This is a genomic window from Mesorhizobium sp. M0830, from assembly GCF_040319965.1.
Classification (GTDB): Bacteria; Pseudomonadota; Alphaproteobacteria; order Rhizobiales; family Rhizobiaceae; genus Mesorhizobium.
The window spans coordinates 1-56,747 of the sequence record NZ_JAMYOR010000019.1; the positions used below are offsets into that span (position 1 = coordinate 1).

At 63.2% G+C, this 56,747-nt stretch carries 50 protein-coding genes, 1 tRNA gene and 2 pseudogenes (1 of these 53 running past the window's edge); 21 read left to right on the forward strand and 32 right to left on the reverse strand.

The window, feature by feature from the left end:
• Positions 1 to 167: 167 nt before the first annotated feature.
• Positions 168 to 287 (forward strand): annotated as a pseudogene (locus NKI20_RS13835) (helix-turn-helix domain-containing protein); the annotation flags it as partial.
• A gap of 5 nt (positions 288 to 292) precedes the next feature.
• On the opposite strand, the gene NKI20_RS13840 reads toward NKI20_RS13835, so the two are convergent.
• From NKI20_RS13840 to NKI20_RS13850, 3 genes are read right to left on the reverse strand one after another with little or no spacing between them, the layout of a single operon-like run.
• Positions 293 to 1,066, reverse strand: a complete 774-nt coding sequence (locus tag NKI20_RS13840) for an SDR family NAD(P)-dependent oxidoreductase (RefSeq protein ID WP_352831256.1) — start codon at positions 1,064 to 1,066, stop codon at positions 293 to 295.
• On the reverse strand, positions 1,063 to 1,860 hold the full coding sequence (locus NKI20_RS13845) for an SDR family oxidoreductase (RefSeq protein ID WP_352831258.1): 798 nt from the start codon (positions 1,858 to 1,860) through the stop codon (positions 1,063 to 1,065). Before NKI20_RS13845 ends, NKI20_RS13840 begins: the two co-directional genes overlap by 4 nt.
• Positions 1,861 to 1,863: 3 nt before the next feature.
• Positions 1,864 to 3,255 carry a transaminase gene (locus NKI20_RS13850; RefSeq protein WP_352831259.1) on the reverse strand — a complete coding sequence of 464 codons (1,392 nt, stop codon included), beginning with the start codon at positions 3,253 to 3,255 and terminating at the stop codon, positions 1,864 to 1,866.
• A 159-nt stretch (positions 3,256 to 3,414) separates the two neighbouring features.
• On the opposite strand from NKI20_RS13850, the gene NKI20_RS13855 reads away from it, so the two are divergent.
• From NKI20_RS13855 to NKI20_RS13865, 3 genes and pseudogenes are all read left to right on the forward strand, one after another.
• Positions 3,415 to 4,161 (forward strand): IclR family transcriptional regulator, encoded by a 747-nt coding sequence (locus tag NKI20_RS13855; RefSeq protein WP_352831261.1) that lies wholly within the window; start codon positions 3,415 to 3,417, stop codon positions 4,159 to 4,161.
• 207 nt (positions 4,162 to 4,368) lie between these two features.
• A pseudogene (locus NKI20_RS13860) lies at positions 4,369 to 4,791 on the forward strand (MBL fold metallo-hydrolase); the annotation flags it as partial.
• 396 nt (positions 4,792 to 5,187) lie between these two features.
• A complete protein-coding gene (locus NKI20_RS13865; RefSeq protein ID WP_352831263.1) occupies positions 5,188 to 6,135 on the forward strand; it encodes a helix-turn-helix domain-containing protein in 948 nt (315 codons plus the stop codon).
• Between the two features lie 172 nt (positions 6,136 to 6,307).
• Here NKI20_RS13865 and NKI20_RS13870 read toward each other — a convergent pair whose 3' ends face one another.
• The 10 genes from NKI20_RS13870 to NKI20_RS13915 all read right to left on the reverse strand — a co-directional run bounded on the left by NKI20_RS13870 (position 6,308) and on the right by NKI20_RS13915 (position 14,737).
• On the reverse strand, positions 6,308 to 7,294 hold the full coding sequence (locus tag NKI20_RS13870; RefSeq protein WP_352831265.1) for a branched-chain amino acid ABC transporter permease: 987 nt from the start codon (positions 7,292 to 7,294) through the stop codon (positions 6,308 to 6,310).
• A 5-nt stretch (positions 7,295 to 7,299) separates the two neighbouring features.
• Positions 7,300 to 8,196, reverse strand: coding sequence for a branched-chain amino acid ABC transporter permease (locus tag NKI20_RS13875; RefSeq protein WP_352831267.1), 897 nt, complete (start codon positions 8,194 to 8,196; stop codon positions 7,300 to 7,302).
• A complete protein-coding gene (locus NKI20_RS13880) occupies positions 8,193 to 8,921 on the reverse strand; it encodes an ABC transporter ATP-binding protein (RefSeq protein ID WP_502898101.1) in 729 nt (242 codons plus the stop codon). Before NKI20_RS13880 ends, NKI20_RS13875 begins: the two co-directional genes overlap by 4 nt.
• The gene (locus NKI20_RS13885; protein ID WP_352831269.1) at positions 8,902 to 9,639 is read right to left on the reverse strand and encodes an ABC transporter ATP-binding protein; all 738 of its coding nucleotides are present in this window, start codon (positions 9,637 to 9,639) and stop codon (positions 8,902 to 8,904) included. The genes NKI20_RS13880 and NKI20_RS13885 overlap by 20 nt, the downstream gene beginning before the upstream one ends.
• Positions 9,640 to 9,777: 138 nt before the next feature.
• Complete coding sequence (locus tag NKI20_RS13890) at positions 9,778 to 10,986, reverse strand: amino acid ABC transporter substrate-binding protein (RefSeq protein WP_352831271.1); 1,209 nt, start codon at positions 10,984 to 10,986, stop codon at positions 9,778 to 9,780.
• Between the two features lie 54 nt (positions 10,987 to 11,040).
• Positions 11,041 to 11,430, reverse strand: coding sequence for a nuclear transport factor 2 family protein (locus NKI20_RS13895; RefSeq protein WP_352831273.1), 390 nt, complete (start codon positions 11,428 to 11,430; stop codon positions 11,041 to 11,043).
• A gap of 17 nt (positions 11,431 to 11,447) precedes the next feature.
• Positions 11,448 to 12,242, reverse strand: coding sequence for a MoaF C-terminal domain-containing protein (locus tag NKI20_RS13900; protein ID WP_352831275.1), 795 nt, complete (start codon positions 12,240 to 12,242; stop codon positions 11,448 to 11,450).
• A 14-nt stretch (positions 12,243 to 12,256) separates the two neighbouring features.
• Entirely contained in the window at positions 12,257 to 13,045 is a 789-nt protein-coding gene (locus NKI20_RS13905; RefSeq protein WP_352831277.1) for an SDR family NAD(P)-dependent oxidoreductase, read from the reverse strand.
• 175 nt (positions 13,046 to 13,220) lie between these two features.
• The gene (locus tag NKI20_RS13910) at positions 13,221 to 13,808 is read right to left on the reverse strand and encodes a YceI family protein (RefSeq protein WP_352831279.1); all 588 of its coding nucleotides are present in this window, start codon (positions 13,806 to 13,808) and stop codon (positions 13,221 to 13,223) included.
• A gap of 35 nt (positions 13,809 to 13,843) precedes the next feature.
• Positions 13,844 to 14,737, reverse strand: a complete 894-nt coding sequence (locus tag NKI20_RS13915) for a hypothetical protein (RefSeq protein ID WP_352831281.1) — start codon at positions 14,735 to 14,737, stop codon at positions 13,844 to 13,846.
• 212 nt (positions 14,738 to 14,949) lie between these two features.
• Here NKI20_RS13915 and NKI20_RS13920 point away from each other — a divergent pair, with 212 nt between their 5' ends.
• From NKI20_RS13920 to NKI20_RS13930, 3 genes are read left to right on the forward strand one after another with little or no spacing between them, the layout of a single operon-like run.
• The gene (locus NKI20_RS13920) at positions 14,950 to 16,452 is read left to right on the forward strand and encodes an aldehyde dehydrogenase family protein (RefSeq protein ID WP_352831283.1); all 1,503 of its coding nucleotides are present in this window, start codon (positions 14,950 to 14,952) and stop codon (positions 16,450 to 16,452) included.
• A 4-nt stretch (positions 16,453 to 16,456) separates the two neighbouring features.
• Complete coding sequence (locus NKI20_RS13925) at positions 16,457 to 17,524, forward strand: GMC family oxidoreductase (RefSeq protein ID WP_352831285.1); 1,068 nt, start codon at positions 16,457 to 16,459, stop codon at positions 17,522 to 17,524.
• Positions 17,449 to 18,033 (forward strand): GMC family oxidoreductase, encoded by a 585-nt coding sequence (locus NKI20_RS13930; protein WP_352831287.1) that lies wholly within the window; start codon positions 17,449 to 17,451, stop codon positions 18,031 to 18,033. The genes NKI20_RS13925 and NKI20_RS13930 overlap by 76 nt, the downstream gene beginning before the upstream one ends.
• A 10-nt stretch (positions 18,034 to 18,043) precedes the next feature.
• Here the strand turns inward: NKI20_RS13930 and NKI20_RS13935 are convergent, their stop codons facing one another.
• The 3 genes from NKI20_RS13935 to NKI20_RS13945 are packed head-to-tail and all read right to left on the reverse strand — an operon-like array spanning position 18,044 to position 22,228.
• Positions 18,044 to 19,534, reverse strand: coding sequence for an aldehyde dehydrogenase (locus NKI20_RS13935; RefSeq protein ID WP_352831289.1), 1,491 nt, complete (start codon positions 19,532 to 19,534; stop codon positions 18,044 to 18,046).
• Positions 19,531 to 20,724 (reverse strand): cytochrome P450, encoded by a 1,194-nt coding sequence (locus NKI20_RS13940; protein ID WP_352831291.1) that lies wholly within the window; start codon positions 20,722 to 20,724, stop codon positions 19,531 to 19,533. Before NKI20_RS13940 ends, NKI20_RS13935 begins: the two co-directional genes overlap by 4 nt.
• Before the next feature lie 58 nt (positions 20,725 to 20,782).
• Positions 20,783 to 22,228: an APC family permease gene (locus NKI20_RS13945; protein ID WP_352831293.1), complete on the reverse strand. Its 1,446-nt coding sequence runs from the start codon at positions 22,226 to 22,228 to the stop codon at positions 20,783 to 20,785.
• A gap of 178 nt (positions 22,229 to 22,406) precedes the next feature.
• On the opposite strand from NKI20_RS13945, the gene NKI20_RS13950 reads away from it, so the two are divergent.
• From NKI20_RS13950 to NKI20_RS13965, 4 genes are read left to right on the forward strand one after another with little or no spacing between them, the layout of a single operon-like run.
• Positions 22,407 to 23,177, forward strand: a complete 771-nt coding sequence (locus NKI20_RS13950) for an IclR family transcriptional regulator (protein ID WP_352831294.1) — start codon at positions 22,407 to 22,409, stop codon at positions 23,175 to 23,177.
• Positions 23,174 to 24,469, forward strand: coding sequence for a Tm-1-like ATP-binding domain-containing protein (locus tag NKI20_RS13955; RefSeq protein WP_352831295.1), 1,296 nt, complete (start codon positions 23,174 to 23,176; stop codon positions 24,467 to 24,469). The genes NKI20_RS13950 and NKI20_RS13955 overlap by 4 nt, the downstream gene beginning before the upstream one ends.
• Positions 24,470 to 24,477: 8 nt before the next feature.
• A complete protein-coding gene (locus NKI20_RS13960; protein ID WP_352831396.1) occupies positions 24,478 to 25,128 on the forward strand; it encodes an HAD family hydrolase in 651 nt (216 codons plus the stop codon).
• Between the two features lie 26 nt (positions 25,129 to 25,154).
• Positions 25,155 to 26,507, forward strand: coding sequence for an aminotransferase class III-fold pyridoxal phosphate-dependent enzyme (locus NKI20_RS13965; RefSeq protein ID WP_352831296.1), 1,353 nt, complete (start codon positions 25,155 to 25,157; stop codon positions 26,505 to 26,507).
• A gap of 13 nt (positions 26,508 to 26,520) precedes the next feature.
• Here NKI20_RS13965 and NKI20_RS13970 read toward each other — a convergent pair whose 3' ends face one another.
• On the reverse strand, positions 26,521 to 27,390 hold the full coding sequence (locus NKI20_RS13970; RefSeq protein WP_352831298.1) for a helix-turn-helix domain-containing protein: 870 nt from the start codon (positions 27,388 to 27,390) through the stop codon (positions 26,521 to 26,523).
• A 91-nt stretch (positions 27,391 to 27,481) separates the two neighbouring features.
• Here NKI20_RS13970 and NKI20_RS13975 point away from each other — a divergent pair, with 91 nt between their 5' ends.
• Positions 27,482 to 29,026, forward strand: a complete 1,545-nt coding sequence (locus NKI20_RS13975; protein ID WP_352831398.1) for a 4-hydroxyphenylacetate 3-hydroxylase N-terminal domain-containing protein — start codon at positions 27,482 to 27,484, stop codon at positions 29,024 to 29,026.
• A 10-nt stretch (positions 29,027 to 29,036) separates the two neighbouring features.
• Positions 29,037 to 29,546 carry a flavin reductase gene (locus NKI20_RS13980; RefSeq protein ID WP_027027471.1) on the forward strand — a complete coding sequence of 170 codons (510 nt, stop codon included), beginning with the start codon at positions 29,037 to 29,039 and terminating at the stop codon, positions 29,544 to 29,546.
• Between the two features lie 6 nt (positions 29,547 to 29,552).
• Here the strand turns inward: NKI20_RS13980 and hpaR are convergent, their stop codons facing one another.
• Entirely contained in the window at positions 29,553 to 29,963 is a 411-nt protein-coding gene (gene hpaR, locus NKI20_RS13985; protein ID WP_352831300.1) for a homoprotocatechuate degradation operon regulator HpaR, read from the reverse strand.
• Between the two features lie 240 nt (positions 29,964 to 30,203).
• On the opposite strand from hpaR, the gene NKI20_RS13990 reads away from it, so the two are divergent.
• From NKI20_RS13990 to hpaH, 5 genes are read left to right on the forward strand one after another with little or no spacing between them, the layout of a single operon-like run.
• The gene (locus NKI20_RS13990; RefSeq protein WP_352831302.1) at positions 30,204 to 30,590 is read left to right on the forward strand and encodes a 5-carboxymethyl-2-hydroxymuconate Delta-isomerase; all 387 of its coding nucleotides are present in this window, start codon (positions 30,204 to 30,206) and stop codon (positions 30,588 to 30,590) included.
• A 14-nt stretch (positions 30,591 to 30,604) separates the two neighbouring features.
• Positions 30,605 to 32,122, forward strand: a complete 1,518-nt coding sequence (gene hpaE, locus NKI20_RS13995) for a 5-carboxymethyl-2-hydroxymuconate semialdehyde dehydrogenase (RefSeq protein ID WP_352831304.1) — start codon at positions 30,605 to 30,607, stop codon at positions 32,120 to 32,122.
• 15 nt (positions 32,123 to 32,137) lie between these two features.
• The gene (gene hpaD / locus NKI20_RS14000; protein ID WP_352831306.1) at positions 32,138 to 33,118 is read left to right on the forward strand and encodes a 3,4-dihydroxyphenylacetate 2,3-dioxygenase; all 981 of its coding nucleotides are present in this window, start codon (positions 32,138 to 32,140) and stop codon (positions 33,116 to 33,118) included.
• Between the two features lie 25 nt (positions 33,119 to 33,143).
• The gene (locus NKI20_RS14005) at positions 33,144 to 34,019 is read left to right on the forward strand and encodes a fumarylacetoacetate hydrolase family protein (RefSeq protein ID WP_352831308.1); all 876 of its coding nucleotides are present in this window, start codon (positions 33,144 to 33,146) and stop codon (positions 34,017 to 34,019) included.
• Positions 34,016 to 34,822, forward strand: a complete 807-nt coding sequence (hpaH, locus tag NKI20_RS14010) for a 2-oxo-hept-4-ene-1,7-dioate hydratase (protein WP_352831310.1) — start codon at positions 34,016 to 34,018, stop codon at positions 34,820 to 34,822. The genes NKI20_RS14005 and hpaH overlap by 4 nt, the downstream gene beginning before the upstream one ends.
• Here the strand turns inward: hpaH and NKI20_RS14015 are convergent.
• Together NKI20_RS14015 and NKI20_RS14020 are read right to left on the reverse strand one after the other, a co-directional pair.
• Positions 34,819 to 35,004 (reverse strand): hypothetical protein, encoded by a 186-nt coding sequence (locus tag NKI20_RS14015; RefSeq protein WP_352831312.1) that lies wholly within the window; start codon positions 35,002 to 35,004, stop codon positions 34,819 to 34,821. The genes hpaH and NKI20_RS14015 overlap by 4 nt on opposite strands.
• A 178-nt stretch (positions 35,005 to 35,182) precedes the next feature.
• Positions 35,183 to 36,640: an LVIVD repeat-containing protein gene (locus tag NKI20_RS14020; protein ID WP_352831314.1), complete on the reverse strand. Its 1,458-nt coding sequence runs from the start codon at positions 36,638 to 36,640 to the stop codon at positions 35,183 to 35,185.
• A 102-nt stretch (positions 36,641 to 36,742) separates the two neighbouring features.
• Between NKI20_RS14020 and NKI20_RS14025 the strand changes: the two genes are divergently transcribed.
• Entirely contained in the window at positions 36,743 to 37,642 is a 900-nt protein-coding gene (locus NKI20_RS14025) for a LysR family transcriptional regulator (protein WP_352831316.1), read from the forward strand.
• Between the two features lie 9 nt (positions 37,643 to 37,651).
• Here NKI20_RS14025 and NKI20_RS14030 read toward each other — a convergent pair whose 3' ends face one another.
• The 5 genes from NKI20_RS14030 to NKI20_RS14050 form a co-directional block, all read right to left on the reverse strand.
• The gene (locus NKI20_RS14030; RefSeq protein WP_352831318.1) at positions 37,652 to 38,164 is read right to left on the reverse strand and encodes a nuclear transport factor 2 family protein; all 513 of its coding nucleotides are present in this window, start codon (positions 38,162 to 38,164) and stop codon (positions 37,652 to 37,654) included.
• A gap of 189 nt (positions 38,165 to 38,353) precedes the next feature.
• On the reverse strand, positions 38,354 to 39,322 hold the full coding sequence (locus NKI20_RS14035; protein WP_352731693.1) for an alpha/beta hydrolase: 969 nt from the start codon (positions 39,320 to 39,322) through the stop codon (positions 38,354 to 38,356).
• 98 nt (positions 39,323 to 39,420) lie between these two features.
• On the reverse strand, positions 39,421 to 40,230 hold the full coding sequence (locus NKI20_RS14040) for an AraC family transcriptional regulator (protein WP_352831321.1): 810 nt from the start codon (positions 40,228 to 40,230) through the stop codon (positions 39,421 to 39,423).
• A gap of 547 nt (positions 40,231 to 40,777) precedes the next feature.
• A tRNA-His gene (locus tag NKI20_RS14045) sits at positions 40,778 to 40,854 on the reverse strand.
• A 350-nt stretch (positions 40,855 to 41,204) separates the two neighbouring features.
• Positions 41,205 to 41,663 carry a phasin gene (locus NKI20_RS14050; protein ID WP_352602390.1) on the reverse strand — a complete coding sequence of 153 codons (459 nt, stop codon included), beginning with the start codon at positions 41,661 to 41,663 and terminating at the stop codon, positions 41,205 to 41,207.
• A 248-nt stretch (positions 41,664 to 41,911) separates the two neighbouring features.
• On the opposite strand from NKI20_RS14050, the gene NKI20_RS14055 reads away from it, so the two are divergent.
• Complete coding sequence (locus NKI20_RS14055; protein WP_352831323.1) at positions 41,912 to 45,811, forward strand: PAS domain S-box protein; 3,900 nt, start codon at positions 41,912 to 41,914, stop codon at positions 45,809 to 45,811.
• Between the two features lie 404 nt (positions 45,812 to 46,215).
• Here NKI20_RS14055 and NKI20_RS14060 read toward each other — a convergent pair whose 3' ends face one another.
• Entirely contained in the window at positions 46,216 to 48,186 is a 1,971-nt protein-coding gene (locus NKI20_RS14060) for an acetoacetate--CoA ligase (protein WP_352602387.1), read from the reverse strand.
• 212 nt (positions 48,187 to 48,398) lie between these two features.
• On the opposite strand from NKI20_RS14060, the gene NKI20_RS14065 reads away from it, so the two are divergent.
• Positions 48,399 to 50,252, forward strand: a complete 1,854-nt coding sequence (locus NKI20_RS14065) for an AsmA family protein (RefSeq protein WP_352831326.1) — start codon at positions 48,399 to 48,401, stop codon at positions 50,250 to 50,252.
• A gap of 18 nt (positions 50,253 to 50,270) precedes the next feature.
• Here NKI20_RS14065 and NKI20_RS14070 read toward each other — a convergent pair whose 3' ends face one another.
• The 6 genes from NKI20_RS14070 to NKI20_RS14095 form a co-directional block, all read right to left on the reverse strand.
• Positions 50,271 to 51,089, reverse strand: coding sequence for an ABC transporter permease (locus NKI20_RS14070; RefSeq protein WP_023758360.1), 819 nt, complete (start codon positions 51,087 to 51,089; stop codon positions 50,271 to 50,273).
• Between the two features lie 4 nt (positions 51,090 to 51,093).
• Positions 51,094 to 52,068 (reverse strand): ABC transporter permease subunit, encoded by a 975-nt coding sequence (locus tag NKI20_RS14075; protein WP_023758361.1) that lies wholly within the window; start codon positions 52,066 to 52,068, stop codon positions 51,094 to 51,096.
• Positions 52,069 to 52,076: 8 nt separating this feature from the next.
• The gene (locus tag NKI20_RS14080) at positions 52,077 to 53,216 is read right to left on the reverse strand and encodes an ABC transporter ATP-binding protein (RefSeq protein WP_352831328.1); all 1,140 of its coding nucleotides are present in this window, start codon (positions 53,214 to 53,216) and stop codon (positions 52,077 to 52,079) included.
• Positions 53,217 to 53,298: 82 nt separating this feature from the next.
• Positions 53,299 to 54,396 (reverse strand): polyamine ABC transporter substrate-binding protein, encoded by a 1,098-nt coding sequence (locus NKI20_RS14085; RefSeq protein ID WP_352831330.1) that lies wholly within the window; start codon positions 54,394 to 54,396, stop codon positions 53,299 to 53,301.
• 344 nt (positions 54,397 to 54,740) lie between these two features.
• On the reverse strand, positions 54,741 to 55,694 hold the full coding sequence (locus NKI20_RS14090) for a DMT family transporter (protein ID WP_352831332.1): 954 nt from the start codon (positions 55,692 to 55,694) through the stop codon (positions 54,741 to 54,743).
• Between the two features lie 177 nt (positions 55,695 to 55,871).
• Positions 55,872 to 56,747, reverse strand: partial view of a DUF2167 domain-containing protein gene (locus tag NKI20_RS14095; RefSeq protein WP_023758365.1) — the 3' portion only. It continues 24 nt past the right edge of the window; the window shows 876 of its 900 coding nt (coding positions 25-900); its start codon lies off the right edge, out of view — the gene reads right to left on this strand; it ends in the stop codon at positions 55,872 to 55,874.

A 56,747-nucleotide genomic window follows, 5' to 3' on the forward strand; every position in this document is an offset into this window, starting at 1 on the left:
ATCCTCGGCGAGGTCACGTCAACCGAATGCCGAAATTACTTCACCGAGGCTGGCTATGCCCAACCTAAATTCATCCCGCTCTAGCTGTGAGCTTTCAGAGGGTTGTCCATTCGGACCGGACCGAGGAGACTGGAGTTACCACGCTGCAGCACTCACCGGAGGTCCGAATGAACATCCACAAGAATGCCCGTCTCACGCCGCTGCGTCGAGAGGAGATGGCGCTGTCGGTCATTGAGGGGCGTCTTTCCCAAGCCCATGCGGCGCGCGTCTACGGCGTGTCGGTCAGGTCGCGTCACACCGCCCTGTTTTGCGTTGGCGCACGGCCGCCGCCGTCGGCGACGAGCACAGCACCGGTGACGAAGGAGGCGGCATCGGAAGCCAGGAACAGGCAGCAGTTGGCGATCTCAGCCGGCTCGGCGACACGCCTGAGCGCAATGCGGCCGGAGAGCGCGGTGAACTCCTCGTCGGGCGTCGAGCCGTTGGCCGCTGCCGCCACTTCCATTTCGTAGACGCTCATCGGCGTGCGCACCCAGCCAGGCGCCACAGCGTTGGCGCGGATGCCGTCGGGGCCATGTGCAAAGGCCAGCGAGCGGGTGTAGGAGACGAGTGCTGCCTTGCTGGCCGAATAGGCGGCATTTTGGCCGCTGGCGTTGAAGGCGCCGACGGAGGCGATGTTGACGATCGCGCCGCCGCGCTTTTTCATGAGCGGCAGTGCGGCGCGGCAGACCATCATGGCGCCCGTCACATTGACCGCAAAGCTGCGCGCCCAGGTTTCGTCGCTCAGGCTCTCCGGTTCGTCGAGGATCATCAATCCGGCGGCGTTGACGACGATATCGAGACACCCGCCGCAGGCGTCGATGGCACGTGCGACATCGTCTGCGCTGGTGATATCGCCGCGTACGGCGGCACCGCCGCTCTCCTTGACGGCGCCGTCCAGTGCCTCGCCGCCGAGGCCGAAGGCGATGACTTCGGCGCCGTGCCGGCCGAACAATTCGGCCGTGGCGCGGCCCATTCCGGTGGCAGCTCCGGTGATCAGGGCTTTGCGGCCTTCGAGGCATCGGCTCATGTCAGCCCCCAATGGCGCTCGACGGCGAAGCCGGTTTCCGGCAGCGTTGAGCCGCCGTCGACGACGATCGTCTGGCCGGTGGTGTATTTGGCCTGCTCCGAGGCGAGATAGAGCATGGCATAGGCAATGTCGTCCGCCTCGCCGAGATGGCCAACGGGGATGTGTTGGCCGAGGCGCCCGGCAGCTTCCGGCGCGCTCATCGTGCCCCTACCCGGCTTGGTTATGAAGCCCGGCTCGATACCGTTGACGGTAATGCCGTCGCGCGCGAATTCGAAGGCAGCACCCCGAATGAAGGCGTTGACGCCGGCCTTTGCGGCCGAGTAATGCGCGCCGCCGGCCATCGCCACGCGCGCCGACACCGAGGAGGTGACGAGGATGCGGCCGAAGCCATTGCGGCGCATGACAGGAGCTACTGCCTGCGCCAGCCAGAAGCAGGGTTTGAGGTTGAGCCCAAGCGCCGCTTCGAGCTTGTCCTCGTCGAGATCCTCGATCGAAGCCCAGGGGCAGCCGCCGGCATTGTGGACGACGATGTCGAGCCGGCCCGCCTGGCGCACGATGTCGCCGACCAGTGCGTGGATCCTGGCGCGATCGAGGCCGACCAACGGCACCACCCGTACGTCCAGCTTGCGAGCGGCGAGGTCGGCGGCCAGCGCTTTTGCAACATCAAGGGTTCGGTTGGCGATGACGACCGAAGCGCCGGATTCAGCGAAGCGCGTGACGATCGCGGCACCGATGCCGCGTCCGCCGCCGGTCACCAGCGCCACCTTGCCGCTGAGGTCGAATGGTTGCGCCATCGCTCAGACGACTCCGGCGCCACACACGAGATCAACGAAACGGGTGAAGACCTCGGCGTGGCGGTCGACATCGGCCTCGGTCGTCGCCGGACACATCAGGAACATGGTGTGGAAGGGCGTCACCAATATGCCCTCGTTCATGTAGAAGGTGTGCAGCAGCGTCTCGAGATCGCCGCGCCGGCCGGCGATGACGTCGGCGCCGTTCCGCGGCGGATCGGGCATGAACATGATCTCGGCGCGGGCGCCCATCTGCGTCACATGCCAGCGCAGCTTATTGGCGTTTATGATGCCACGTGCCATCTCCGCCAGCCGCGAGGCTCTGCCGATCATGATTTCGAAGTTGGCGGGCGTGAGCACCTCTTCCAGCACAGCGCGCATCGTGGCTACGGTGAGCGCGTTGCCGGCCAGCGTGCCGCCGATGCCGAGATGGGCCGACTGGCGCACGCGCGGATTGACCATCGGCACGATCGCCCACAACCGCTCGGCGATCGCCTGCGAGACGCCGAAGATGCCGGCCGGAATGCCGCCGGCGATGGCCTTGCCGGCGACCAGAATGTCCGGCTCCAGCCCGTGCAAAGAGGTATAGCCGCCCGGGCCGCTGGAGATCGTGTGCGTCTCGTCGATGATGAGGATCGTTCCGGTGCGGCGGGTGATCTCGCGAAGTGCTGCATGAAAGCCATCGGCGACCGGGATCATGCCGAAATTGGTCATCAGTGGCTCGGTCAGCACGCAGGCGACGTCGCCGGCCGAGAGTGCCGTTTCGAGCGCGGCGACATCGTTGAACTCGACCACCTTCGATACCGCCGAATGGTCGACCCCGTTGGGATGGATCATGTTGCGCAGGCCGACACGGCCGTCGCGGATCTCGACATGCGCTTCCTCGACGCCGCCGTGATAGCAGCCGGAAAAGACCAGCACCTTGTCGCGGCCGGTGATCATGCGGGCGATGCGGATGGCGCCGCGATTGGCGTCGGTGGCCGAGGTGGTCAGCGTCCAGTAGGGCAGTCCGAAGCGACGCTGCAGCTCAGTGCCGACCCACAGGCTGTCCTGCGTCGGCAGCATCATCGTTGTGCCGTTCTGCAACTGGCGGAGTGCGGCGCGCGTCACCGCCTCCGGCGCGTGGCCGCACATGCCGCCAGTGTCGCCAAGCGCGAAGTCGACATAGTCATGACCGTCTATGTCGCTTATATGGGCGCCGCTGGCCGTGGTGGCATAGACCGGAAAGCCGCCGGCCCAGCGTCGCATCCAGTGCGAGGGTCCGCCATAGAGGAAATGCTGCTTGCCCTCTTCCCAGGCCGCCGCCGAGCGCGGATGCGTGTCACGGAAGCGCTGCTGCTCGCGGTCGAGCAGCTCACCAATGGTCGTTGAATGCAAATCGTTTCTGCTGGCAGCCATCACAGCGCTTAACTCTCCCTGCCGCGCGGTTATTTTAGCGCGCGCTCTCGTTCCCGATCTGGTTCACTATTTGAACCGATATTTTGTATGCTATAGACTGCAAGGCCGGTCGGCTGCTGTCAAGTTAATTCACATGCGAAGTATCTCGGAGAATCGATAATGAGCACAGTCGGCAAGGCGGTTTCGTTGCTGGAGCTGTTCACGCTCGGCGAACCGGAGATCGGCCTCTCCGACCTCGCCCGCAAGGCCGGTCTCGACAAAGCCACCGCAAGGCGCCTGCTGGTAGCGCTTTCCAACCACCGGCTGATCGAGCAGGAGCCGAAGAGTCGCCGCTACCGGCTGGGCGCCGGCCTGTCGCGGCTGGCCCGCATTCGCGACGCACATTTCCCCTTCGTCCGCGTCGCGGCGCCTGTGGCGCGAGAGCTTTCGCTCGAAACCGGCGAGACCGTGCATCTGTCGGAATTCAGCGCCGGAGCGCTGCTGACCGTCTATGTTGAGCTTTCCACCAAGGCCAACCGCGTCAATGTCGATGTTGGCCAGGTGCTGCCGCTGCACGGCACAGCGTCCGGCGTCGCCTTTTTGGCCGCTTCAAGCCCGGATGTAGTTGGCGCCTATTTCAAAAAGCCGCTGCAGGTGTTCACCCCGCATACAGTGACGCGGCCGGACAAGATTGTGGAAGCGATACGGCTTGCCACCACGCGCGGTTACTCTCGCAGCGCACAGGGCTATGAGGAAGGCGTGCACAGCATCGCCGCGGCGATCCTCGGCGCTGACGGGCAGCCGATCGGCACCTTGGCGGTGGCTTCGCCCGTCTCACGCGTCGACGACGCGACCGCAGCCACACAGGGCAGGGCAGCAATCAAGGCAGCGCGGTTGATCACAGCGCGTCTCACCGGCGAACCTTAGCCTTGCATCTCCGCGACGGATGCATCGGGCATGCCCTTGCGCCATAATCTCGCAAAATCAGTCGGAACGAGCGGCTGCTCTCGCCCGGATATCCGCTGAGCGAAGGCGCTTCGCGCAATGCCGCGAGCTGGCTCATTTAGCCGGCGATCAGACTTCCGCTGCCCAAAGATCAGTTTCCGATCGGTTGGACCGGGACGGCTGGTCGAAACCCGCTCGGGGCGTTCGGTGGAGTTCGTCGCCGCCGAGGGCCTCGTTAATCGCCGCTATATCTGGGCGCCCTCGCTGAACGCGGTGCTTGGCGGCGTCCTGATCTTCGCCGGCGTTCATGTTTGGACCGCCGACACCCCGACCAGGGAATCACGCGCGGCCTGGATTGCCAATCTCGACAAGATCGCAGCGCGCAAGCCGGCGGTCGTCGTGCCGGGGCACATGACGCCTGAGTCGCCGGTCGACATCTCCGCTATCGAACACACCAAGACCTATCTTCTGGCCTTCGAGCAGGAACTCGCCAAGGCCGCGGACGCCGCCGCGCTGAAGAGCGAGATGGAGGCCCGCTTCCCAGGCCTCGGCATGGGCGTCGCTCTCGACATCGGCGCGAAGGTCGCCAAGGGCGAGATGAAGTGGGGATGAGATGACCCAATCTCGATCTGATCCGGAGGACCTATGAGGGGTCCTCCGAGGGGAAGGCCTTCCCTGTGCCGGCAGGGATGCCCTGATGAAAGGCGTCTTCCAGTGCTTGGCCACCGAACGGACAGGCCACCGCGCTGACGTGCACGACCATCTCGCCGATGACGACCGGGTACCGCCTTTGAGACGGCTCGGCCGCAAGGTCGGGCCTTTCCGTATGGCAGCGGCATAGGGCCCTTCAGTAACGCCGATACCAGGATTTCGGTCCGATCGGCCGGCGCGTCGTGAAGCACTTCCGCCGTTGCGGCAAAGATGCTTATCATGTTAAGGATGGCGCGGCGCTGCCGCAGCGTCACAATCCCGCGACAAGACGGGAACAACGAGAATGTGGAGGAGACTATGACCGCCCAACACGTGAGCGTCGCCGACGGCGAGGCTTTCCTATCTGCGTCGCGGATGCTGTTCGGCCCGATCAGCCAGCGTTTCTCGCGCGGCGAGGCGCCGTCGCTGCCGAAGCTCGTGTCCGTGCATCTCGGCTCCTGCCGGCTCTCCGAGATCAAGGCCAAGTCGCATCTCGTCGTCAGCGACCGCACCTTCTGGCGCAGCTTCGATCCCGATGCGATCAAGATCCTGATGCAGCTCAGCGGCCACAGCCGGTTCGAGCAGCAGGAGGTCGCGGTCGATCTCGGCCCACGCGCAGCGATCATCTATGATCCAATGCACAGCTATTCGCTGCAGAACCTATCGGATGTCGACCAGCTCATCCTGCAGGTGCCGCGCTCGACCTTCGGCGACGGGACGCTGGCGCGGCTCTCGGCGCCGGTGCCGTTGCCCGGCAACGACGACAGCCTCACCCACATTGTTTCCGGTCTGATGCAGATGGCGATCGGCACCGCGCACAAGCTCGACGAGGCCGGCTGCCGCCGTGTCGGAGAAAGCCTGATACAGCTCGTCAACGGACTGATCCAGGCAAAGCCGACGGCGCCGGAATTCCGCCGCTCGCCGCTGGAAGCGCTGCGCGAACGCATCGTCGCCTATATCGACGCCAACTTGGCGCGCTCAAACCTGTCGGCCGAGGACATAGCCCGCCACATGGGCTGCTCCCGCCGCTATCTGCACCGCGCCTTCGAAGGCGAAGGCACCACATTGGAGCGGTTCGTATGGGATAGGCGGCTGGAGCGCAGCAAGGAGGAGCTGCTGTCGCCCGCCCGCGCCTCAGTCTCGATCTCGGAAATCGCGTTTGCCTGCGGGTTCAATTCGAGCGCACATTTTTCGCGGGCGTTCAGAAGCAAGTATGACGTGGCGCCGAGAGATTTGCGGGAGCGAGTGCGAATGGTGGTGCATTAGGAAGGTGCTGTTAGCCCTACTTTATCGGATGCACCAAGTTTGTTTTGCGCCCATATATGAGGCACATTGTATCCTCACCTTTCATCATTTTTGGAGGGCTCTCACTCCCGACTTGCAGCGCTTGCGTTTCAACTGTCGGCGGTACCCAGTTCGATAGGGCTGTACCCAGACCTCAAGCCGTCCGCGCCCTGCCCGCAAAACTCCGCATCAGCCCCTTCGGCAAGAACAGCATTGCCAAGATGATGGTCAGCCCCGAAATCACCGGGTGATAATCCGGCACTACTATGCGCGCCAGGTCGAACACCGCGTACATGACGAAGGCGCCGAGGATCGGGCCGAGCAGAGTACCGGTGCCACCGACCACCGTCATCATCAGCGGCAAAAGCATCCAGTCGAGGTCGAAGACGGAGTCCGGGCCGACATGGAAGATGTAGTAGGTGTAGAGGCTGCCGGCGACCCCGGCGATAAAGGCGCTGCCAGCAAAGGCGGCGACCTTGACCCTCAATGTGTCGATGCCGTTGGCCGAAGCTGCCATCTCGTCGTCGCGCACGGCGATCAGCGCCAGGCCATAGCGCGAGCGCATCAGCAAGCGGATGGCAAGCGCCGTACCCACCATCAGGCCGAGCCCGACCAGATAGTGGGGCAAGAGCGTATCGAAGGTGCCGGCGGGCGCGACGACGCCGAAGGCGCCCCCGGTGAAATCACCGCCATTGATGAACATCACCTTGACGATCTCGCCGAAGCCGAGCGTGCCGAGCGCGAAATAGTCGCCGCGCAGCTTTGACAGCAATGGCAGGCCGATGATGATGGCGGCGACGGCCGCGACCAGCCCGCCCAGCATCATCGTCACCGGGTCGAAATAGTAGATCCGCGGATAGGCGTCATAGAACGAGCCCCAGAGATAATTGCCGCTCCACAGGATGGCGATGGTGTAGGCGCCGAGCCCGAAGAAGGCATGGTTGCCGAGGCTGATCTGACCGCCGAAGCCGGCAACGAGGTTCCAGCCTTGCGCCATAGTGGCGTAGATGAAAACGAAGAACAGGAACGAGAAGGCATAAGAATCGATCGCGCCGGGCAGGAGCGGCACCAGCGCGAGGGCCGCGACCACGGCAATTGCGATCCCAATCCAGATTTGTTTCGGCAAGGCTTTCTTCATCATGACGCTCAAGCCTTCTTGTAGGGCCGGCTGAACAGGCCTTCCGGCTTGAACATCAGCACCGCCAGGAACACGCCGTAGGCGATGGCGTTGGTCCAGCCGCCCGAGATGAAATACTGCACATAGGCTTCGATCAGGCCGAGGATGATGCCGCCGGCAAGTGCGCCCGCGACATTGCCGATCCCACCCAGCGCCAGTGCCACCAGCGCCTTGAGGCTGAAGATGAAGCCGGCGAACGGGTTGAACGGGAATGTCGTCGCCACCGCGACGCCGGCCGCTCCGGCGAGCGCGATGCCGATCGCGAAGGCGATGGCGTTGACGCGGTGCGGGCTGATGCCCATCAGTGTCGCCGACTCCATGTCCTCGGAGGCCGCGCGCACCGCCTTACCGACCAATGTCTTGCGTAGGAACAGCACCACCAGGCCGGTACCGGCGAGCGCAATCACAAAGCCCATGGAACGGGTGAAGGAGGTGCGCACGCCCAAAATCTCGATGCCGCTCGCCGTGTAGGAGGTGACGATGGCCGCGGTGTTGCCGCCCCAGATAACCGTCATCAGGTTCTGGATCAGGAACATCAGACCGACCGCGATCAAGAGCGAGATGTTGCGGTCCTCCGCTGCCGCCGCGCGGCGAAACAGGCCTTGGTAGACCAGCCAGCCGACGACGAGCCCGACGGGCACGACGATCAGCAGCGACACGAACGGGTCGATCCCGATGCCATAGAACAGCGCCCGTACGAAATAGGCGGACAGGATGATCATCGCGCCCTGCGCCAGAAAGATCAGCCGCATGGTGCCGAAGATGAGGCTGAGACCCACCGCCGCAACGCCGTACATGGCGCCGCCCAGCGCGCCGTTGAGCGACAGCTGCAGCAGGATTTCGGGAGGCGGAATGTTCTGCATCATTGCACCTCCAACACGCCCATATAGGCCTTCTGGATTTCGGGATCGGCGATGAGCTCGGCACCGGTGCCTTGCATGGCAAGCTCGCCGGTTTTCAGCACGAAGGCGTAGTCGGCGACCTTCAGTGCCTGATGGATGTTCTGCTCGACCAGGAGGATGGTGACGCCCTGCTTGTGCAAGGTCTCGATCAGCGCGAACATCTGCTGCACCACGATCGGGCTGAGCCCCAGCGACGGCTCATCGAGGATGAGCAGCGATGGGTCCGACATGGTGGCGCGCGCGATCGCCAGCATCTGCTGTTCGCCGCCGGAGAGCGAACCGGCCTTCTGCCCTGCCCGCTCCTTTAGCCGCGGAAACAGCGTGTAGGCTTTCTCCAGCGACTGCGTGAAGTGCTTCCGCACCTTGGGCTGGAAGGCGCCAAGCTCTAGGTTTTCCAGCACCGTCATCTGCCGGAACAGGCCGCGCCCTTCCGGCACATGCGCGATGCCCATTGCCGCGATCTCCTCCGGCGCCTTGCCGGCCAGCGGCGCGCCGGAGAGGAAGATCTCGCCGCGCTTCGGCTTCAGCAGACCGGAGATGGTCTTCAGCAGCGTCGTTTTGCCCGCGCCGTTGGCGCCGACAATGGCGACGATGCTGCCGGCGTCGACGTGGATCGACACTCCCCACAGCGCGCCGACGTCGCCATAGGCGACTTCCACATTGTTCGCTTCAAGCAGTCGGTTCGCCAAGATAGGCCTCTATCACTTTGCGGTTGGCGACGATCTCGCGCGGCGTTCCGTCGGCGATCTTCTCGCCATGGTCCAGCACGATTACTCGGCTGCACACTTTCATGATGGCATCGACCTTGTGCTCTACCCACAGGATCGAGACCCCCTTGTCTGTGCGCACGCGGCGGATGACATCGACCGTGCGCTGGATCTCGGTCGGGTTCAGCCCCGCCATCGGTTCGTCCAGCAACAGCAGCCCCGGGCTGGAGGCGACGGCTCGCGCGATCTCCAGCAGTCGCCGGTCGGACAGCGTCATATGCGCGGTGCGGACATCGCGCTTGGCGGTCAACCCGACCAGTTCAAGGGCCTCTTCGGCGGCTGCCGTCGCATGCTTGACGCGGCCGCCCGAGCCATAGACAGCCCCGACCATGATGTTCTCGAATGCCGTCATGGTCAGGAACGTGCGCACCAGCTGGAAGGTGCGGGCAATGCCGAGCCGGCAGATGCGATGTGGGGCCGTGCCGGTGATGTCCTCGCCACGGAAGCGGATACGGCCCTGGGTTGGGGTGTAGAGCGCGGTAATTACGTTGAACAGTGTCGACTTGCCGGCGCCGTTGGGACCAATCAGCCCGATCAGCTCATTGGCTCCGACGGCGATGTCGATGTTGTTGAGCACGACAAGCCCGCCAAACCGCTTCTGGATCGCCTCGAGGCGAAGCAAGGTTTCGTCAGGCTGCATCGTGTGTTTCCGTTTCTCCAGGGGAAGCTGTCCATGCAATCTATCGAGGTCAGCGCCGCCCTCATCGCCTGCCCCTTCTCCCCGAGTAGGACGGGAAGAAGGGGCAGGCGGCAACGTCGGAGCCCGTACCCTCGCCGCTCAGCGCTTGTCCCACGCCGGCGCCGGCTTGTAGGTCCAGCTGCCATTGGGGAAGATCAGCTGGTGCTTGCCTTGCCACCATTGCGTGGCAACGCTGGGGATCAGGGCAAAGCCGGTCTGGTCGAATTTGAGATCGCCGACGACGGTGTCCTTGAATTCCTGGTTGAAGATCGCGTCATGCAGCGCGGCGGCATCGGTGGTTCCCGCCTTTTCGATCGCCTGCGCCAGCACCTGCGCATTAGCGTAGAAGGCGCCGACTGTGACGGAGTCCTTCTTGAATTCGGCCTCGTAGCGATCGCCGAGTTCCTTGGCGCCGCGATAGGGATAGCTCGACGACCAGAAACCGTCGGTCATGATGTAGTCCGAATCCGCTCCGAGCGCTTCGTGGAACTCGCCCGTCCAGGTGCCCTTCCAGCCATGCAGATAAGGCACGGAGAAGCCGAGCTCCTTCATCTGGCGCAGCAGCGTCACCGTGTCGGCCGGCGAGCCGAACACCAACATGGCGTCGACGTTGGCGGCCTTGAGCTTGGTGATCAGCGCCGAATAGTCGGTGGCCCCGATTGCCCAGGGATCGTCGACCGCGAAAGCGTAGCCATATTTCTTGGCCGCCGCCTCGAAGGCGCCGCCAAAGCCCTTGCCGTCGGGCGAATCCTCGGTGACAAGTGCCGGGTTCTTCGGCTTCTCATTGGCCGGCAGCTTGTTCCAGATCTCGAATGGCACCTCGGCGCCCGGCCCCGGGTGGAAGAAGAAGAGGGCCGAATATTTGAGCTTCAACGGCTGCCACTCGAACGGGAACGCCGTGGTGATCATGTAGAACTTCTTGTATTTCTCGGCGACGATGGCACCGGCGATGTTCATCGGCCCGGAATGGGTCGATAGCAGCGCGTCGACCTTCTGCACCTTGATGAGGTTTTCCAGCGCCGAGGCGACCTTGCCTTCCGAGCTTTCGTCGTCGGCGACGACGAGTCGCACCGGCAGCTTCTTGCCGGCCGACTTGAGCATGATGCCGCCGGCCTTGTTGATGTCGGCCACCGCTTGCTCATAGGCCCATTTCTGCTCCTTGCCGTCGCCAGCCAGCGGCCCGGTCAAGGAGATCGGCGCGCCGATGACGATCTCGTCGCCGGCGGCATTCGCGACCCCTATGCCGCCGGCCGCAAGTGCGGTCGACAGCACAAGGCCCGCCAGCATTGCCTTCAGATTGTTTCCCATTGCATCCTCCCAGGTTGTTTCATCGGCCGGACGCATCGGCGCCCGCCGCATGTCTCAGACCGTCGCTGCCGCGACCAGCCTGGTATCGGTGAACTGCTCGAAACTCACGGCTTTACCGTCGTCCATCTCCCAGACATGGACGACGCGCGCCGACATTGGCTTGCCGGTCTTCCTGTAGGTGCCCGAATAGGTGCCGATGCCGACGATGGTGGCGCCGCCGTCGACCAGTCTTTCGAGCTTCAACCTGTAGCCGTCCCACTCCTCGCCGATGCGCTTGAAGACCCCCGCTATGATGGCGTCGGGGCCGACATAGGTGCCGGCATAGGGGAAGCCCGCCATTTCGGTCCAGGCGGTGCGGCTGGTGATCGGCGCCATCATCGCGGCCAAGTCCTTGGCATCGGAACCGGCGTAATGGGCCTTGATCGCTTCGTAGTTCTTGTTCATCGCGTTCTCCCGCACGGTTAGACCGGCGCCTTGCCTTCGTCATAGGCGGTTCTGGATTTCTTCTCGATGTGAGCGCCGGCCGGCTTGTTCTCGACCTTGCCCAGGCTGGTCACGCCGAGGAATTTCCCGGTCGAGCGCATGACGTCCCAATTGTAGAAGAACAGCGAGGCGACCGGGATGATGAACTCGCGGAAGCCGAACACATATTGGTTGTCGGCAAACTTCCAGGTGGTCGCCAGGTCGACGTCGCCATGGCCACGCTGGATGCCGACGAGGTTCTGCCAGCCATAACGTCCGGAGCTCAGATAAATGTGCTCGTAGACGTGGTTGGGACTGTAGGTGTAGTGCGCGGTGAGCCCGATCAGGTCCCGGGTCGGCGCCGGCTTGACACCGGTCGGCGCCTTAGTGGGATCCCCGAGCACGCCGGCCGACCAGGTCTGCGCGACGCGCGGCTCGCCGGGCGCTTCGCCTGCTTCGCGCACCCGTTCGCGCACCGACAGGACCCGGCGCGTGCTGGTGTTGATGATGTAGGCCTCATCCTCGGTCGGCCGAGCGGCGAAGGTCATGTTGATGAAGAACACGTTGGCGGCGACTTCGAGCGCCTCGTACCAGTCCGCGCCCGCCTCGCTGCCTTCGCTCCATGCCACCGTGTCGGCCGCCGTGAAGGCAAGGTCGATTGTGCGCCCTGTATCGAGCGTGATCTTGAAGGTCTGGCCGCGCAACGCTGATGTCGTCGCCAGCCGGTTGGTGGCGATGCCGGCGGCGAAATCGTCGAAATGCTTCCAGTCCGCCGGCCTGTTCTCGTCGTTCATCGCACTCTCCCAAATCAATCGACGAAAGCTAATGTCGGTAGGTCGACCACGGTGGCGCCGCCATCGACGGTCAGGATCGAACCGTTCATCATGGCCGCCTCGCTCGAAGCTACGAAGCAGATGACGTTGGAAACCTCTTCCGGTGTCGCCGGCCGGCCGAGAGGGACGTCCCTGGTCACCAGCCGGTAGGCATCGTCGATCGAGCCAAGTCCGTGCTTCTCGACGATCACCGCCATCTGCTCGTCGGCCATGTCGGTCGAGACCCATCCCGGGCAGATGATGTTGGTACGCACGCCCTTGCGGCCATAGTCGCGCGCCAGCGATTTGCCGAAGCCGACGCAGGCATGCTTCATGGTGACGTAGCCGGCGGCGTCCGGGCCGGCAAACAGCCCGGCGATCGAGGCAACGACGACGATGTTTCCCTTCCGCGCGATCAGGTCCGGCAGGCATTCGCGGGCGCAGACGAAAGCGGTGTCGAGGTTGGTGCGCGTCGCCAGGCTCCAGGTTTCGTCGCTCATCGAAATCGTCGGGCCGACACCATGGCCGCCGGCATTGGCGACGAGGATGTCGACCGGTCCGATTTTTTCATGCACTTCGGCAAGCGCCGCGCGCACGGCCTTCGGATCGGCGGCATCGCCCTGCACCACCAGACCGCCAATATCCCTGGTCACGGCTTCCAGCGGCTCGCGCCGCCGGCCCATCAGCACCACCTTGGCGCCGTCGGCCGCCATGCGCCTGGCCACCGCCGCACCGATCCCGGTGCCGCCGCCGGTAATGAAAGCCGTCTTTCCCGAAAATCGCATTGTTCCATCCCGATTGGTAAGCGCGCCGGCTATGTGCCGATCTTCGCTGGGAATAGTGCGGCATCGGCCATTCTGCGTCTTGTCCGAGCGAGAACTTTGGTTTGACTGAGTGCGCACTTTGCGCTCTGTCCGATGAAGTGCCGCGCGACCTTGCGCGCGGCACTCGCTCGCCGAATTACTTTTTCACCGCTTCCAAATCCATGACGATGTCGACATCCGGTCCGAGGCCGAACCCGGCCGCGGCCTTGGACATCGGGAAGTCGGCCGTACTGACCTTGCCTGTGGCGCTGAACGCCGCCTTGGTCAGCGTTGCATCCCACGGCGCCGGCGCCTCGTTGATCAGCGTCACGTCGAGGGTGATCTCTTTGGACACACCGCTGATTGTGAGATTGCCGGTTACCTTGCCGGTCTTGTCACTGACCTTCTCGACCTTGGTGCTTTCGAAGGAGATCGCCGGGAATTCGGCGGCGTTGAAGAAGTCGGGGCCTTTCAAATCGCTGTCGCGCTGGTCATAGGCGGTGTGCACCGAGCCGACATCGACCTCGGCCTTGACGCTGCTTTTCGATGGATCGGCCTTGTCCATCACGATGGCGCCCTTCACCGCATCGAACTGGCCATGCGCGATGCCGTAGATGCCGTGCTTTATGGTGAAGGTGATCCAGGCGTGCTGGCCGTCGATCTCGTAAGTGTCGGCATGAGCTGCCGATGCGAATGCGCACACCGATGCAAAGGCCAGCGCGGCTGTCAGTTTTCTAATCGTCACGTAACTCTCCCCATTGTTGGTTGTCGTTGTTTGGCTCAGGAAAAGCCGAGGGCGGCTCCATGCGGCGCCCATAGGATCGCCGTCAGGATGGCCAATATCGCCGGTATGGCGATCAGCAGACCGGCAATCGGCGGCCGCAGCGGCCGGACGCCGGGAACAAGGCCCCGCAGCGGACCGGACATCAGGGTGGCCACGATCAGCGGCAAGGATGAAAGCACCAGCGCAACCGGATTCGCCTTCGGCGCCAGCAGCGCGACCTGGATCTGCACGGTGGCGGCCGCGTAGATAAGCAGCAGTTCAGTGCCCTTGCTCCAGGCAATGGCGGAGCCTCCGCGCAGCACTGTGATGTACTGGACAAGACACCAGCCGCCGGCGAGCGCGGCGAGCGATCCAAGCAATTGCCCGGTGACGATCGAGGCGCCAAGCACCGAGATAATGGCGCTGGCCAGGCAATAAGCGAGCATCGCCGCCGGCACCAGGAACGGCGCTTCGGCGGACGACGATGGCAAGGACCGCGGGGACAGCAGCATCGCGGCGCCGGCGATCGCCAACAGGCCGGCGATGAGGGCGGCGACCATCTGCAGGTCGAGTGAACCGCCGGCAAGGCGGCGCCAGCCAAGCCACAGCAAGGCTACCGCAAGCGCGGCGGCGACAAGCTTGCCCGCAACGGCAGCGCTCAACAGGCGTTCGGACAGCAGGCCCACGAAGATGCCGCCAAAGGCGAGATAGATCAGCTTCTGGCTGGCGGCGACCGGCGGCACCACAGGCGGCCCGAGCGTGTCCCAATAGAAGAACAAAAGCAAAGCGGCCCACAGCAGAGAAAGCATTGATCCCGGCAGTGCGACCCTTGCCAACAGCGCCATCCCCGTGCCGAGCGCGAACGGCAGCGCAGCAGTGGTGACCATCGGATTGCCCAGCAATGCGCTCAATGGCCGACACCTCTTTGACGTCAGGAAGGGGTCACGCGAAAACGCTCGCCCGGATGCAGCCTTGATCTTGTCCGGTCGGTCCCGAGGCGTCTTGTCCGAACGGGAACTTTGTTTTGACTGAGCGCGCACTCGCGCCGCCTTCGGCTTGAAGCCAGCCGACACGCTCCATAACCCTGATGCAAACGTGTTCACCAGCAATCGAGGAGGATGGCGTGAACGAGAGAACCGTGCCGCCGATCAGCACTGCTGCCGCCGCTTTCCTGGCGCGTCCGCACCGGCCCTTCATCAATGGCCGCTTTGTCGACGGCTCGGCGGGAAATGGCCTCGCTGTCGATGATTCCGCCTCCGGCGAGATCGTCGCGCATGTGCCCGAGAGCGGTCCCGAATTGGTCGACCAGGCAGTGTGTGCTGCCCGTGCAGCCCTTGAAGGCCCGTGGGCCTCAATGCGGCCGGTCGACCGCCAGAACCTGATGCTGAAGCTCGCCGACGCCATCGAGGCCGATGCCGATCTCTTGGCCGAGATCGAAAGCATCGAGAACGGCAAGTCGCTAGGTGTCGCCCGTATGCTGAGCGCCGGCGGCAGCGTCGACTGGCTGCGCTATTATGCCGGCTGGGCGACCAAGATCGAGGGCTCGACCTTCCAGGTGTCCATTCCGGTGCCGCCTGGCGCCAGGCATCAAGCGATGACCATAATGGAACCGGTCGGCGTCGTCGGCGCCATCGTGCCGTGGAATTTCCCGTTGCTGATCGGCATGTGGAAGATCGCGCCGGCGCTCGCCTGCGGCTGCACCGTGGTGTTGAAGCCGCCGCAGGAAACGCCGCTCGGCCTGCTTAGGCTCGCAGAACTGATCGAGGCCTCAGGCTTCCCGCCCGGCGTCGTCAACATCGTCACCGGCAGTGGCAGCGTCACCGGCGAGGCGCTGATCCGTCATCCCGGCATCGACAAACTGACCTTCACCGGTTCGACGGAAGTCGGCAAGCGCGTCGGCCACGCGGCCGTTGACCGCGTCGCTCGCTTCACGCTGGAGCTCGGGTCGAAATCGCCGATGATCCTGCTTGCCGACATGGAAGAAGGCATTGAGCCCCTGGTCACCGGGCTCGGCATGTTCTTCAACCAGGGCCAAGTCTGCACCTCGGCTTCGCGGCTGCTGATCGAAAAGTCTATCTATGACCGCACGCTGGCGCGGCTGGCCGAGATCGCCGATGGCATGACACTGGGCGCCGGCCGCGATGCCGAAGCCCAGATAAACCCACTGGTCTCGGCCAAGCATCGAAGGAGCGTCGAGGGCTTTGTCGAGCGCGGCCTTGCGGCCGGCGGCGAACGCGTCAGCGGTGCGCGGCCGGTGCCGGCCAGGGGCCATTATGTCGCGCCGACCATCCTGCACAATATCAGGCCCGACATGGAGATCGCGCGTGAGGAGGTGTTCGGTCCGGTGGTGGCGGCGATGCCGGTCGCCGATCTCAACGAGGCGATCCATATCGCCAACGACACGCGCTATGGCCTGTCGGCCTCGATCTGGACCCGCGACATGGGCAAGGCGATGACCGCCGTCCACGGCCTTAAGGCCGGCACAGTGTGGGTCAATTCGCATAACACGCTGGACCCCGCGGCACCCTTCGGCGGCTTCAAGCAGTCCGGCATCGGCCGCGAACACGGTCGCGCGGCGATCGACGGCTATCTCGAGACCAAGACCGTCATCATGCGCTACGCCTGACGCCATGAATGCTGCGTACGACTACATCATCGCCGGCGCCGGCTCGGCCGGCTGCACGCTGGCCAACCGCCTGGTCAATACCGGCAAGCGCGTGCTGATCGTCGAAGCCGGGCCGGCCGACAATTCGCGCTTCATCGACATGCCCGCTACCTTCGCCAAGGTGATCGGCACGGCGCGCAGCTGGATCTACGAATCCGATCCCGAACCCAGCGTCGGCGGCCGTCGGCTACCGGTGCCGCAGGGTCGCACGCTGGGCGGCGGCTCGTCCATCAATGCCATGCTCTACATCAGGGGCCAGCCGCAGGATTACGATGGCTGGCGCGACCTCGGCTGTCCCGGCTGGGGCTGGGACGAAGTAGTGCCGGTGTTCCGGCGGCTGGAGCGCAACGAGCGGCTGGCCGGCGATCGCCACGGCACCACCGGACCGCTGCCCGTCTCCGATCCCCGCCATCGCCATCCTCTGTCTCTGGCCTATGTCAGGGCCGCGCAACAGGCCGGCTATCCCTTCAATGACGACTTCAACGGGGACAGGCAGGAAGGCGTCGGCTTTTACCAGACGACGACCGCGAATGGCGAAAGACAATCGGCGGCAAAGGTGTTCCTGAAGCCGTTGGCAGGCAATGCCAACCTCACCGTCGTCACCGATGCGCTTGTCACCGGCGTGACATTGGAAAACGGCGCGGCAAGCGGCCTCGCCTACACCACATCGGACGGACAGACCCATACAGCGACGGCGAAAGCCGAAGTGATCCTCACATCAGGCGCGCTGGCGACGCCGAAGCTGATGATGCTGTCGGGCCTGGGGCCGGCCGAACATCTGACCGCGCTGGGCATTCCCGTCATCCGCGACATGCCCGCGGTCGGTCGCGACCTGCAGGACCACGTCGCGGCCCCCGTCTATGCGCTGACGCGCCAGCCGATCTCGCTGCTTGGCGAGGACCGTGGCCTGCGGGCGCTGCGCCATGGCCGTTCCGCACCGGCCTGCTCACCTCGAATGTGGTCGAGAGCGGCGGCTTCTTCGATGCCGATGGCGACGGCCGTCCCGATATCCAGTTCCACGTCCTGCCGGTGATGATCGAGAGCGCCGAGCACGGCTCGATCGAGCGGCACGGCATGGAGATCAATCCTTGTGTGCTCAGGCCGAAGTCGCGCGGCACGGTCAGGCTGCGCTCGCGCGATGCAGCCGATCCGATCCGCTTCACCACCGGCTTCCTGTCCGATCCGGACGATCTCGCCTTGCTGCTGGCCGGCATGAAGATCGCCCGCACCATCCTGCGCCAGCCGGCGCTGCAGGCCATTGTGGCGGAGGAGCTTTCGCCGGGCGCAGCCGCCGATCTTCCTGACCAAGCGATCGTCGACCACATCCTCGAACACGCCAAGACGGTCTACCACCCATCGGGAACCTGCCGGATGGGCAGTGACGACAGTGCCGTGGTCGATCCGCAGTTGCGCGTCCGCGGCGTGCCGCGCCTGCGGATCTGCGATGCCTCGGTCATGCCCAGGCTCATCAGTGGCAACACCAACGCCCCGGTGATCATGATCGCCGACCGCTGTGCCGATTTCATCCTCGGCAGCGCTTAGTGAGAAACGGTCAGCCGAGAGAAATCCAGGCTGTTTTGAGATCGGTGTATTTGTCCAGCGCATGCATCGACTTGTCGCGACCGAAGCCGGACTGCTTGACGCCGCCGAGCGGCACGGTGATGTCGGCGCCGCCATAGGTGTTGACGTGCACGACGCCGGCGTTGATGGCGCGGACCATGCGATGCGCGGTGGACAGGTTCGAGGTCCAGACCGCCGAGGCGAGGCCATAAACGGTCGAATTGGCGAGCCGCACCGCCTCTTCCTCGGTCTTGAAGCGCATCACGCCGAGCACCGGCCCAAACACCTCCTCGCGGGCGAGTTGCATCTCTTGCGTCACGTTCTCGAAGATCGTCGGCGCCATGTAGCTGCCGCCGGTTTCAGCCAGGATCCGTCCGCCGCCGGAGACCAGACGGGCACCTTCCGCTGTCGCCCGTTCGACGAAGCCGAGGTTCTTGTCCAGCTGCTCGGCGCTTGATACCGCACCGACGTCGCTCGTCAGATTGAGCGGATCGCCGACCTTCAGCCGCGTGGTCGCTGCGAGGAGCTCGTCCATGAAGCGGTCGTAGACCGACGCTTGGACGAGCAGGCGCGAGCCGGCGACGCAGACCTGGCCGGAATTGCGAAAAATGCCGTTGGCCGATACGACCGCCGCCTGCTTCAGGTCCGGGGCGTCGGCAAAGACGATGTTGGGCGACTTGCCGCCGAGTTCGAGGAAGACGCGCTTCAGATTGGAACGCGCCGAATATTCAAGCAGACGCCGGCCGACCGGCCCCGAGCCGGTGAAGGCGATGGCGTCGACATCCATATGCAGGCCGAGCGCCTCGCCGGTGACCGCGCCTCGGCCTGTGACGACGTTGAGGACACCGGCGGGAAGCCCGGCCACGCTGGCCAGTTCCGCCAACAGCAGCAGCGTCAGCGAAGCGATTTCCGGCGGCTTCACCACGACGCAATTGCCGGCGGCCAACGCCGGCGCGATTTTCCAGGCGCCGATCATCAGCGGAAAATTCCATGGCACGATGACGCCGACAACGCCAAGCGACTCCTTGTGGATCAGCCCGAGAACATTGTCGGCGGTCGGCGCGATCTCGCCGTAGATCTTGTCGATCGCCTCGGCATAGTAGCGGATGGTGCCGGCGGCCGACAGCGGCTCGGCCTTGTAGGCCATGCCGATTTCGGTGCCGTTGTCGCGGACGCCAAGCACCGCCAGTTCATCGACGTGCTTTTCGACCAGCTCAGCCAGCTTCGTCAGAACCTTCTTGCGGAAGGCGGGGGCGGCGCGCGACCACGAGCCCTTCTCGAACGCCTTGCGCGCCGACGTCACGGCGCGATCGACATCGACGGCGTTGCCGTCGGCAATGCTGGCAAAGGGGCGGCCGTCGATCGGCGACGTTACCGTCAGCTTCGCGCCCTTCATGGCATCGGTCTGGGCGCCATCGATGAAAAGGCCCCGCGCGCCGATCTCGACTTTGCGCAGCGTGTCGATGGCATTCTGACTGATCATTGGTGACGGTCTCCCAGGGAAACATGCAATGTGGTTGGCGCGCGGAACTCCCAGCCGCGGAACACCGGTTCCTTGCCTGGCACCAGGCCGAGATTGGGAAAACGCTCGAGCAGCAGCCTTACCGCCAGGCACATCTGTTCGCGCGCGAAAAAACGACCAGAACAGAAATGATGGCCAAAGCCGAAGGCGGCGTGGTTGCCTTCATCACGAAGGATGTCGAAACGGTCGGGATCGGAGAAACGGCTTTCGTCTCGGCTGGCCGAGGAGACGAGCGCGGCGACTGGCGCGCTAGCCGGGATGGTCATGCCGCCAAGCTCGACCGCGCGCGTCGTCTGGCGCGTCTGCGTGCCGATGGGCGCGACCCACCGCAGACCCTCGTCGACAGCCTTCGGCACCAAGGTCTCCAGATCATCGAGCACCCGCCGCAACTGCTCGGGATGCGAAAGCAGGCCCGCAAGTATAGAGCCGGCACCATGGCCGGGCTCCTGCATGCCGCCGAGCAGGATGACCTTGATGCTCGGCATCAGGAAGTCGATAGCGCGGGTCGTACCCTGCGGCATGCCGTCATGCAGCATGTGCGACAGGGCGGAGTCGTCAGGCTCGCCGACAAGCCTCTCCAGCGTCGGCAGGATAGCGGCGCCGACCTCGGCGCTGATCGCATCGGCGATTTTCTGGCGTTTCGGATCGTTCTCGAAATTGATCGCGCCCTGCGCGAGGCCGTAGAACCAGCGGCGCAGCGTCGGCATGCCGATGTCGTTGAGGCCGAGCGAGCGCGCCAGGCTGAGCGTCGACACCGGCTCGAAATACTCGGCCATCAGTTCTGCCGAGCCCCGTTCGGCGATCTGGTCGAGATAGGGTTCGGCGATCGAGCGCACCAGGTCCCCGGCGTAGGCGGCGACGGTACGCGGCCGGTATTTCGGGTCGACGCCTTGCCGCAGATCCTTGTGGATGTCTCCGTCGGTGGTCAGGATGGTCGGCTTGCCGAACGAGCGTTCAACCGGCGACGTCCCGACGACGGCGGAGAAGATGTCGGGCGATTTCGCGACCGTTTCAACGTCCTTCCAGCGGGTGACGAACCAGAGATTGACGGCAGGCACGAAAGCGACCGGCGCGCTGCGCCTGAGTTCGGCATAGATCGGATACGGATCGGCTTCCAGCGCCTCGACGGTAATGCTCTCGGCAAAGCTCAACGCCGCTACTCCCTTGCGGTGAAGAAGGGGGCGGCGTCATGCGCCGCCCCTCTTTGTCTCAGTCCTTCAAAGGCTGTCCAAGCTCGGCGAAGGCGACCGGATCCCAGCTCTTCAATGCACTCGCGAGCACAAGGCCAACCACGGCCGCGATCAGCACCAACAAAGGCAGGAACACGCCAAGGAACCCGCCAGCACCGGACAGGCTGCCGAAGTTGATGACGATCAGGTAGATTATGATGACGAAGGCGATGAAGGTCAGCCCCGGCAGGATGGTGGTGTTCAATGCGTTCTCCTGACTGGAGGGATTGGCGCGGAAGTACATCACGACGGCGAGCGAGGCCACCGCCATCATCACGATGACGCCGAGGGTGGCGACATTGGTCAGCCACGAAAACAGCGCCAGCACCGGATCGAGGCCGAGCACGGCGAAGAGCCCGACAACGACGGCGGCAAGCACGCTCTGGATGACCGAGGCGACATGCGGGCTCTGGTGCGTCGAATGGGTCACGCCGATGGTCTGCGGCAGGAGCTTCTCGCGGCCGGAAACGTAGATGTAGCGGGCGACCGCATTGTGGAACGCCAGCACGCCCGCGAAAAGGCTCGACACGAACAGGATGCTCATGGCGTGCGAGAGCATCGTTCCGGCGTAGCGGTCCGACAGGCCGAAGAGGAAGGTGGTCGGGTCCTGAAGCCCCTGCAAATCCGGCATCAGCTTGTCTACGCCAGCGCCGACCGCCATCAGCCATGCGGTGACCATGTAGAAGACGCCGATCAGGATGACGGAGAAATAGGTGGCGCGGGGAATGGTGACCTTGGGGTCGCGCGCCTCTTCGGCATAGATCGTGGTTGCCTCGAAGCCGATGAACGCGGCAAAGCAGAACAGAATGGCGATCGCCGGCGCGCCGCTGGTGATCTGGCTCCAACTGAACGGCGCCGCGGACAGTCCACTATCGCCTCCGGTCTTGATGATCGCCAGGTCGAGGATCAGCACCACGACGTATTCGGCAAGCACCAGAACGGTCAGGATCTTGGCCGACAGGTCGACCTGCCTGTAGCCGAGCACGGCGACGATGGCGATGGCGATGAAACTCCACACCCACCAGGGCAAGTTCATGCCCCAACCGGCGAACAGCCCGGCGGTCGCGGCACCGAGAAGGCCCATGACGCCGATCTGCATGGCATTGTAGGACAGGATTGCGATCAGCGCCGTGGCGCCGCCGGCGAGACCGCCGAGCCCGCGCGCCGCATAGGCATAGAAGGCGCCTGCATTGCCGACATGGCGCGACATGGCGACATAGCCGACCGCGAACAACAGCAGCAGCAGCGTCACGATGAGATAAGTGCCGGCAAAGCCCGCGCCATTGCCCATCAGCATGCCGAGAGGCGTGCCGCCGGCCACAGCCGTCAGAGGCGCCGCTGCCGAGATCACCATGAAGGTGATGGCGCCAACGCCAAGGCTGTTCTTCCTCAGCCGGTTCGCTTCGCCGGCTTCAATTGTCGTCATCTTTCCCTCCAATTCCGCGCTGCGGAAGCCAAGTGTCCCTGAAATGTCGAGGCGTTCTGTCGGGCCGCCTTTGTCATTTCATTATTTGCAACGACATTTCGAATATAGACTTGCAAAGGAATCGGCTTCCTGTCAAGTTAATTCGCACGTTAAGTATCTGACGGAGGATCAGCTACGCATGGGTACGGTGGGTAAGGCCATCACGCTGCTGGAAATGCTCGGTCGCGGCGAGCCCGAGACGGCTTTAGCTGACCTCGCGCGGCGCGCCGGCTATGACAAGGCAACAACGCGCCGGCTGCTGGTCTCCCTGATCGCGCATGGGCTGGTTGAGCAGGATGACGCCACACGTCTTTACCGGCTGGGCGCCGGTGTCGCACGGCTGGCGCTGATGCGCGAAGCCCAGTTTCCGTTCCTGCGCATGGCGGTGCCGGTGGTCGAGGCGCTGGCGGCGGAAACCGATGAGACGGTGCACCTGTCGGAATATTCGAAGCGCGGCCTGATCACAGTCCATGTCGTCGAATCGACCAGGGCCAATCGCGTCAGCGTGCAACTCGGCGAGGTGCTGCCGATGCATGCGACGGCTTCTGGCATTGCGTTCCTGGCGTTCACGGAAGAGCGTATCCGAGACGCTGTTCTGGCCGGACCGTTGCCGGCCTTCACGCCACACACGATAGGCGACGCGAAAACACTTGCCGAGCATGTCGCCGCCGCCCGCGCGCGCGGGCACTCGACCGGCTCGCAAGGCTTCGAGGAGGGCGTGCTCAGCGTCGCGGCGCCGATCCTCGGCGCCGACGGTTTTGCCATTGGCATCATCGCCGTCGCGGCGCCTAAGGTGCGGGTCCAGAAGGGCGACATCGAGCGTTATGGCGCCAGTGTGGCGGCGGCTGCGCGCGTTATCAGCGAGCGGCTTTTCGGACGGCAGGGCCAGCCGGGCCGCAAGCGAGCATGACAACAAATACCCTTGCAAGGAGATTGACTGTGGAGGAGACACGCCGAATCCTGGTTATAGGCACCGGTGACACCAAGGCCGACGAATTGCTCTTCATGCGCGAGCGCATCGAGGCGGTCGGGGGTGTCGCCGTGATGATGGATGTGAGCGTGCTCGGCGATCCGCCCTATCGGCCGACGTATGCCAAGCATGCCGTGGCTCAAGCCGCGGACACGACCATCGAGGCGATCATCACCAGCGGCGACGAGAATTCGGCGATGACGCTGATGGCCCTCGGCGCCTCGAGGCTTGCCCGCGCACTCTGCGACAAGGGCGAAATCGACGGTTTCATCGCGCTCGGTGGCTCGATGGGCACCGACCTTGCGCTCGACGTCGCGCTGGCGCTGCCGCTCGGCGTGCCGAAATTCGTTATCTCGACCATTGCCTATTCACATCTGCTGCCACCAGAGCGGATCGCCACAGACCTGATGATGATCCTGTGGGCGGGCGGTCTCTATGGCCTCAACAGCGCCTGCAAGGCGGTGCTTTCGCAGGCCTGCGGCGCGGTGGTGGGTGCTTCGCGCGCCGTCGTCAAGCCGGACGCGTCGCGCCCGAGGATAGGCATGAGCTCGCTCGGCAAGAGCTGCCTGCACTATATGGTGACGCTGAAGCCGGAGCTGGAAAAGCGCGGCTATGAAGTCATTGTCTTCCACACTACCGGCATGGGCGGCCGGGCGCTGGAGGCGATCGCCGCGCAGCGCGGCTTCGTCGCGGTGATGGATTTCAGCCTGCAGGAACTCGCCAACCAGCTGACAGGCTCGGTGGTGAATTCGGGCTCCGACCGGCTGGAAAATGCCGGTCGGCAAGGTATCCCTCAGATCGTGGCACCTGGCGCCGTCGACATGGTGGATTTTCCGACCTGGCAAGCAGTGCCTGCCCGTTTCTTCGAACGTCCGTACCATGCGCACAACCGCCTGCTCGCCTCGGTGACATCGGACGGCGAAACCCGCAAGGAGATCGCGCGCGCCATCGGCGAGAAGCTCGCCGCAGCGATCGGGCCGACCGCCTTCATCCTGCCGGCAGGCGGCATCCAGCAATGGGACCAGGAGGGCGAGCCGCTGCACGAACCGGAGGCGCTGTCGACCTTCGTCGAGGAGATGCGCTCGAGCGTGCCCCGCAATGCCGAGCTGCACGAGATATCAGGGCACATCAACGACGCCGCCTTCAGCGCAAAGGCGCTGGAGATCTTCGACCGCTGGGTCGCCGAAGGCATTGTGCCGCTGGGCGCGCCGGAAGGAACTCAAGCCGCATGAGCGGGCCATTGCCGAAGGCGCTGGTGCTTGACTTCGGCGGCGTCGTCACACGCACGCTGTTCGAGACGCACGCGCTGACCGAACGCGCGTTGGACTTGACGCCCGGCACGCTCGGCTGGCGCGGGCCGTTCGATCCGGCATCCGACCCGCTGTGGCGTTCCATGCAAGCCGACGAGATAAGCGAGCGCGACTACTGGAAGACGCGCACGCATGAAGTCGGCCGTCTCGTCGGCGAGGACTGGGACGACATGTCGACTTTCGTGCAGCGGGCGCGCGGCGCCGACCCGCAAGCGGTGGTGCGGCCGGAGGCCGAACGAGCGATCCGTGCGGCGCATGAAGCCGGCATCCGGCTCGCCATTCTGTCCAACGAGCTCGACTTGTTCTACGGCAACAGCTTTCGCGGGCGCCTGCCGCTGCTGTCGCTGTTCGAGACCGTCATCGACGCCACCTACACGCATATCCTCAAGCCCGATCCGCGCGCCTATGCGATGGTGAGCAAGGCACTGCACTTGCCGCCCGCGGCTTGTGTCTTCGTCGACGACCAGAAGCGTAATGTCGACGGCGCGGTCGCAGCCGGCATGCTGGCCGTGCATTTCGACGTCGCCCAACCGGCGCAAGGCTATACACAGGCGCTCGGCCATCTCGGCGTTGCAGCCTAAGAATTCAAGAAACGGAGTTCCCACCGATGCGCGACATCAACTTCCTCACCGAGAACAACGCCAAGCCGATCTGGCATCCGATGGCGCATCCGGCCGAGATGCGCGCGACGCCGCCAAAGATCATCATGAAGGGCGAAGGCGTTTCGGTAACCGACGCCGAAGGCCGAACCGTGCTCGATGCGGTCGGGGGCCTGTGGAACGTCAACCTCGGCTACAGCTGCGATCCGATCAAGAAGGCGATCGCAGCACAACTCGAAGCCCTGCCCTACTATTCCGGTTTTCGCGGCACCTCGACCGGACCGTCGATCGAGCTTGCCTATGAGCTCTGCGACTGGTTCGCTCCGGAGGGCATGGTGCGGACCTTCTTCACCTCCGGCGGCTCGGACTCGGTCGAGACGGCGCTGCGGCTGTCGCGGCAATACTGGAAGATCAGGGGCCAGAGCGACCGGACGAAGTTCCTGGCGCTGAAGAAGGGCTATCACGGCACCCATTTCGGCGGCGCCTCGGTCAACGGCAATGCCAATTTCCGGCGCAACTACGAGCCGCTTTTGCCCGGCGTCTTCCACACACCGGCGCCATGGAGCTACCGCAATCCGTTCGACGAGACCGATCCGGCGAAGCTGGCGAAACTCTGCGCGCGGGCGATCGAAGACGAGATCGCCTTCCAGGGCGCCGACACCATCGCCGCCTTCATCATGGAGCCGGTGCTCGGCGCCGGCGGTGTGATCGTTCCGCATGAGAGCTTCATGCCGATGGTGCGGGCGATCTGCGACCGTCATGACATCCTGCTCATCGCCGACGAGGTGGTGACCGGCTTCGGTCGCACCGGCGCCTGGTCGGGCTCGCGGCTCTCCGGAGTGAAGCCGGATTTCATGACCATCGCCAAGGCGATCACCTCAGGCTACTTCCCGCTCGGCGCCACGCTGCTCAGCGCCAAGGTTGCCGACGTCTTCGAGGCCGACAAGACCAGCTTCGGCGCCATCGGCCATGGCTACACCTATTCCGGCCATCCGGTCGGCTGCGCAGCGGGGCTGGCCACACTCGCCGAGACCAAGCGGCTGGCGGTCAACGAGAATGCGGCGGCGCGCGGTGTCGAGCTCGGCAAGGCGCTGGAGGCGCTGAAGGCGAAGCACGCTTTAGTTGGCGATGTGCGCTACCAAGGGCTGATGGCGGCGCTCGAACTGGTTTCCGACCAAGCCGCCAAGAAGTCGGCCGACAAGAAGACGATGAATGCCGCCGCAGAAGCCGCCTACAAGGCCGGCGTCATGCTGCGCGTCTCCGGCAACACCATCATCCTGTCGCCGCCGCTGGTGATCTCATCCGCCGATGTGGCGAAGATCGCGGAGGCTCTCGACGCCGGACTGACGGCCGCTGCCTGAGCGACGGCGACGCTCAGTCCTGGCCGAGCCGCAGGCGTCGCCATGCCGCTGGAGACAGGCCGACGGCAGCGCGGAAGAAGCGCGAGAAATAGGCCGGGTCGTTGAACCCGGTCTCATAGGCGATGTCCTCGACCGTGCGGATGGTGAAGAGCAGCAGGCGCTTGGCCTCGACCAACCGCCGCTCGCCGACCGCCTGGCGTACGCCCGCACCCAGAACCTCACGCGCTGCCTTGTCGAGCAGATAGCGCGTGGTGCCGAGTGCGGCGACATAGCGCTCGACCGGCCAGTCGTCGCGAAAGTGCCGGTCGATCAGACGCCGCAGCCGACCGCCCAGCGCCACGGTCGCCGGCACCGCGACAGCATGCGATTGCGCATCGAGGCGGGCGATGCCCGACAATGCCACGGCGATCAGCGGCGGTAGGATCTTCTCCACACCGGGCAGCCTGTCGGCATATTCCGCCTGGATCATCCTGATCGTATCGCCCAACCTCTCCCACAGAGCGGTTTCGCCGCGTCCGGTGACGAAGATCGGCTGGTCGAGCGGCAGCGCGGACTGCTCGGCGATCGCCGCAAGGGCAGCATCGGCGACCGAGACGACGATGGCGTCGGCGCCCGGCTCGATGCTGAATGCGTGTACCACGCCGCTCGGCATGAAGCTCACCGTCGGCGCCGAAAAACTCCAGGTCTCGTCTTCGATCCGATAAGTGCCGCTGCCGCCAGTCCAGAAGGTGATCTGCGCCATTTGCGGGTGCTTGTGCGCCAACACCTGGCCCCGATGCACGGAAGCGCGCGCGAGAACTGTCTCGACATGAAGGAAGCCGACGTCGAGCGCACGCGCCGGTTCGCCATAGACGAAGAACTCGGGAATGACGGTCTGACCCATGACGGCGAAAAAATCCAAGTGGTTCTATACTTTCGTCCATAAACCTTTGTCACGACAATCGCTATAGTTAACGCGTTAAGGGAGGATCATGATGCGATCGGAAGATTTTCGGGCCGACACGAAGCGGCCGTTCACAGGTGCCGAATATTTGCAGAGCCTGCGCGACGGGCGCGAGGTCTATATCAATGGCGAGCGGATCGCCGACGTCACCACCCATCCGGCGATGCGCAACTCGGCGCGCTCCCTGGCGCGCCTTTATGATGCCTTGCACGAACCGGCGCGTCAGGCGGTGCTGACCTCGCCGACCGACACCGGTTCCGGTGGCTACACACATAAATATTTCCGCGTCGCCCATTCCGCCGCCGAACTTGCCGAGCAGCAGACGGCGATCGCCGACTGGTCGCGTATGTCCTATGGCTGGATGGGGCGCACGCCCGACTACAAGGCGGCGCTGATGAATACGCTCGGCGCCAATGCCGAATGGTACGGCCCGTTCAAGGACAATGCGCTCGCCTGGCACAAACGCGCCCAGGAAGCGGCCCTGTTCATGAACCACGCCATCGTCAACCCGCCGATCGACCGCCACAAGCCGGCCGAGCAGGTCAAGGACGTGTTCGTGCACATCACCAAGGAGAACGACGCCGGCATCTGGGTGTCCGGCGCCAAGGTGGTGGCCACGTCGTCGGCGCTCACCCATTGCAATTTCCTGGCCCAGAGTTCGGCGACGGTCACCGAGGATCCGTCGCTGTCGGTGATGTTCATCGTGCCGATGAACGCGCCGGGCATAAAGATGTTCTGCCGAGTCTCCTATGAGCAGACGGCCAACACCGTCGCCCGTCCTTTCGACTACCCGCTGTCGTCGCGCTTCGACGAGAACGATGCGATCCTGGTGCTGGACAATGTCTTTATCCCCTGGGAGGACGTGCTGGTGCTTCGCGACGCGCAGAAGATCCTCTCCTTCCATCCGGCATCAGGCTTCATGCACGGCTATTGCTTCCAGGGTTGCACGCGCTTTGCCGTCAAGCTTGACTTCCTGGCCGGCCTGCTCGCCAAGGCGCTGCGCGCCACCGGCGGCGACGCCTTCCGCGGCAACCAGGCGGCGCTCGGCGAAGTCATTGCGCTGCGCCACATGTTCTGGAGCTTTTCCAACGCCATGGCGCACAACCCGATCCCGTGGGCGAACGGCGCCGTGCTACCTAATCTCGAGGCGGCGCTCGCCTATCGCACTTTCATGTCGGAGGCCTATCCGCGTGTCATCGACACGGTGCGCCGGGTCATCGCCTCAGGGCTGATCTACCTGCCGTCCTCGGCAAAGGATTTCGACAATCCGGAGGTCGACAAGTACCTGGCCCAGTACGTGCGCGGCTCGAACGACATGGGCCATATCGAGCGCATCAAGATCATGAAGCTCTTATGGGACGCAACCGGTACCGAGTTCGGAGGACGCCATGCGCTCTATGAACTCAACTATGCCGGTGCGCCGGAAGAGGTGCGGCTGCAGGTGCTGAAGGGCGCCGAGCGCGGAGGACGATTGAAGCAGATGGAAGAGTTAGTCGATACCTGCATGGCCGACTACGACGAAAAGGGCTGGACCGGCGACACCTGGCTGCCGCCCCTGCCGGCTGACGCAAGCTGAGGTCCCGGCCATGGAGCCACAAGTTGCTAGGCTGGAGTTCCGTGAGGCGATGGCGCGGGTCTGTGCGCCGGTCAACATCGTCACGACTGATGGTCCGGCCGGCCGCGGCGGCTTCACGGCGACCGCCATGTGCAGCGTTTCCGACGATCCGCCGACGCTGCTTGTGTGCATGAACGAGCGCTCGGCGCAGACCGGCCTGTTCCTCGCCAACCAGCGTTTCTGCGTCAACGTGCTGACGCAGTTACACACGCATCTTGCGGCAAAGTTCGCCGGCACGATCCGCGACATGGGCGAGCGCTACAATGCGGCAAGATGGCAGACAATGCCGTCCGGCATGCCGGCGCTGCTCGACGCCATCGTCAGCTTCGATTGCGAGATCGGCGACGTGAACAAAGTTGGCACGCACAATGTGATGTTCGGCCGCGTCGTCGACATCCGCCACGGCAGCGACGAGGCGGCACTGCTCTATGTCGGCCGCAACTACATGCAGCCGAGCGCACTCGGCAGTTTTGGCGGGTAGAGGCTGTCAGGTCTGGTTTTCGGACGATTCCGACTGGATCAGGCTTTCGAGCAGGTCGAGCAGATGCTCGTGCTGTTCGGCGCCGTAGCGCTGCTCGATCGCATCGTAGATGGCGATGCGCTCGGGCGATAAATCCTCGATCAGCGCCAGCCCGGCCGGGCTGATTGCGAGCAGCGCCCGGCGACCGTCATCCTTGACCTTGTTGCGGGTGATGAACTGCCGTTCCTCCATAGCCTTGATGATACGGGTCAGGCTAGGCGGAAGAATCGAGGCGCGATTGGCAAGTTCGGTTGCCTCGAGTGGCCCGGCTTCGGCAAGCACACGCAGCACGCGCCATTGCTGCTCAGTGATGTCGTGGCGGGCAAGCATCGGCCGGAAATGCGCCATGATCACTTCGCGGGCGCGAAGCAGAGCCATGGGCAGGGAGCGGCGAGTGCTGGGCGGTAGCAAGGTCAGGTCTCCAAAAGATTCCAATTCCAGTGCGACTCGTCACGAGAACGAGGCACCGATCGCAGCTATATCCGCGATTTTGCCTGGAGCGGCAATCCCACCCGCGGAAGCTGCATCGGTATAGAGAACGACGCTTGACATTCCGCCGTCAAGATGTAATTCACATGTTAATTACAAAAAAGACCGGCAGCGCCGGCGGAGGAAGCCTTGCCACACATGGCGATCGAATATTCCGCGAATCTCGACGCAAAAGTCGACATGGGCGAAATTTGCGCACTGGTCTCGCGCACCATCCTCGAAACCGGCCTGTTCGAGCCGGGCGCGGCGAGAGTGCGCGCCTTCCGCGCAGAGGCGTACGCGATTGCCGATCGTCTCCCTGAGAACGGCTTCATCGACATGAACTTCCGCATCGGCAAGGGCCGCAGCGCCGAGGAAAAGAAACGCGCCGGCGAGGCGATCTTCGCTGCTGTCTCGGATCATCTTGCATCTCTGTTCACGACGCCGCATTTCGCGCTGTCGCTGGAGATACGCGAGATCGATGCCGAACTAAGCTGGAAGAAGAATGCCATTCACCCGCGCCTGCGCGGCAAGTGACAGGAACCCATATCATGGCGGCATTGGACGACAATCTGAGAAAGGCCGAGGCCTATCTGGAGCGCTTCAGGAACGAGGGCGTGCTCAACCAGATCGGCGGGGAGGCCATGGCGGCCGCCGACGGTTCGACCTATGAGACGCTGTCGCCAATCGACCTGAAGCCGATCGCCAAGGTGGCACGCGGCAAGGCCGCCGACATCGACCGCGCCGCCAAGGCGGCGAAGGCTGCCTTCCGCGACTGGGCGGCGATATCAGGCGACGCCCGCAAGAAGCAGTTGCACAAAATAGCCGACGCCATCGTCGCGCGCGCCGAGGAAATCGCTTTCGTCGAATGCATGGACACCGGCCAGTCATTGAAGTTCATGGCCAAGGCAGCGCTGCGCGGCGCGGAGAACTTCCGCTTCTACGCCGACCGCGCGCCAGAGGCCCGCGACGGCCATACGATCCGCGCACCGAACCAGGTCAACATGACGACGCGCGTGCCGGTCGGCCCAGTCGGCGTGATCACGCCTTGGAACACACCTTTCATGCTGTCGACCTGGAAAATCGCGCCGGCGCTCGCCGCCGGCTGCACGATCGTCCACAAGCCGGCCGAGTTCTCGCCGCTGACCGCGCGGCTATTGGTCGAGATCGCCGAGGAGGCCGGCCTGCCGAAGGGCGTGTGGAACCTCGTCAACGGCTTTGGCGAGGACGCCGGCAGAGCCCTGACCGAACACCCCGACATCAAGGCGATCGGCTTCGTCGGCGAAAGCCGCACAGGCTCGATGATCATGAAGCAGGGTGCCGACACGCTGAAGCGCGTGCATTTCGAACTCGGCGGCAAGAACCCGGTCATCGTCTTTGCCGATGCCGATCTGGAGCGGGCGGCCGACGCTGCCGTCTTCATGATCTATTCGCTGAACGGCGAGCGCTGCACCTCGTCCTCACGCCTGCTGGTCGAGGAAAGCATCTACGACAAGTTCACCGCGCTGGTGGCGGAGAAGGCCAAGCGCATCAGGATAGGCCATCCGCTCGACCCCGAAACCGTGGTTGGACCACTGATCCATCCGGTGCATGAGGAAAAGGTGCTGTCCTATATCGAGATCGGCAAGTCGGAAGGCGCTGTCGTCGCCGCCGGCGGCGGCAAGTTCGCTGGTCCGGGCGGCGGCTGCTATGTCAGCCCGACGCTGTTCGTCGGCGCCACCAACAAGATGCGCATCGCCCAGGAAGAGATCTTTGGACCCGTGCTGACCGCCATCTCGTTCAAGGACGAGGCCGAGGCGCTGGCGCTGGCCAACGATACGCAATACGGCCTGACCGGCTATCTCTGGACCTCGGACGTCACCCGCGCCTTCCGCTTCACCGACGCGCTCGACGCCGGCATGATCTGGGTCAATTCGGAGAATGTGCGCCACCTGCCGACGCCGTTCGGCGGTGCCAAGAACTCGGGCATCGGCCGCGACGGCGGCGACTGGTCGTTCGATTTCTACATGGAAACCAAGAACATCGCGTTCGCCACGGCGCCGCACTCGATCCAGAAGCTCGGCGGCTGACCGGAGACCCCAAAGATGCCCCTGCCCTCACCCAATCTCTACCCGGCATTCAACATCGTGCGGCTGAGCCATGTCGAGCTGGCCGTCACCGACCTTGCGAAATCACGCGCTTTCTATGTCGACACGCTCGGCCTGCAGGTGACCGACGAGACCAACGACGCCATCTATCTGCGCGCCATGGAAGAGCGCGGCCACCACTGCATCGTGCTGCGCAAAGGCCCAACCGCGGAAGCCCGCGACCTCGGCTTCAAGCTGTTTTCCGACGAGGATCTCGACAAGGCCGAGCACTTCTTCAAAGGCAAGGGCCTGCCTGTGGAATGGGTCGAGCGGCCCTACCAGTCGCGTACCTTCCGCACCCGCGACCCGCACGGCATTCCGCTGGAATTCTATTCCAGGATGGAGCGGCTGCCGCCGATCCATCAGAAATATGCGCTGTACAAGGGCGTCAAGCCGCTGCGCATCGACCACTTCAACTGCTTCTCGCCCAACGTCGATGAATCGGTGACGTTCTATAACGAGCTCGGCTTCCGCGTGACCGAGTACACGGAGGATGCCGCGACCGGAAGACTTTGGGCGGCATGGACGCACCGCAAGGGCGGCGTCCACGACATCGCCTTCACCAATGGCATCGGCCCACGCCTGCACCACGTCGCCTTCTGGGTGCCGACGCCGCTCAATATCATCGATCTGCTCGACCTGATGGCCACTACCGGTTGGCTGCCGAACATCGAGCGCGGCCCCGGCCGGCACGGCATCTCCAACGCCTTCTTCCTCTATATCCGTGACCCCGACAACCATCGCATCGAGATCTATTGCTCGGACTACCAGACGGTAGATCCCGACCTAGAGCCGATCAAATGGGACCTCAAGGACCCGCAGCGCCAGACGCTGTGGGGCGCACCCGCGCCGAAGAGCTGGTTCGAGGAAGGCAGCAGCTTTGTCGGCGTCGAAGCGCGTGCGTCCGAGCTGGCAGCCTCACCGATCGTGGCGCCGTGACGCCGGCTAACTGCAGGGGAAACATATGAGCGCGGCACATCTCGCCACCTTCACCGTCGGCGGCAAAACGCGCTACGGCGCGATCACCGACAAGGGCGTCGTCGACCTGTCGGCGCGACACGCACAGTGGCCGACTTTACGCGAGGTGATAGAGGCCGGCGCATTGCGACGGCTGGCGGAGGAGGCGGACGCATTCGCCGCCGATTTCCCGCTCGACGCCATCGCTTACGAGATACCCGTCCCCTCGCCCGAAAAGATCATCTGCGTCGGCGTCAACTATCCAGACCGCAACGAGGAGTACAAGGACGGACAGGCCGCACCCTCGAACCCGTCGCTGTTCATCCGCTTCCCGCGCTCCTTCGTCGGTCACGGCACACCGCTGGTGCGGCCGCCGGAATCGCAGCAGCTCGATTATGAGGGCGAGATCGTCATTGTCATCGGTAAAGGCGGCCGCCGCATCGCCGAGGCGGATGCGCTCGGCCATATCGAAGCACTTTCGCTCTGCAACGAGGGCACCATCCGCGACTGGGTCCGTCACGCCAAGTTCAATGTCACGCAAGGCAAGAACTTTGACCGCACGGGTTCCATCGGTCCCTGGCTGGTGCCGTTCACCGACGAGGCACAGATCGCCGACATCGCGCTCACCACGCGCGTCAATGGCGAAATTCGGCAGCAGGACCGCACCGGTCGCATGATCTTTTCCTTCCGCAAGATCATCAACTACGTCTCGACCTTCACCACACTTGTCCCCGGCGACATCATCGTCACCGGCACGCCGACGGGCGCCGGCGCCCGCTTCGAGCCGCCGATCTGGCTGAAGCCGGGCGACGTCATCGAGGTCGAGGCCGACGGCATCGGCCTGCTCAGCAACGGCGTCGTCGACGAAGGAGCCGGCCGATGATGACGCCGGAACAGGTCGAAGACGCGGCCGCGAGGCTGTTCGAGGCCGAGCGCGACCGCCGCCAGATCAGGCTGCTCAGCCTCGACTTTCCCGGGGCGACGATGGATGACGCCTATCTCGTCCAGGCGGCGCTGGTGAAACGAAAAGTGGCGTCGGGCCTGACGATCAAGGGCTGGAAGATCGGCCTGACCTCGAAGGCAATGCAGTCGGCGCTCTCCATCGACATTCCGGATTCCGGCGTGCTGTTCGACGACATGTTCTTCGACGACGGCGGCACCGTTCCCGCTGGCCGCTTCATCCAGCCGCGCATCGAGGCCGAGATCGCCTTCGTCATGAAAGCACCGCTGGCCGGTCCGGACGTTTCGATCGACGACGTGCTCGACGCCACCGACTACATCACGCCGGCGCTGGAGATCCTCGATACCCGCATCGAGCGCGTCAACAAGGAGAGCGGCAGGATACGGACCTTCTTCGACACAATCTCCGACAATGCCGCCAATGCCGGCATCGTCGTCGGCGGCCGCCGTGCCGGACCGCGCGAGGCGGACCTGCGCTGGATCGGCGCCATCCTGTCGCGCAATGGCGAGGTCGAGGAGACGGGGCTCGGCGCCGGCGTGCTCGACCATCCGGCCAAGGGCATCGCCTGGCTGGCCAACCGGCTGCACCAATACGGCATGCAGATCGAGGCCGGACAGCTGGTGCTGTCGGGTTCCTTCATCCGGCCCGTGGAGTGTCGCCATGGCGACACTCTCGTTGCCGATTTCGGACCCTATGGAGCGATCCGCATCGGTTTTGCCCGCTAGCGGCAATTCCTCCATAGCCCGCTGACCCGACTTGCGGGCGGCGTACTGAAACAGAACCCGGAAGAGCCCGAAAAGTTATCCTTGCCGGCCTTCAAAGTATCGGCGCCGAAATCCGGGTGCCGCGCGAACATCCGTTCGATGCCATCGCTTTGCTGGACGATCTGGATTAACTCGACTTCCATCGCTGGCTGCGTTCCTGAAAGGCTCTATTACGCGATAGGCCACGATCCGCTGACGCGCTTTGCGCTCCTGTTTCAATCCGAGCCGCTGAGCTCGAAGTCATTTCGCAGCACGTAGAGGAGAGGCGTGCCTGCTTTCGCGTTTGCCAAAACCCTCGACCGTTGAGCCGGAAAGGCACCTTCACGGTCCGGCACCATCGGGTTTCGGCCCCGTGTAGCGGAGTATCCAGAGCCCCTGGTTTTTGTCGCTGATATACATGAAACCGCGGCGATCCACGACGACATCCTCGGTCTGCAGTACCAGCTTGTCTTCGGGCATTGGCCCGTGGCGGCGGGTGGGTTCCGGCGGGATGAAATAGCCGACCTCGCGCGGAAGCCGGGTGTTCGAAACGTCGTAGATCCTGAGCCCGGCATTGAAGTGCGCGATGTAGAACAGATCGCCCTGTTTCTGGACATCGGGATGATGCTGGTGGTGGTTGATGTTGTGCGGCCCGCGCCAGCCGCCACGCGTTGTGAAATCCGAATAGGGAGCGCCTTCGGGCGGCACGGGTTCGGGCAACAGCGACAGTAGAAAGGGTTTGCTTGGATCTGAAATGTCGATGATCGACGCATGATGCATCGGACCACGTCCATAGGTGACGTTCTCCGAATTGGCGAAGGCGATGCCGCGCTCTGGAATCGGCAGCACGCCATGCACACCGAAGCGCGAATGAAACGGAGGGCTGAAGCTTAGGCCGCCGACCTGCCTCGGCCGCGAGACGTCGCTGATGTCGAGCACAATTATACCGGCCGCGCCGTAAGGCAAATAGACGAGATCGCCGGTGACATAGGGCGGGCCGTGCAGCGAGACATCCGCGCCCGTGCTGGCGCAGAAGGCGCCGCACATGCATTGCGGCTTCAGTCGCAACTGGTAGCGATCGGAGGTCTTCTGGTCGGCGGCGGGCTCCGCGACTGCGAAGCTCTCGCCGCCGGTCTCATGCTGGCCCGGCACCCACCAACGTCCGGCTTCGCGCGGCTTGGAGCGATCCGAGATATCGAGAATGACGTAGATGTTGCCCTTGTACCCCGGCATGCCGGCGGCAAGGTGAACGTAGCGCCCGCCGGGATAAAGATTGCGGTGAGTGCCGTTTCCGCCAGTTCGGTAGTGGCTCAGTTGTTTCGGATTGACGGGATCGGCGATATCCCAGATCAGAACCCCTTCTCCGAACGGCGCATCGGGATCGCCACCGAAATTCGCGAATGGCTTTTCGAGTGCGGTCACCATCGTGTCGCCGGACAAATCGATCTGCAGCGTCCAGGTGTTCGTGCCGGGATAAGGCACGAATTTGAGGACCTCCGGCTTTGCCGGGTCGGTTACGTCGATGATGCTCCATCCGGAGTGCCAGAAGTGCCCGGTATAAAGATACCATCGCTCGCCTACCTGCCTGATCGCCATCTTGAAGGCCGGGCGATGATCGAGATCGGTATAGCCAACCGCTTCGACATTATGGGCGAAGGCGCCGGAAGGTGCCGGCGACGAAGCTGGAACCGGCTGTGCAAGTGCCTCGCAGACAAGCCCGGATTGAGATGCTGCTGCGAGCGCCGCTCCGGCAAGCGGCACCTTGAGCATCTGGCGGCGTGAAATCTCGGAATTCTTCAAAATCCTGCCTCCTTCTTTTGCGGCTTTTCAGATTTTGCAGGCTCCAATACTTTCAGTCCAATATCGATTGGACTCGCAGTAATTCGATTTGGGAAACTAGGAATGGACCACAAGCTCATGCAGTCCTTCGTGGCTGTAGCGGAGGAACTGCATTTCGGGCGCGCCGCAATACGCCTGCACATCTCGCAACCCCCTCTGACAAAGCAGATCCAGCAGCTGGAGCAGGCCATCGGCGTGCGCCTACTCGATCGCACCAAGCGCAAGGTCGAACTGACTGCTGCCGGCCGTGTGTTTCTGGACGAAGCGCGGGCAGTGCTTCATCAGACGGGGCAAGCGGTGGAGCTTGCCCGCAAAGCCGATCGTGGTGAAACCGGCCATCTGTCCGTCGGTTTCATCGATGCGGCGATCTACAGTGTCGTGCCTGCAATCGTTCAGCGCTTTGTTGAAGCCTATCCCGAGGTCGAGCTGAGCCTGACGGACCTGCGTATTCCCAGTCAGATCAAACTCGTGGCTGAAGGCCAACTCGATATCGGCTTTGTTCATCCGCCTATTGTTCACAACGCTCTGCAGGTCGAAAGCATATTGATCGAACCTTTGATCGTAGCCTTGCCGGAAACGCATCGGTTGGCCTCGGAAGCCGAGGTGGCGCTGGCGGACTTGGCACCAGAGGCACTGATTCAATTTCCGCGCGGCATCAATCCATCCCTTTATGACGAGATCGTCGGGCTGTGCCGGTCGTCGGGCTTCAGCCCAAGGATCGTGCGGGAAGCAACGCCCAAGCAGACGATCATCGGCCTTGTATCTGTCGGGCTTGGTGTCTCACTGTTGCCAGCCTGCCTTCAGAACCTGCGGCGATCCGGCGTGGTCTATCGTCCAATTCGGGGCCGAAACCTGGCTATCGATACCTCCATCATCTATCGGCGCGAACAGCCCTCACCGGTGCTGAAGGCATTCCTCGACGTCGTGCGGAGCACGACGTCGACCAATGGCCATGGGCGGTAGTCTCGGCAATCACTTGGCTCGCGCGACCTTGGCCGCAGCCTCTTCGACGAGGGTGCGATCGCCGCTTTCCTCGGCCAAGTGAAGCGTCATCCGCGAGACCTGCCAGCCGTTGCCGGTGCGGATAAGCGCGTATTCGTAAGATCCGGCCACGACCCACATGCGATCGCCAAGCCAGTGCGTTGCGCGGACACTGGCTTGTGCCGTTGCCGCGCCATCGCCGACCTCGACCTGGATATCGGAAAGCTCATGACGCGTGGCGTCGAAACCCGGCAGCAGGTCGGCCCATGCGTCCATCAGCGCCGACGGCGCAAAGCGCTGCGGCTCGCCACCCCACAAGGACGTGTAATCGATCGTCGTTTCCGGTGCGAAGAAGCGTTCGAGAGGGCGGAAATCGCGATTGTCGGCGTAGACGGCGACGGCGGAGATTACGCCGGCTATGCGGGCTTCGTCGGCGGGCGACGCAAAGGACGTCTGAGCGCCAGCGACTGTGAGCAGCGCGGCGCCGAGCAACGCCGCCTTCATTCCACGACATCTTTGGCCGGTGGTTCCAGTGGGTCGCGTCGATGCTGGGTTTGAATGATTAGGTTCCATGGAAATATCCTCCTTGTTTGCATGCAAGCGTTTCGTTACCATCCATCAATCCGCCAGCCGCCCGAGCAGCGGCTTTGGTGCAAGGTAGGCCCAGCGCCCTGGCACCGGGGTAGTTCTGTTTCAAGAACCACTATTGATTCGGTTGAAATGCGCCGCAGCTGCATCGGCGGCCCGCGTCACGTTCTCGGGCTTGTCGTAGAAGTCGAACTGGGCGACGTCGTCCAGCCAGAGTTCGGACCGGTCGCCCTCAAGAAGCGCGAAGAAAGCATGCGCACCCTGCGGGATCGCTGCGGCTTCCGAGTGGACGATGAGCGTTGGCTTGTGGAGCTGCGCACCGACGGCCACGGAGTCGTAGGTCAGCCACGGTTCCCAAGAGGCCAGGTTGAACTTGTTGTCATAGGCCGGGATGAGGCCCCGGTTACTCTCCGTGTAATAGGGTATCTGGTACATCAGCGACGTCCGGTCGCTCATGCTCGCGGCGACGACGATCCGGGGTCGGCCCTTGCGCTCGGCGGCCTCGGCCTCTCGCGATGTCGCAATCAGTGCGGCCACACCTTCTGGACCGCCATAGACCTGTTCGACGATGCGGGCGTCATGCAGCCAGGGAGCCACCAGCGCCACGCTGGCGAAGTTCGCATTGGCTGATGCGGCCTGCGCCATGTAGCCGGCTGAGGCGCAGATACCGAGGCCCGCGATCTTTGCCGCGTCGACATCAGGCAAACTCGCCATGAAACGGCCGGCAGCAACAATATCCGACGTCTTGGCCGCAGGGTCTTCCTTGAACCTGGCAGTCCCGCCAGACTCACCCCAGCCGCGGAAGTCGAAGGCAAGGGACACATAGCCGCGTTCTGCCATTTCTCGGGCATAGAGGCCGGACATCTGCTCCTTGACCGATGTCCAGGCGCCGGTCACCAGCACGCCGGGGCGCTTCTCGCCAGGCCGGTAATCGGCGGGCAGATAAAGTGTGCCGATCAGGGCGACCCCTTCATTGTCAAAGGAAACCTTGCGGGTCTGAACCTCAGCGGCAAGCGCAGCTCCGGCAAAAAACATCGAAGCCGCCGCGGCGATAAACGACGAGAGCACGGACATGGGAAAAGCCTCCTCAGGACAGGATTTCCTCAAGCATCGCGCCATGACGTCCGCTCGTCAGCGCCCGTCCTTGCGCTTTGCCGATCCGATCTTGCGCTTCAGTGCCCGCGCCAGGCTCCCGGTCTCTTGCCCACCAGCTTGCGGAACTGCGCCGCGAACTTTGCCGGATTGGAATAACCGACCCGCCATGCGACCTCGGCGATCGGTAGTCGGGTTGAGCGTAACAGATCCTTCGCCCGCTCGATCCGGCGGGAGACGACAAAGGCATGTGGCGGCACGCCAACGGCATCGCGAAATGCGCGCGCGAAGTGGAACCGGCTCATCACCGCTACCGCCGCCAGTTCATCGAGCGTGATATCATCCGTAAGATGCGCCTCGATATAGTCGAGCGCCCGCAGAATACGCGGCTCTGCCGCAGGCGGATCGCCTGCAGGCTGGCCCGCGAGACGCGTGAGCTGCGCTGCGAGTGCGACAGCCAAAGCGTCGCGATATAGCCGAGGCGCGGCATTTCCTGCAGCGTGGAGGCTGATGGCGAGTTGAGTCACCAACGCATCGATCGTACCTGACCGAGGCACAAAGGACGGTGCTGGCATCCCCGCACCCATGAGGAGATCGTCGTCGATCTCGACATTGAGGAAGTCGTTCGGCTCATCCCACCGGCACCAGCCCTCGAAGCCGGCGGGGAAAACCCAGCCTTGGCCCGGCAGCAATGGCAAGGCCCGGCGGCGGTCATTCCCATAAGCGGCATGATGGCTTCTAAGCGGCGCCAGCACCACGCCCACGGTCACGCGCTCGAAATGGAACGCACCTTCGCCAGGACCGACCCTGAGAAACGTGGACGCGCCTCCCGACCATTCATATGAACCGGGGCGCAGTTCTCGCCTGGTCTGTTCCAGCCCGATCAACATGGATTCAAAATAGCAACAGAGGTCGCAAGCTGCCAGTGAACCGCTTCAAATACGGCTCTGTCGCAAACCTTTCGGTAATCGGAGCATGCATGGAACGCTCCTCAGCCATGGAGGAGCACGTGATGTTCAAGGGCCGCCATTTCGACCTCTGTCGAAACACGGTTGTGTGCGTCAAGTTCTGCAAAAATGGCGTGGCGGTGTGGGGCGGTTACTCTAAACATTGGCGCTGCCTTTCGTTTCCGGACAGCGACATCAAATGTTGCAGCCGTCCATGCGTGGATCAGTCTGCAGCTTCAAGCCCCTTCACCTTCGGGCCTAGCGGTTTCCACAGGCTCCCGTGGCCGTCGGCATTTTTCGGCTGCGTAAAGACCTCAAAGCAGAACGACAGCCGACGTCGTTGGCGGGGTCCGCTCCCACCGCCAACTTTGTTGACCGTCATGGGCATAGCTGAACGCCCTGCGTATGATACCAGAATGGTACCCATCCGTAGGGGGCCTACCTCACTGCCTCAATAACCTGTAAGTAACTGAAATTATTTGATGAATTATGGTACCGTTGGCTGGGATCGAACCAGCGACCTCCGGATCCACAATCCGGCGCTCTAACCATCTGAGCTACAACGGCACGTTTGCCTGAACGGGTCGAAGCGGAAACTCATCCCACTCGACCGCTCTGTCGTTCGGCGATGCGTCCTTACGGGCTTATGGATTCTAATTCAAGGCTTTTGGAAAGCAAAGGTCACTTCCCCACATCGGCGCGATATTCGCCGGCGCCAGGCAAAGAAAAAGGCCGGCGGGAGGAGGTGCCGGCCTTTTCCTGTTACGAGCCAGCGGGAGGAGGTGCTGGCTGGTCACCCCGGCAAGCAGAGGGAGGAGGTTCCACCCGCCGGGTATTCCTTGATTGCCGACATCATACGCCCGATCTTTTTTAAGAAAATGCGACCTTTTGTTGCATCTTCAGATCATGCGTAAATGTTAAGCAATCTTGATATCCTTCATCGCCTTCTCGAAGGCGGTCTTGATCGGCTTGGAGACGTCCTCGGCTGCTTTGGAGGCGACAGCCTGGAAGTCCTTGGCCTGCTCTACCGTCGTCTCAACGCGCTTGCGCAGGAACGCGGTCTGCAACTCGACGACTTCCGACAACGACTTGGCGCCAATCAGCGCTTCGAGATGGGAGAAGCCGGCCTCGGCATTGGCACGCAGAGCGGAAATGGTCTTGAGCGACAGGTCGCTGGAAACGGTCTTGGCGGTCTCGAAGGTCGACTCCAAAGCCTTCTGGGTCTCCTCGGCGCCAGTCTTCAGCTTGGCATAGGCTTCCTTCGACTGCTCAACACCCTTTTCGGCGAAAGCGCGCATCTGGTCGGTAGCCTTGGAAGCGTCGAAGCTCGGGAATTCAACATTTTCAATCGTCTCGGCAGTCTTGGTCCTGGACATTTTCCATCCTTTTCAGCGCCAGCGGCTTTGACAGAAAGCCGTCTCATTCATGTATGATGGCAATATAAAGGCAAATTTTGTGCATTGCAATATCTTTGTTGCAGTGCACCATAAATTCTTTTGGGCCGTTAACCAAGAGCCCAGATTCCGGCCTTTGCACGTTCTGGCTTGTGGACCTTCTCGCCTCCGGCTTTTATTAACAAAGCGTTAACTGCAAATTCGCCGCTCCGTGAGGGTTCGCCAAGCGCATGCCGTCCGAATATTCCTTCCTTGACGTCGCCGTGCTCGACGCGGTCCGCCAGCGCTTTGCCGCCGGCGACGCGATCGCGATCCTGTCGGCGGACCTGGAGCAGGTGATCTGGGCCAATGGGCCGGGAGCCGCGATGTTCGGCTATCCCGACATCGAGGCCATCATCGGCACCTCGGCGCAACTGCCCTTGATAGCCAGGCGCCAGATCATGGCGACCAGCGGATTTCCCGAGATCGGCAATGACCGGGCCATCACGGTGCGGCTTGCGACCGGCATGACCAGCCGCGCCGTCAGCTTCCTGGCCAGCGCCGTGTCCATGCCGGATGCCGAAAAGGCGATCATGCTGGCCGTGCCGGCGGCGCAGACGGGCTCGCGCAGTGCCGGCGAAATCGCCGCTCGCGCCATCAGCGGGTTTACCGAGGATGGCCATTTCATCGCCTTTGTCGATGCCGCAGGCAACGTCGAGGCCGCCTCCGAGGGGTTTTCTGCGCTGGGCATCCTGCCGGAAACGCTGGCTGCGCTCGTCGCCGACGTCGCGGCCGAGAGTGACCGCATCATCAAGCGCCTCGTCCCTGGCGGCACGGCCGCCTATCCGGCGGGGCTGGCACGATTGACCGAGGAGCGGCATCTGCTGGTGGTGATCGACGAGGACCAACTCGACGACACCGCAGCTGGCGGCGAACACCCGGCGCAAACCATCGCCGAGGCCGCGCCGGCTGGCGACGTTTCTGTTCAGCCGGAACAGGGTGCCGAGCCGGCCGACGAACCGGGTGCCTCACAACCGACCAGCGATATCGCCGCATCGCAGGCGCATGAGATCGCCGACGCGACGGTGCAGCCGCCGACAGCCGCCAACAGCGATCACCCACCTGCGCGCACGCCGGCGCAGCACGACCATTGGTACTTCAACACCGGCGAGGACGAAGGGCAACAGGCGCACCGGCCAGCGCCTGAACCTGAAGCGCCCGCAGAACCGGCCGCTCTGGACACTCCCGCCCAAAACACGAAACAACAAGACCCGATACAGAATGATGTCCAGGCCACCTCCGCGGCCGCGCCTGGGACCGTTCCGGCGACAGACCGCATGGCGCCGCCGCTGCGCTTCGTCTGGCGCACCGACGCCGAAGGCAAATTCAGTGCGCTGTCGCCGGAATTCGCCTCCATCGTCGGCAAGCCCGCAGCCGACGTGATCGGCCGCCGCTTCAGGGATGTCGCGGCCACTTTCGGCCTCGACCCCTCCGGCGAGATCGCAGGCCTCCTGGAACGGCGCGATACCTGGTCCGGGCGCTCCGTGCTGTGGCCGGTGGTCGGCACCGATCTGAAGATACCTGTCGATCTGGCGGCGCTGCCTGTCTATGGCCGCAGCCGTGCCTTCGAGGGTTTTCGCGGCTTCGGCGTCGCCCGCGCCAGTGATGCGGTCGTCGATCCTGAAGCCATCGGCATGGCGCTGGTGCCCAACGGTGCGGCACCGGCGGCACCGGAACCGAAAACCCTCGAACCAGCATCGGCAGAGCCGAAGGCCGAGGGCGCACCGGCTTCGGACCCTTTCAAGGGCGAGGTGCCCGCGCTGACCATCGTGCCGAAACCGGAACGGCGCTTTGCCGACAAGGTGATCCGGCTGGCCGAACATCGTCAGCCGGCCGACGACAAGGGCCTGTCGAGCCTGGAACGCAGCGCGTTCCGCGAGATCGGCGAACGGCTGAGGAAGGACAGTTCCCCGGTCGAGCCGCCGGAAGCTGAAAAGCCCGGTGCCGAGAGCCTCGAGCCGGCGATCGACACATCCACGGAAGCAGCAAACGTGCCGACAGCGGGGACGGAAGCTTCTGCAGTCGGCGGGGTTTCATCAACGCCCGGCACCGCGTCGCACGCCGGCGAAATCCCTGCGGCAGAGCCGGAGAACGAGACAGCGCCAGCCGAGCCGTCCGATGTCGATGCCGAGGACGAGCGGGATCTGGCGCGGCTTGATGGCGGCCACCCGGACGAAACGGTTCAGCAGCCCGGTGCGCCGCCGAATGCGACGGGCTCGTTGCTGGATTATGCCGGCCATGACAACGAAAGCGACACTGCCGCGGACAACAGCGACCAGTCCCAGGCCTCCGAACCGGAGGCGGCGGAACCAGACATCACCAAACCCGGCGCGACTGGCGTTGGCGCCGATGCGCGACGTGATGCCGTCGATGACGACAGCATGACATCAGCTGATTTTCGCGATGCCGAAGATAGTGAAGATTGGGCGCAGCCCGACGAGAAAGCCTCGGCGCCCGACCGGCAGGCGGTTGCGTCCGCCGAGACAACTGCCAGCGCAGTGGACGTCGTGGAAACACGCATCGAGCGCCCGCGCCTGCAGGTGCCGCCGCTCAAGGCCGAAGGGTTCGTGCCGTCGGCGTTTTCGGCCGGAGATGAGCACAAGGTTCCCGACACTTCGCTTCTCGGCAAGCTGCCCGTGCCGCTGCTCATCCATTCCGGCGACGAGCTGCACTACGCGAACGGGGAATTCCTCAACCTGACCGGCTATGAGGCGCTCGACGACCTTGCGGATGCCGGTGGCCTCGGCGCCCTGTTTGCCGACCCCTACGCCGACGACGGTTCTTCCGACGGCGCCGATCGCGCGCTGCGGCTGAAGACGCGTGACGGGCAGGAATTCCCGATCGAAGCTATTCTACGCTCAGTCCCCTGGCGCGACGGCAAGGCGCTGATGCTGGTGGTACGCCGCCACGGCGAGGATGACGCACCGGTGCATGCGGTCGGCGACGAGCAGACGCAGCCCGACATTCCCGAGCTCAAGGCGCGCATCGCCGAGATGCGCACCATCATCGACACCGCCACCGACGGCGTCGTGCTGATCGGCCGAGACGGCACCATCCGATCGATCAGCCGTCCGGCCGAAGCGCTGTTCGGTTTCGACAGCGACGATGTTACCGGCAAGCCGTTCGCTTCACTATTTGCAATCGAAAGCCAGCGCGCGGCGCGCGACTATCTCAACGGACTGTCCGAACCCGGCGTGGCGAGCGTGATGAATGACGGCCGCGAGGTAATCGGGCGCGAGGCGCAGGGGCGGTTCATCCCGCTGTTCATGACCATTGGCAGGCTGCCCAACGACAGCGGCTTCTGTGCTGTCGTGCGTGACATCACGCAGTGGAAGCGGGCCGAAGAGGACTTGACGCAAGCGCGTGCGATGGCGGAGCGCGCGTCCTCGCAAAAGACCGATTTCCTCGCCCGCATCAGCCACGAGATCCGCACGCCGCTCAATGCCATCATTGGCTTTTCCGAACTGATGGTCGACGAGAAGTTCGGACCTGTCGCCAATGACCGCTACCGCGACTATCTGCGCGACATCAACCGCTCGGGCAATCATGTGCTCGACCTGGTCAACGACCTGCTCGACATCTCGAAGATCGAGGCCGGCCAGCAGGAAATGGCCTACGAGGCGGTGTCGCTCAACGACACGCTGGCTGAGACGGTGGCGATGATGCAGCCACAGGCCAACCGTGAGCGCGTCATCATCCGCTCCAGCTTCGCTTCCCGCTTGCCGGAAGTGGTGGCCGACCTGCGCAGCGTGCGCCAGATCGCGCTCAACATCCTGTCGAACGCCATCCGCTACACCCAGGCTGGCGGCCAGGTGATCGTCTCGACCGCCTATGAAACGTCGGGCGACGTCGTCATGCGGGTACGCGACACCGGCATCGGCATGAGCCAGGCCGAGATCGAGCAGGCGCTGAAGCCATTCAAGCAGATTAACGCGCTGAAGCGCGGACGTGGCGACGGCACCGGGCTTGGATTGCCGTTGACCAAGGCGATGGTCGAAGCCAACCGCGCCCGGTTCATCATCAACTCCACACCGGGTGAAGGCACGCTGGTTGAGGTCGCATTTCCATCGACTCGTGTGCTTGCGGAATAGGCCAGCGCCCTCCACAGCTCGATCCCTTTTGTTTGTCGCAACTCCCAAAGGGATGCGCTTTTCCCGGGAAAAACGCTCGACGCTTTTCCTGGAATTGCTTCGGCAAAAGAAAAGGCGCCCAAAAGGACGCCTTAAGAGATGGAATTGCTGTCACAACGGGGGCTTGAGCGAATCGGATCCTCCGGGGGCCGAGGAACGGGATTTCTCCCTCAAGTTGTATGCGACTATCGACGCCGGACCTTAACAACTCCTTACCGAGGCGGCGGAAAATTTACGGATGTGTACCACTGATGAAATCTAGGTAAATTCTACCGACATATTTCGGTAACCATGCTGGAAATCCTTGTTTCATGCAGGTCGTTGGCTCAAAGCCCGAGCCAATTTGTGCGACATGCATTGGCGGTTCACTCGGCCAGTTGCGGCAGGTTCTTGAACAGCTCAAGCGCCTCTGGGTTGGCGAGCGCCTCCTTGTTCTTGATGGCGCGGCCATGCACCACGTCGCGCACCGCAAGCTCGGTGATCTTGCCCGATTTGGTGCGCGGGATGTCGGTGACGGCGACGATCCTGGCCGGCACGTGACGCGGGCTCGCCCCGCTGCGGATTTTTGCCCGTATGCGTTTCTCGAGTTCCTCATCGAGTTGCACGCCAGCGGCCAGGCGCACGAACAGCACGACGCGCACGTCATTGTCGAAATCCTGGCCGATGCACAGCGCCTCCAGGATTTCCGGCATCTGCTCGACTTGGTTGTAGATCTCCGCCGTGCCAATTCTCACGCCGCCCGGGTTGAGCGTGGCGTCGGAACGGCCGTGGATGATCAGGCCGCCATGGGCGGTCCATTCGGCGAAATCGCCATGACACCAGACATTGTCGAAGCGCTCGAAATAGGCCGCGTGGTATTTCTTGCCCCCGGGGTCGTTCCAGAAGCCGATCGGCATCGACGGAAAGGCCTTGGTGCAGACCAGTTCGCCCTTCTCCTGCCTGACCGGCTTGCCGTCGTCGTCCCAGACATCGACGGCAAGGCCGAGGCCGGGACCCTGGATCTCGCCGGTCCAGACAGGCTGCGTCGGCACGCCGAGCACGAAGCAGGAGACGATGTCGGTGCCGCCGGAGACCGAGGCCAGATGGACGTCCTTTTTGATGCCGTCGTAAACGAAGCGGAAATCTTCCGGCGACAGCGGCGACCCGGTGGAGGAAATCGCACGCACATCAGACAGATCATGGCTGCGGATCGGCTTCAGTCCGGCCTTGCGGACGGAATCGATGAACTTGGCCGACGTGCCGAAGAAGGTCATCTTCTCGGCATCGGCAAAGTCGAACAGCGCATTGCCGTCAGGGTAGAAGGGCGAGCCATCATAGAGCAGCAGCGTGGCACCCGAAGCGAGCCCCGACACGAGCCAGTTCCACATCATCCAGCCGCAGGTGGTGAAGTAGAAGAAGCGGTCGCCCTCGATCAGCCCTGCGTGCAGCCGGTGTTCCTTGACATGCTGGATCAGCGTGCCGCCGGCCGAATGGACGATACATTTGGGAATGCCGGTCGTTCCTGATGAGAACAGGATGTAAAGCGGATGCGAAAACGGCAGCTGCTCGAAGCTAACGCGTTTGCCGGCGAAGGGCGACAGCGCCACTTCCAGCGCCACGGCCTTATCGATGGTCCCAGCGACGTCGCTCGATGTGCCGAGATAATCGACGACCAGGACCTTGCGGACGCTCGAGAGCTTGGCCGCGACCGCAGCGATCTTGTCGGCGACCTCGATCGCCTTGCCATTGTACCAATAGCCATCCGGCGCGATGAAGATGACTGGCTCGATCTGGCCGAAGCGATCGAGCACGCCCTGCTCGCCGAAATCGGGTGAGCAGGACGACCAGACGGCGCCGATAGAGGCGGCGGCAAGCATGGCGGCGACGGCCTCGGGCATGTTGGGCATCATCGCGGCAATGCGATCGCCCTTCTTCACCTTGAGCGACAGGAAAAGCTGCTGCAGCCGTGAAATCAGCGCATGCAATTCGTTCCAGGACAGACGGCGCTCGACCTTGTCCTCGCCGCGAAACACGATGGCCTCGCCCGCGCCGGTCTGCTTCAGCAGGTTCTCGGCGAAATTCAGCGACGAGTCGGGAAAGAAGGAGGCGCCCGGCATCTTGTCGCCATCGACAAGGATGGCATCGCCCGCATTGGTCCCCTTGTCGCCGACGATGCCGCAGAAATCCCAGACCAGGCTCCAGAACCCTTCGCGATCCTCAACCGACCACGCGTGAAGCTGCGGATACGAAGAAAACGCTACACCGGCCCTCAGTGCGGCTGCCTTGGTGAAAGCGGTCAAGGGTGCCGCATCGACTTGCTCTTGCGTCGGGGTCCAGAGCGGTGCTTCGGCAGCCATGATCGTTCCTCCACGGTCGCCATCGCTTATGCATATCGCAGCGCAGCAGAGCAAGATTTTGTTCGATTGATGCGGCTAGATGTGTGCAAATGCCATCGCCGGGCCATAAAGACTTGAAATGCCTCAGCCCTAGGTCGTAGTGACGACTGGGGTCGTAGTGACGACCAGGAAGTCGTGGTGACGACTGGGGTTACAGAAGCATACGGGGCGATATGCCATCATCTTTGATCCGGCGCGGAATATGGGCGATCGGCGCTGCCGTGATCGTCATCGCGCTGGTGGTTGCCACCCTGCCGCTGATCGCCTCCACCCGTATCGTGCGCGACCGCATCGCCTGGGAAATGAGTGCGTGGAGCGGCTTCCGGGTCGCCATCGAAGGCTCGCCGCGGATAGAGGTCTGGCCGACCTTCCGGGCGATCCTGACCGATGTGACGCTTTCGCAATGGACCGACACCGAGACGCCGCCGGTCGTCGAGGCGGAACGGGTCGAGGTCGACCTTTCCGCCATGGCGGCCTTGCGCGGCGACGTGGTGTTTTCGACAGCACGGCTGGTGCGGCCGACGATCCGGGTTCAGCGCACGCCAACTGGCCTTTTCCTGCCCGCCGTCCCAACCGGTGGGCGCATCACGCGTTCCATCGACACGGCCCGCGGCGTCGTCAATGCCGACCCCGCAAAGCCGAATCTCGACAAGCTGCCGACCGACACTTTCGGCACGGTTGAGTTTCGCGACGGCCGCATGGTGGCTTCGGTCAACGGTAAGGACGTCGAGATTCTGAGCAGCCTGAGCGGACAGGCGACCTGGGCGGCGATGAACAGCAATGCAACGCTGTCGGCGACCGGGATCTGGCGCGGCGAAAGTGTGGCCGTGGACGCCGCCTCGGAGAAGCCGCTGGTGCTTTTTGCAGGCGGCTTGGCGCCGCTTTCCCTGTCGTTCAAGGCCCCCCCCGCCACCTTCTCTTTCGACGGCACGGCCAGCATGTCCGAAAACAGCTATTTCGACGGTCAGGCGAAGTTTTCGGCGCCCTCGCTACGCCGCGTGCTGGAATGGTTGCAGGCCGGCATCGCGCCGGGCGCTGCGATCGGCTCGGTCAGCATTTCGAGCAAGGTCACGGCAACGGCCGGGCGCGTCAAATTCGAAAATACCGCCATTGCGCTGGACAACAATCCGGGAATGGGAGCGCTGGACCTGTCACTTGGCGAAGCTCAGCCGGTGATCTCGGGCACGCTCGCCTTCGACACGCTCGACCTCAGATCGTTCCTGTCGGCCTTCACGCCGCTGGCGCCCACCGGCGCGGTTGGGCCTAGCGAAGTCGACACAAGTTTCGCCGACAAGATCAACCTCGATCTCAGGCTGTCCGCGGCACACGCCACCGCCGGGCCTATCCAGCTCGCCGACGTCGCCGCCACCGCCCAGGTCAAGGATGGTCTGTCGGTCTTCGATATCTCCGATGCTTCGGCCTTCGGCGGCAACATCCAGACCAGCCTTCGCTTCGACCGCAAGCCGGAAGGCTCACAGGTCGAAATCCGGCTGCTGGCATCCGATATCGACGGCGGCGCCTTCGCCACGGCCGCGGGGATGACCCGGCTGGTGCCGGTTGGCACGGGGACCGTTTCGGTCATCCTCAAGGGGCCGGGCAGAACCTGGAACTCCATTTTCGACAATGCCGACGGCTCGGTTTCGGCGACCTTCGGACCAGGTGCGTTGAGCAAGCTCAACCTGCCGGCGTTCCTCAAGCATACCGAACAAGGCGGCTTTTTCGCGCTCGATGACGTCTCCGATGGAACGCTGCCGATCGACGGCGCCGAGATCAAGGCCAGCATTTCGAAGGGCGTGGCACGGATCGACAAAGCCGAAGCCAATTCGGCGAAATACAAGATCTGGCTGTCCGGGATCGCGTCCTACGCGGGACGCGGGCTGGCCCTGTCCGGCGGTGTCATCCAGCCGGACCAGGCTGCAACGCAGACTAATGGCCAGCAAGGTTCCAACCAGTCATCGTTCTTCGTCGGCGGGACCTGGAGCACACCGTTCATTTCCCCGATCAGCCGCGGCGTTTCGGGAGAATAGAAACCGCGCTTTCCGCCTTCACCCGCGCTGTGCGGCCTGCTCGTCGAGCTGGCGCTGCACCTCCCGCCGCTTGTTGGCAAGCGAAGCGATGATGACGCCGATCGCCACGACGGCGATCAGTATGGTGCAGGCGGCGTTGATCTCCGGTGTCACGCCGAGGCGAACCTGGCTGTAGATCTTCATTGGCAGCGTCGTGGCGCCCGGCCCCGAGGTAAAACTGGCGATGACCAGATCGTCGAGCGAAAGCGTAAAGGCCAGCATCCAGCCGGAGACGATCGCCGGCATGATGACCGGCAGCGTGATCTGGAAGAAGGTCTTCACCGGCGTCGCGCCCAGATCCATCGCGGCCTCTTCCAGCGAGCGATCGAAGGTGATCAGGCGCGACTGCACGACGACGGCGACGAAGCACATGGTCAAGGTGATGTGAGCCAGCGTGACGGTCAGAATGCCGCGATTGAGACCGACGGCGACGAAGAGCAGCAGCAGAGACAGGCCGGTGATGACTTCCGGCATGACCAATGGCGCGAAGACCATGCCTGAGAACAGCACCCTGCCCTTGAAGCGCGTGTAACGGGTCAAGGCGAGTGCCGCCAGCGTGCCGAGCACGGTCGCCACAGTGGCCGAGATCAGGCCGACGCGCGCTGTCACCCAGGTCGCGTCCATGAGGCCCTGGTTGTGGAACAGCGAGACGTACCATTTGGTCGAGAAGCCGCCCCAGACGGTGACCAGCTTGGACTCGTTGAAGGAGAAGACGATGAGCAGGACGATCGGCAAATAGAGAAAGGCAAAGCCGAGGACGACCGAGGTGATGTTGAAGCGGCTCCAGGTGGTGTTCATGATGTCACCGGTCCATTTCCTGAGCGCGCGCCTGCGCTCGCTGGAAGAGCATGATCGGCACAATCAGCAGCAGCAGCAGGATGACGGCCACGGCCGATGATAGCGGCCAGTCGCGGTTGCCGAAAAATTCATTCCACAAGGTCTTGCCGATCATCAGTGTCTGCGAGCCGCCGAGCAGGTCGGGAATGACGAACTCGCCGACGGCCGGAATGAACACCAGCAGGCAGCCGGCGATGACGCCCGGCAGCGACAGCGGAAAGGTGATCTTCCAGAACGCGCTGGTCGGCGGACAGCCGAGATCCTTTGCCGCCTCGATCAGCGAATAATCCATCTTTTCCAGAGCGGAATAGAGCGGCAGCACCATGAACGGCAGGTAGGAATAGACGATGCCGATGAAGATCGCCGTATATGTGTTGAGGATGATCAGCGGCTGGTGGATGACGCCGGTGGCGAGCAGCAGCTGATTGAGCAGTCCCTCGGGCTTGAGAATGCCGATCCAGGCGTAGACGCGGATCAGAAACGATGTCCAGAACGGCAGGATCACCAGCATCAGCAAGGTTGGACGGATCGTCGCTGGCGCGCGCGCCATGCCGTACGCGATCGGATAGCCGACGAGCAATGTCAGAACCGTCGAGATCGCGGCGATGATGACGCTGGTCACATAGGCATTGAAGTAGAGCGCGTCCTGCGTCAGCCAGGTGTAATTGTCGAGGTTGAGTTGTTTCAGCTGAGCAAGAAATCCGGAAAAGCCGCCGCTGATATCGAGCGCCGGCGTATAGGGCGGAATGGCGATCGCCGTCTGCGATAGCGAAATCTTGAAAACGATGACGAACGGAATGAGGAAGAAAAACAGCAGCCAGACATAGGGGATGATGATGACCAGGCGGCCAGAGAATGCAGCGCCCAACCTGGCGTGGACGGATTTGCCGGTACTGGTTGCCGGAGAGGCTGATGCGGTGGTGACGGCGGCGCTCGACATGGTCGCTCCTACCGTGTCAGCACGACGCCGGCGTCAGGCCGGAAGGAAACCCAGGCGCGGTCGTTCCAGCTCAACGGATCCTCGGTGATGCGAGCCGCGTTCATGGTGCTCGCGCGCACGACCTGTCCGTCGTCCAGCCTGACGTGATAGACGGTCATGTCGCCGAGATAGGCGATGTCGTAGACCTCGCCCTCGATGGCGTTGATGGCCTCGGCCGGCTTCTTCGACGACACCTTGATCTTTTCCGGCCTGATGGCGAAGGTGACGGCCGTTCCGGCGCTGGCGGTGCCGGCATTGTCGGTGCGGATGGTGATGCCATTACCGGCATCGATGCTGGCAGCGCCAGCCTCGCCACGCGCGATCTTGCCCTCGAACATGTTCACATTGCCGACGAAGCCGGCGACGAAGCGCGACCCCGGCGCCTCGTAGACTTCGGCCGGCGTTGCCACCTGCATCACCTCGCCCTTGTCGATGATGGCGATGCGATCGGCCATCGTCATCGCCTCTTCCTGGTCGTGGGTGACGACGACGAAGGTCAGACCGAGGTTCTGCTGCAGGTCCATCAGTTCGAACTGCGTTTCCTCGCGCAGTTTCTTGTCCAATGCGCCGAGCGGCTCGTCGAGCAAAAGCACCTTCGGCCGCTTGGCGACAGAGCGGGCGAGCGCAACGCGCTGGCGCTGGCCACCGGATAGTTGGTGCGGCTTGCGCTTGGCGAACTGTTCGAGCTTGACCAACCGCAGCATTTCGGCGACGCGGGCCGCGATTTCGGGCTTCGGCATGCCATCCTGCTTGAGGCCGAACGCGATGTTGTTCTCGACAGTCATATGCGGGAACAGCGCGTAGGACTGGAACATCATGTTGACCGGCCGGCGATAGGGCGGGATGCCGCGCAGATCCTGGCCGTCGAGCAGGATACGACCGGCCGTCGGCTCCTCGAAACCGGCGAGCATCCTGAGCAGCGTCGACTTTCCGCAGCCCGAGGCGCCTAGCAGCGCGAAGAACTCGCGCTCGAAGATGGTCAGCGACAGATTGTTGACGGCGGTGAAGTCGCCGAACTTCTTGGTGACGTTATCGAACTGGATGTAAGGCTTGGCGTTCGGGTCGTTCCACGGCGTAAAATCCCTGCGGATGCTGCCAAGCGATTTCATGTCCCACTCCGTCCTGATTCTTGCTTCTTGCCCCAGAAAAGAATGGTCCCGGCAGGTGGCTGCCGGGACCATCTCAGATTGCTTACTGGCCAGTGACGATCTTGGTCCAGGTACGCGTGATGACGCGCTGGGTCTTGGGATCGTAAGGCGAGACGGTGTAGAGCTTCTTTATCGTCTCGGCATCCGGATAAACCGAAGGATCATCCAACAGCGCCTTGTCGACAAATTGCTGCGAAGCCTTGTTGCCATTCGCGTAGAGCACATAGTTGGACGACTTGGCGATAACTTCCGGCTTCATCATGTAGTTGATGAACTCGAGCGCCTCCGCGACATGCGGCGCATCGGCGGGGATAGCCATCTGGTCGAACCACATCTGAGCGCCCTCCTTTGGCACGGAATAGCCGATCTCGACGCCTTGCTTGGCCTCGACCGCGCGGTTGCGGGCCTGGAACACGTCGCCCGACCAGCCGACCGCCAGGCAGATATCGCCGTTGGCGAGCGCGTTGATGTATTCGGAGGAGTGGAACTTCCTGATATAGGGCCGGACCTTGAGCAAAGCCTCCTCGGCCTTGGCGATATCATCTGATGACGTGCTGTTCGGGTCGAGGCCGAGATATTTCAACGCCGCCGGAATGATGTCGGCCGGAGAGTCCAATACGTAGACGCCGCAGTCCTTCAATTTGGCCAGGCTGTCCGGATTGAAGAAAACATCCCAGCTGTCGATCTTGTCGGTGCCGAGTGCTGCTTGCACCTTCTTGATGTTGTAACCGATGCCAACCGTGCCCCACATGTAGTTGACCGAGTATTCGTTGCCGGGGTCGTATTTGGCAGTGCGCTCTGCAACCGTGTCCCACATGTTGGAAATGTTCGGCAGCTTCGACTTGTCGAGCTTCTGGAACACACCGGCCTGGATTTGGCGCGCAAGAAAATTGCCGCTGGGTACGACGACGTCATAGCCGCTGCCGCCGGCAAGCAGCTTGGTTTCCAGGATTTCGTTGGAATCGAACGTGTCGTAGACGACCTTGATGCCCGTCTCCTTGGTGAAATCGTCGATAATCGAACTGTCGATATAATCCGACCAGTTGAAGACATTGAGGACGCGATCCTCGGCATGACCGCCGACGGTGAAAAGCGTCAGAAATACCGAAGTTGCCGAAAGCCAGAGCGCTTTGCGGATCATGCTATTCTCCTTTGATGAGTGTTCCTTCGCCGGCTCGTCGCGGTTCCAGCGCGGCCGGGCATTTGTTTCAGGCTATTGAGCTTTCCAAAAGGCGACAAGCGTGAACTGCCAGCGCTATGCAGGCAGTTCGATGAAAGGCAGGCATTGCGTCGTTGCTGGGACTCGTGTGGCGTGCAAATGCCGTCATAGGCTTTCGCCGTGGCGCAGGCAGAGATACGACGATGTGGTCCGGTCTCGATCTGACCGGCAGGGAGACTTGGCAAGATAAGCCTGTCTTGTTGTTGCCGTAATCTCAGCCTGCCCGCGCGGCAGCGGCATTGTCAATGGCAAAGCTGCGCGCTACGTCAATTAGGCGATGGAACTCCGGTGACCCCTGCACGTTCGGGCCGCGTCTGGCGCTTGAATTCGAGCCCGATATGGACGAGCAGCGCCGTGACAACCACCGCGCCACCGACAATGGTGCGCCCCGACGGCACCTCGGAATGGACGAGCCAGACCCATATGGGCCCCAGGATCGGCTCGAACGTGCCGAGCAGTGCTGCTATTGCCGCGGGTATCAGCCGAGCGCCGGTGGCGAAGAAGGCGAGGCCGAGGCCCAGATTGACCACGCCGAAGACAAAGAGAAAAGCCATGTCACTGGTCGACACAGCGAATGTCGAGGTCTGCGATGCGGCAAAGCCTGCCGCAAGCATGGTGCCAAGGCAGGTTGCCGGCGTCATGCGGACACCGGCAAACCGCCGGGTAATGACGGTTGCGATCGAGAACATCACCGCGATCAATAGCGCCAGCCCGTCACCTATCGGCGAGACGGCGCCATCGAGCGATTCCGACACCATGATGGCGACGCCGGCGATGACGGCAGCGATGGCCAGCCAGGTCGCGACACCAACCCTTTCACGAAACAACGCCCAGGCGAATAGCGCCGCCAGCAACGGCACGCCGGCCTGCATCAACAGGATATTGGCCACGGTGGTGTAGGCAAGTGCCACGACAAAGGCGGTCGATGCCGTGGCGAAGCAGACGCCGACGGCAAGGCCGGGCAGACCCATGTCGCGGAACATTTTCGACATGCCGCGCCAGCCGTCGCGCCAGACCATGAAGCAGATCAGGAAAGCCGCTGCCCAGACAGAGCGCCAGAAAACAACCGTCCAGCTTTCGCCGACAGTGATGAAGCGGGCGATGGTGCCGCCGAAACTCCACATCAGTGCCGACAAGAACACCAAAAGCATGCCGACGCGTTCCTCGCGCGGCGAGACGGTCGATAAAACAACGCTTGGCGATGATGCTGTGTCGGTCATGGGCGCGACTGTCGAGGTTTTGTGGACGGGACGATGCGCAAGGGACGACGAAAAGATGGCCTGTTCGCGTAGCGTAAAGATGCGCGCTGGGGCTGAGCCAGTTCGATTTGCCGTTTGGGGCACTGAGAAGCCGTCTTGGTCTCAGCCGGACGGCGAACCAGACCGTCGCAACAGAGTCTATGAGGTACTCTTGTTGCCGCGGATGAAGCGCCAGAGCCCGGCCAATGGAACCAGCAGGATCAGACCGAACTTCTTCAACGCAACCAGAGCCACGATCAAAAAGCCTGCCTTCGCCGCCAACTTGCCGGCAATCAGCCCACCAACGCCTACCGCTGCAACCGTATCGACGCCTGGCACGAAATCGGCGTATGTCTTGCCGGCGCCGAAGTCCGCCAAGTCTAGAACCTCATCCAGGCTCTGTTTTATTTCCGGCAATTGCTTCACGGTGGCGATGTAGCTCATGACAAAAACGCCTTCCCTGCCGAGAAAGCGGACGTCATAGTTGAGCGTGTGGACCGCGTCGCTGCCAAATTCCAATTCCTTGGCCCAGTGAAGCCGCTTGTTGACCGCATCATAGACAGGCGGTGAGGCCCAACCGACCAGCGTAACGGGCTGAAAGCCGTCCTTTACTCGCTGGTCATTGGCCGACGAGGTGTCCGCCTGCATGCTGCGCAGCAATTCGTCGTAGTCGATGGAGTTGGCGTCGCTATCGTCGACATATCCTATCTTCTCCCAGCGCAACTCTATCCCCCAATTGTTGTCGGCAATGGGATCGTTTGCCGCGGGAAAGATCATGCCGAGCGCATCGGCACCGGAGCCGGGCGGATTGCCCCAAGCTTCGGTCAGGACGGCTGCCGTGTCCTTCTTGTTCAGGAAGTAGAACTTGTCCTTGAGGTCAAGATGCACGCCCTCGGCGAGGTCTATCGCGCCGGTTTTCGGATCGATCTTGTCCAGGAATGCCTTGCCGGCGTCGTTGTACTGTTGGTAAGATTTGAAGAAGGCCGACGACTTTTCCGCTGCGGCAGGGCCGACCGAAAAGGCGAACGCCAAACT

What these genes read in the sequence shown, in the direction of transcription:
- NKI20_RS14065 (WP_352831326.1), top strand. Translation starts at nt 48,399, where the DNA reads ATGCCATCATCTTTGATCCGGCGCGGAATATGGGCGATCGGCGCTGCC.
- hpaE (WP_352831304.1), top strand. Translation starts at nt 30,605, where the DNA reads ATGGCGGCATTGGACGACAATCTGAGAAAGGCCGAGGCCTATCTGGAG.
- NKI20_RS14015 (WP_352831312.1), bottom strand. Translation starts at nt 35,004, where the DNA reads ATGGAAGTCGAGTTAATCCAGATCGTCCAGCAAAGCGATGGCATCGAA.
- NKI20_RS13900 (WP_352831275.1), bottom strand. Translation starts at nt 12,242, where the DNA reads ATGAACGACGAGAACAGGCCGGCGGACTGGAAGCATTTCGACGATTTC.
- NKI20_RS14090 (WP_352831332.1), bottom strand. Translation starts at nt 55,694, where the DNA reads ATGACCGACACAGCATCATCGCCAAGCGTTGTTTTATCGACCGTCTCG.
- NKI20_RS14050 (WP_352602390.1), bottom strand. Translation starts at nt 41,663, where the DNA reads ATGTCCAGGACCAAGACTGCCGAGACGATTGAAAATGTTGAATTCCCG.
- NKI20_RS13855 (WP_352831261.1), top strand. Translation starts at nt 3,415, where the DNA reads ATGAGCACAGTCGGCAAGGCGGTTTCGTTGCTGGAGCTGTTCACGCTC.
- NKI20_RS14070 (WP_023758360.1), bottom strand. Translation starts at nt 51,089, where the DNA reads ATGAACACCACCTGGAGCCGCTTCAACATCACCTCGGTCGTCCTCGGC.
- hpaR (WP_352831300.1), bottom strand. Translation starts at nt 29,963, where the DNA reads ATGGCTCTGCTTCGCGCCCGCGAAGTGATCATGGCGCATTTCCGGCCG.
- NKI20_RS13925 (WP_352831285.1), top strand. Translation starts at nt 16,457, where the DNA reads ATGAATGCTGCGTACGACTACATCATCGCCGGCGCCGGCTCGGCCGGC.
- NKI20_RS13885 (WP_352831269.1), bottom strand. Translation starts at nt 9,639, where the DNA reads ATGCAGCCTGACGAAACCTTGCTTCGCCTCGAGGCGATCCAGAAGCGG.
- NKI20_RS13840 (WP_352831256.1), bottom strand. Translation starts at nt 1,066, where the DNA reads ATGAGCCGATGCCTCGAAGGCCGCAAAGCCCTGATCACCGGAGCTGCC.
- NKI20_RS13895 (WP_352831273.1), bottom strand. Translation starts at nt 11,430, where the DNA reads ATGAACAAGAACTACGAAGCGATCAAGGCCCATTACGCCGGTTCCGAT.
- NKI20_RS13905 (WP_352831277.1), bottom strand. Translation starts at nt 13,045, where the DNA reads ATGCGATTTTCGGGAAAGACGGCTTTCATTACCGGCGGCGGCACCGGG.
- NKI20_RS14030 (WP_352831318.1), bottom strand. Translation starts at nt 38,164, where the DNA reads ATGAAGGCGGCGTTGCTCGGCGCCGCGCTGCTCACAGTCGCTGGCGCT.
- NKI20_RS14025 (WP_352831316.1), top strand. Translation starts at nt 36,743, where the DNA reads ATGGACCACAAGCTCATGCAGTCCTTCGTGGCTGTAGCGGAGGAACTG.
- NKI20_RS13845 (WP_352831258.1), bottom strand. Translation starts at nt 1,860, where the DNA reads ATGGCGCAACCATTCGACCTCAGCGGCAAGGTGGCGCTGGTGACCGGC.
- NKI20_RS13935 (WP_352831289.1), bottom strand. Translation starts at nt 19,534, where the DNA reads ATGATCAGTCAGAATGCCATCGACACGCTGCGCAAAGTCGAGATCGGC.
- NKI20_RS14040 (WP_352831321.1), bottom strand. Translation starts at nt 40,230, where the DNA reads ATGTTGATCGGGCTGGAACAGACCAGGCGAGAACTGCGCCCCGGTTCA.
- NKI20_RS13975 (WP_352831398.1), top strand. Translation starts at nt 27,482, where the DNA reads ATGCGATCGGAAGATTTTCGGGCCGACACGAAGCGGCCGTTCACAGGT.
- NKI20_RS14075 (WP_023758361.1), bottom strand. Translation starts at nt 52,068, where the DNA reads ATGTCGAGCGCCGCCGTCACCACCGCATCAGCCTCTCCGGCAACCAGT.
- hpaD (WP_352831306.1), top strand. Translation starts at nt 32,138, where the DNA reads ATGCCCCTGCCCTCACCCAATCTCTACCCGGCATTCAACATCGTGCGG.
- NKI20_RS13865 (WP_352831263.1), top strand. Translation starts at nt 5,188, where the DNA reads ATGACCGCCCAACACGTGAGCGTCGCCGACGGCGAGGCTTTCCTATCT.
- NKI20_RS14005 (WP_352831308.1), top strand. Translation starts at nt 33,144, where the DNA reads ATGAGCGCGGCACATCTCGCCACCTTCACCGTCGGCGGCAAAACGCGC.
- NKI20_RS14035 (WP_352731693.1), bottom strand. Translation starts at nt 39,322, where the DNA reads ATGTCCGTGCTCTCGTCGTTTATCGCCGCGGCGGCTTCGATGTTTTTT.
- hpaH (WP_352831310.1), top strand. Translation starts at nt 34,016, where the DNA reads ATGATGACGCCGGAACAGGTCGAAGACGCGGCCGCGAGGCTGTTCGAG.
- NKI20_RS13965 (WP_352831296.1), top strand. Translation starts at nt 25,155, where the DNA reads ATGCGCGACATCAACTTCCTCACCGAGAACAACGCCAAGCCGATCTGG.
- NKI20_RS13970 (WP_352831298.1), bottom strand. Translation starts at nt 27,390, where the DNA reads ATGGGTCAGACCGTCATTCCCGAGTTCTTCGTCTATGGCGAACCGGCG.
- NKI20_RS13850 (WP_352831259.1), bottom strand. Translation starts at nt 3,255, where the DNA reads ATGGCTGCCAGCAGAAACGATTTGCATTCAACGACCATTGGTGAGCTG.
- NKI20_RS14080 (WP_352831328.1), bottom strand. Translation starts at nt 53,216, where the DNA reads ATGAAATCGCTTGGCAGCATCCGCAGGGATTTTACGCCGTGGAACGAC.
- NKI20_RS14055 (WP_352831323.1), top strand. Translation starts at nt 41,912, where the DNA reads ATGCCGTCCGAATATTCCTTCCTTGACGTCGCCGTGCTCGACGCGGTC.
- NKI20_RS13955 (WP_352831295.1), top strand. Translation starts at nt 23,174, where the DNA reads ATGACAACAAATACCCTTGCAAGGAGATTGACTGTGGAGGAGACACGC.
- NKI20_RS13890 (WP_352831271.1), bottom strand. Translation starts at nt 10,986, where the DNA reads ATGGGAAACAATCTGAAGGCAATGCTGGCGGGCCTTGTGCTGTCGACC.
- NKI20_RS14060 (WP_352602387.1), bottom strand. Translation starts at nt 48,186, where the DNA reads ATGGCTGCCGAAGCACCGCTCTGGACCCCGACGCAAGAGCAAGTCGAT.
- NKI20_RS14085 (WP_352831330.1), bottom strand. Translation starts at nt 54,396, where the DNA reads ATGATCCGCAAAGCGCTCTGGCTTTCGGCAACTTCGGTATTTCTGACG.
- NKI20_RS13870 (WP_352831265.1), bottom strand. Translation starts at nt 7,294, where the DNA reads ATGATGAAGAAAGCCTTGCCGAAACAAATCTGGATTGGGATCGCAATT.
- NKI20_RS13950 (WP_352831294.1), top strand. Translation starts at nt 22,407, where the DNA reads ATGGGTACGGTGGGTAAGGCCATCACGCTGCTGGAAATGCTCGGTCGC.
- NKI20_RS13980 (WP_027027471.1), top strand. Translation starts at nt 29,037, where the DNA reads ATGGAGCCACAAGTTGCTAGGCTGGAGTTCCGTGAGGCGATGGCGCGG.
- NKI20_RS13875 (WP_352831267.1), bottom strand. Translation starts at nt 8,196, where the DNA reads ATGATGCAGAACATTCCGCCTCCCGAAATCCTGCTGCAGCTGTCGCTC.
- NKI20_RS13945 (WP_352831293.1), bottom strand. Translation starts at nt 22,228, where the DNA reads ATGACGACAATTGAAGCCGGCGAAGCGAACCGGCTGAGGAAGAACAGC.